Raw genomic sequence first — 47,799 nt, 5'->3', positions numbered from 1 at the left:
CAGGAATGCGCGTTGCCCCTGATGGCGAGAATGTCTTCAGCTTCTCACTTCTGCCCGCCATGCGCTCCTATTTTTCCATTTTGATTCTGTCGATGCTCGGTTTCCTGGCGTCCTGCGGTGGCGGTGGCAAGGCCAGTGAGTCGATCGAGCTGTTCCAGCGCGCCGTCTACCAGTCCGCCGAGATTCGCGGGTACAGCGACGTGACTTACTCGCGCCGGCCAAACTGGAATGGCGAGCAGTACACATCCGACCGGCGCAAGACCCAGGAGCTGGGCACCAACCAGCTGACGTTGCTGATGGACGTGTGGGTCCCGCCGAACGCCACCAGCGTCACGCCGATGCCGCTGGTGATCTTCGTCCACGGTGGCGGCTACAACCAGGGCGGCAAGGAAGACCGGGCCGAGGACGCCACCGGCTATGCACGCGCCGGCTTCGTCACTGCGTCGATCAACTACCGGTTGACGCCCAACAACACCGACAGCGCCGAGTTGCGCACCACGGCCATCGTCCAGGCCACGGACGACCTCCTGAACGCAGTGCGCTACCTGAAGGTCAACGCCAGCACCTACCACATCGACACCTCGCGCATCGCGATCGTCGGCTCCTCGGCTGGCGGCGGCCTGGCGCTTGTCGGTGCGATCGAGGGCGACCCCGATGTGCTGGATGGCACCTCGTCGGACTACCCCGGTATCTCGTCGCACGTCGCCGCCGCGGTATCGACCGGCGCCACGCTGATCGACCCCTTGTTCGATTCCGACCCGCTGCTGCACTACGATCGCAACGATGCGCCGGTGCTGCTGTTCCATGCGACTCCGCAGGACCAGACGACTGGCGCGACCTGGGACGGCAACGTGGTGCCGACCAAGCAGCGCATCGACGCATCCGGCAACACCTGCACCACGATCCAGACACCGGACGCGCCGCACGCCGTGCCCTTGGGGCTAGACAGCAAATGGTGGCCGACCGTCCGCGACTTCCTCTGGGACCAGCTGAGCCTGTCTGTCATCTGAGCCAGCGCAGGCTCGCGCGACGCGCGAGCTGCTGGCTGACAGGCGTCGCGCTGTGCCTGACGGCCCTGACCACCCCGGCCGCCAGCCTGCGCGTGGCCAGCGGGTTCGACCCGCAGACGATGGACCCACATGCGGTGGCACTGCTGTACCACTCGCGTGTCGTCTACCAGGTCTACGAATCGCTGGTCGGCCGCGACGCGGCGATGAAGCTGGAGCCGGCGCTCGCGCTGAGCTGGAGCCAGCCCAACCCAACCACCTGGCGCTTCAAGCTGCGCGCCGGTGTCAAGTTCCACGACGGCACACTCTTCACCGCTGACGACGTGGTGTTTTCGGTCGAGCGTGCGCTGGCGCCGCCGTCGCAGCGCGGCTTTCAGCTGCAAGGCGTCGCCGGTGCCCGGGCGATCGACCCGCTGACAGTCGACCTGCTGCTGTCAACGCCCGATGCCGTGCTGCCCGAGAAACTGCAGTACTGGTGCATCATGAGCCGCGCTTGGGCGCAGAAGCACGGCGTCGAGAAGGCGCAAGACTTCAACGGCAAGCAAGAGACCTTTGCCGTGCGCAACGCCAACGGCACCGGGCCGTTCCGGCTCGACCGCTACGAGCCCGATGTCAAGGTGGTGCTCAAAGCCAACCCGCAATGGTGGGGCCGCGGTGACAGGCGCAACGGCAATGTCGACGAGGTCAGCTTCGTACCGATTCGCTCGGATGCGACACGTCTGGCGGCACTGGCTTCGGGCGAGATCGATCTCGTGCTCGATCCACCGTTCCAGGATGTCGATCGGCTGAAGCGCGACAGCCGGTTCAAACTGGCGCAGACGGTGGACATTGGCCAGCAGTACCTGACCTTCGACCAAGCCAGCGACGCGCTCGAGGGCAGCGACGTGAAAGACCGCAACCCATTCAAGGACCTGCGGGTACGGCGCGCCGTCTACCACGCGCTGAACGTCGACTTGATCGTCGCCAAGGTGCTGCGCGGCCAAGGCCAGCCCACGGGGGCTTTCCTGTCGCCGCTGCTCGACGGCTCACCGCCCGAGCTGGACAAGCGCCTGCCCTACGACCCCGCGAAGGCGCGGGCGCTGCTGGCCGAAGCGGGCTACCCGAACGGTTTCTCGGTCACGCTCGACTGCGTGAACATCGCCTACCGCGAGAACGCCTGCATGGCCGCCACGGCGATGCTGACGCAGGTGGGTATCCGTGCAACGCTGCGCTCGTCGCCCACCAACCAGTTCTTCCCCAAGCTGAGCCAGGCGAACGCCAGCTTCATCGAGTTCGGCTTCACGCCCCAGCCCGACGCCTGGTCGACGCTGAACGCGCTGTTCCGCACCAAAGGCGCGGGCGGCGGCGCCGGCACCTTCAACGCCGGCCGCTACAGCAACCCCAAGCTCGACACGCTGATCGACAGCATCCGTGCCGAGCCCGACCTGACCCGCCGCCGCGCGCAGATCGGCGCCGCCCTGCGCCTGATCGGCGACGACCTGCCGTCCGTTCCGCTGTACCGCCGCACGCTGACCTGGGCCATGGCCAAGAAGGTCACCCTGGTGCAGTGGGCCAACGACACGGTCGAGTTGCGGTGGGTCAGTGTGAAGTAGTCGGGCCTCACTGCCCGCCGGTGGCCGTCGCGAGGACCATGCCGTCGTCTCCGACGACCCAGCCTGTGTAGGCGTCGAGGAAGAACGCCGCGCGCAAGTCGCCTGCGGCGCTGGTGGGCTGAACACCCCACGTCTTTCCGCCGTCGACGGTGGCCAGCACCGTGCCGTGATCACCCACGATCCAACCGTGTGACGCATCGATGAACCAGACGTCGCGAAGCGAGACGCGCGGCGGTACGAGCACGCGGCTCCACGACAGCCCGGCATCGGTCGACGTCAGGACCGCCCCGTATTCGCCGACGGCCCAAGCCGTCGACGCACCGACAAACACCACGCGGTTCAACTGCTCGAAAATACCCGTCGGCCGCAAGCTCCACGTTTCCCCGCCATCGTCGGTGCGATAGACCTCGCCGCGGTCGGTGGTGGCGACACCAACGCTGGCATCGAGGAATCGGATGGACGTCGCGGCGAACGGCACGCCCGGCAACGGCTGCCAGGTATCGCCGCCGTCGGTGCTCCGATAGAGATCCTGGTAGCCTGCACGCGCCCATCCGTGGCGAGCATCGGCGAAGTGAAAGTCGCTGACATTGAGCATGCCGCCAGTGACCACCGGCGTCCACCAGCTGGCTCCGCCATCGGTGGTCTTGCTGACACCCCAGTCGCCTGAGAGCCACCCGGTCGACGACGACACGAACTGCAGCTTCGCGTAGCTGCCCACCTCGCCGGTCAGGCTCTTGCGGGACCAATCCCGGCCGCCATTGCTGGTTTCCAGCAGCCAGCCGCCGTTGCCCACGGCGATGCCCTTGTGCTGGTCAAAGAACCAGACCGAACTGAGCGCTGTCCATTCCTCCTCGACAGATGCGCCGAACATCTGCGTCCAGGACCTGCCGCCGTCGACCGAGCGATAAACCCGCGAGTCGTAGGTCAGCCACAGCGCCCCTGCACTGACGTAAAGGCTGGTGGCCTGATATCGCTCTTGCGCCACCGACAACAGTGTCCAGTGGCTGCCGCCGTCTGTCGTGAAGTAGAAGCCACCGCCATGCCTGAACCACAGCGTCCGCGTGTCTTTCACCTGCAGCTCGTACGCAGGATCGTAGGCATCGTCCGGCACCTGGATCCTCCGCCACGAAGTGCCGGCATTGGTGCTGTGGAACAGCCCGCCGTCACCGGCTGCCCACGCCACGCTGTTGCCAACGAGCTCGAGGTACTCCACATGCTCGGGCAGGCCCACCGGAGCGACCTCTCCCCACGAAGAGCCGCCATCGTTGGTTCGGTACATGCGCTGCAACGACGACGACCATTCGTAGGTCATCAGCAGTCCGGTGCGCGCGTCGCCCATGGTGAACCGACGCAGGTATCCGGTGCCGTTGGTTTCAAACGAAGACGTCGCTTCATCCATGCCCAAGCGCGTCGACTTGCGCAGGCCGTAGTAGTCGACGTCCCACAACGTGCCGTCCTCGGTGACCTCTTCCGGGCTCACCATCGCATCGGTCCACGTTTGGCCGCCATCGTTTGTCGTTCGCGCATCGTCGTAGTCGAAGACAGCCAAGGCCTGCATTTCATCCAGGACGACCAGGCCCATGCCCGACGGTTGGCCCGAGTAACTCGTCTCGTTGGCTTGCCGGATCCAGGTGGCGCCGGCATCGGTGGTCTTGAGGGTCGCACGGTGGTCACCAATGACCCAGCCGACAGAAGCGTTCGCAAAGCGCACATACCTCAAATCGTCAGTCACATGCGAAGCCTGGGGGACCCAGGTCGTGCCACCGTCCGACGTCTTCAGGATTTGTCCCGCCTCACCCACGGCCCACCCGGTGTTGGCGTCGACGAACGCGATGTCGAGGATGCGGTTGCCGGACGGCAGCGGCCGCTGCCAGCACCACCCCTTGTCGTCGCCGCCACTGCACAGCAGATCCTTCACTACGGCCAGGTGGCGGACGGTCACATTGGAGGTGGTGCTCTTCTCCGCCCCCTCTTCGTTGTGCACGGTCAGCTTGACTTCGTAGTCGCCAGCGGCAGCGTACCGGTGGCTCGGCGCCGCTTCCGTGCTGGTGGCGCCGTCGCCGAAATCCCAGTGGAAGACCAGACCGCCCATCGGGTTCGCGACGTCGCTGCCGAACTGGACCGGGGTGTCGACATCCGCGGACGCGGCGACACTGATGTTGACGGTACCAGGCAGTTGCGTGACGGGCGTTGCAGCGTCACCACCACCACAGGCGGTCAGGAAAATACAAAGGCTGAGCAAGCCAGCCCAGCAGGCACGGGACGCGCGCATTCCTTCTCCCTCTCATGTTCTTGAAAAATCAACTCGAAATGATACGAGTCCGCGGGTGGGCGACCGGCCGCTCGACCTGAAGGAATTACTGGGGCACCTCACAAGGCCCATGCCGCAGACGGAAATCCCGCGGGCGCTCGGGCTTGGCCTGCTCGAACAGGCCACGCTGCGCACGTCGGGCCGAAGCCTCTTCGGCAGCGTAAGGGCCGGGGTCGCCGCGAAAGCCATCGCTCCAGGCATGGCCGCCTTGCACCAGGCGGGCGCCGATGTCTTGATGGTCGATCGAGATGCGCGCCAGCGTTCGGCCCCACGCGTCGCGGCCGACGCTCTCGACTTGAAGCGAGCGCTGGGCGACGAGGCGCTTGAGCGCGTCGCGGGCCTCGGTGCCGCCTGGTTGGCAGACCTCCGGGGCGTCGATGCCCTGCAACCGCAGCTTGATCGGCTTGCCACCGGTGGTGGGCTTGACCCACAGCGTGTCGCCGTCGCTGATGTACGTGGCCCGGCCCGACATCGTGGCCCACGGTGCGCTGACGAACAGCGTTAGCAGGCATGAGGCCGCAAGGCGCTTCATGCGCCGGCGAAGAAGACGCGGTAGACCGCCCATCCCGCGAGTCCCAGCAGCGCGAGCCAGAACAGCGCGATCAGCAGCGCACCCCACCACAGGCTCGGCAAACGCTCGGCGTGCAACTCTGCTTCCCGCAGACAGGCTTGCCACAACGGCGCCGGTACCAGCTTGACGACCAGTGCGACTCCAAGCGGGATCAGCACGATGTCGTCGAGCTGGCCGAGGATGGGGATGAAGTCGGGGATCAGGTCGATCGGGCTCAATGCGTAAGCCAGCACTCCCCAGGCGACCAGTTTCGCGCCGCGCGGCGTATCCCGGTGGCGGGCCAGCTTCCACAACGCGATCAGGTAGGTGGTCAGACGCGTGGCCGACGCGACACGCCAGGCTTTGCCGAACAGGCTCATGAGGCGTCCGCCCCTCGCTCGCAATGATGAGCGGCGGATTGTAGAAGGGGCATCAGGCGTTCCTCGGCGCGCTGCGCGCCCCCCGTGGCCTCGGTGGCATCGAGATGCCGGCGGGCGGCGCATCGAGCCGCTGTTCGGCCTCGGCCAGCAGGCGCGCCAACCGGTCCTTCATCTTCTCGTTGCTCAGGCGCTCGCGAAACCGCTCGACCATCAAGGGCAGGGAGAACGGGCTCGGTGCCCGCAGCTCCACCCACAGCAGGCGCCGCGCCGACAGCCCCTGCAGCACCTCGCGCAGGCGGCCCAGCTCCAGCTCCTGCGACAAGGCTTCCTGCTCTGCCTGCCCGAGCAGCCGGTTGCCAGCGTCGTACTTGCGAAACACCTCGTAGAACAGCGACGACGAGGCTTGCAGTTGGCGCATGCCTTTGTTTGCCCCTGGGTAGCCGGTGAAGATCAACCCGGCCACGCGGGCGATTTCGCGAAAGCGTCGCTGCGCCAGCTCACGCGCGTTCAAGCTGGCGAGCACGTCGTCGAGCAGATGGTCGATCGTAAAAGCCTGGTCCGCTTCGAGCGCCTCGGTGCTGATGGGCTTGGCGCCCAGCAGCTCGAAGCCGAGGTCGTTGAAGGCCAGCGAGTAGGTGTTCGGGTCGTCGCGCGCCAGCCGCCAGGCCAACAGCCCTGCCAGGCCCAAATGCACATGGCGACCGGCGAACGGATAGACGAAGAGGTGGTGGCCTTCGCGCGAGCGGTAGCGCTCGACCAGCAGCGTGCCCGGCTCCGGCAGGCGCGACAGCCGTCGCTGCGCGTCCAGCATCGGGCCGGCCGCGCGCAGCTCGGGGCTGTCCAGCACCAGGCTGCCGCCGGGGCCTGAGCCGGCACGCTCGAGCACCGTGCGCACCGCATCCGCCATCTCGGTCGAAAACGCCATGCGCGCGCCGTTCCACACCACGACGCGGCCGTTGGGTCGCGTCGCCGTCCGCACGAACGCCGTCATCTCCTTCGTGCGTACGTACTCCAGCACCCGGCCGGCGAAGACGAAGCAGTCACCGGCCGACAGCCTTGCAATGAAGCTCTCTTCGATGGTGCCCAGCGTGCCGCCGGAGACCCAGGCGACCTTCATCGCGGTGTCGCCGACGATGGTGCCGATCTGCAACTTGTGGCGCTGTGCGATGCCGCGGTCCGGCACGCGGTACCTGCCAGCCCCCGGCCGCGCGGCGTCCGCCCCCCACGGGGGCCAGGCGTCGCCTTGGAGCGGCCCGGCGCCGGCGCCCGTGCCTTCCTCTTCGGCCACCCATTGCACCCTGTGGTACTCGGGGTAGGCGTGCAGGCTCGCGCCGCCGCGTTCGACGAAGGCCAGCGCCCAGTCGAACTCGTCGCGGGTCAAGGCCTGGTAGGCCGGGGCGCGGCGCACCTCGTCGTAGAAGTCGTCGGCGGTGAAGCCACCGCCAAGCGCCACGGTGACCAGGTGCTGCACCAGCACGTCCAGCGGTTTTTCCGGCGAACGCCGCTGCTCGACGCGGCCCGCCAACGCGGCTTCGCGTGCGCCAACCGCCTCGACCAGCTCCAGCGTATTCGTGGGCACCACCGTCACGCGGCTGGGCCGGCCGGGCGCGTGGCCCGAGCGGCCGGCGCGCTGCAGCAGTCGCGCCACGCCCTTGGCCGAGCCGATCTGCAGCACCCGCTCGACAGGCAGGAAGTCCACGCCCAGGTCCAGCGACGAGGTCGCCACCACGGCCTTCAGCGTGCCGGCCTTCAGCCCGGCCTCGACCCAGTCGCGCACCGCCTTGTCGAGAGAGCCATGGTGCAATGCGATCGAGCCGGCCCAGTCCGGCCGCGCCTCCAGCAGAAGTTGGTACCAGATCTCAGCTTGCGAACGCACGTTGGTGAAGATCAGCGTCGTGCCGGTGCTGTTCTCGATTTCGCGCACCACCGCCGGCTGCATCTGCGCGCCGAGGTGGCCGCCCCAGGTGAATCGGCCGGGCTCGTCGGGCAGCAGCGTGTCGATCACCAGCGTCTTGTCGATCCGGCCCTGCACCAGGCGGCCTTGCTCGTGCCCCAGCAAGGTCGCCATCGCTTCTTGCAGGTTGCCCAGCGTGGCCGACAGTCCCCACACGACGAGGCCGGGGTTCCAGCGCTTCAGCCGTGCCAACGCCAGTTGCACCTGCACGCCACGCTTGCTGCCGATCAGCTCGTGCCATTCGTCGACGATCACCGTGCGCACCTGGCCCAGCTCGGCCTCGGCATTGGCGCGCGTCAACATCAGGCTCAGCGACTCGGGCGTCGTGACCAGCACGGTCGGCCATCGTTTGTCTTGCCGCGCGCGCTCGGCCGACGGCGTGTCGCCGCTGCGCAAGCCCAGCGTCGCGCGCGGTCGCAGTTCGGCCAGCGGGGCTTGCAGGGCGCGCGCAGTGTCCGCCGCCAACGCACGCATCGGCGTGATCCACAGCACCGACAACGGCGGCGCCGAGGTCGGCTTCGGCTCCTCGATGCGCGCGATCGCACCAAAGGCGACCGCGTAGGTCTTGCCGGCCCCGGTGGTCGCATGCAGCAACCCGCTCTCGCCGCAGGCCATCGCGGCCCAGACCTCGCGCTGGAACGCGAACGGCTGCCAGCCACGGCCGGCGAACCAGGCCCCGGCCGCGTCAGCCATCGTGCGGCAGTGCGCTGACGATCCAGCCTTCGAGCGCATCCAGCGTCGGCGGCAAGCCCCAGCCCGGCTGTCCGCTGGCCCACCCCGCCTGCAGCATGCACAGCACCGCGTCGAGCCGGTCACCACTGGCGTCGGCCACCAGCGCATCACGCTGCGCGTGGCTCAGCTTCAGGCGCATGCCGAGGCGGCTGCGGCCCTGCTCCAACGCATCGACGATGTCCTTGCGGGCGATCAGCCGCTCGGGCGTCTGCTTGGCCTTGTCGTCGCTCTTGTATGAGCGGGTGCCGATGAGTTCGCGCGCCAGCAGGCCGGGATAGGCCTCCAGTGCGACGCGGCCAGCGTCGCCCTCATGCAGGCCGGGCAGGTGAACGCCAGCCTCGATCAGCCGCGGCACGCCGGCATGCAGCATGAAGGCCACCGGCGGGTTGACCCACTTCATGCTGGGCGACGACCCCGCCGGGCCATCGCAGGCGCGGTGGGCGAACTTGGCGCCCGCCGGCCGCGCAGCGCAAAAGGCCGCAAAGGTCTCGCGGATCTCGTCGCGGCTCAGCGCCGCGTAGTGCTGCATCAGGCTGCGCCAATCCTGGGGCCAGCCAAGGTGCTCGACCAACTCGCGCGGCAGGCCGAACGGCAGGTCGAAGCCGCCAACCCATGGCCCCTGGGCGCGCAGCAAGGCCTCGAAGGCCGCGAAGCTGGCCAGCGTTTCGACCGCCTCCAGCCGCAGCACAACGCCCGACCGCCGGCCCCAAGCCGCGACGATCGGCTTGGCTGCACGCGGGGCGCTGGAGAAATCGACGCCGAGCAGTCGGGGCTCGACGCTGGCGTCGGCGGCGCGAGGTGGTGTCGACATGGTTGCCGCCGATTCTCGCTGCGGCCCCGCATACCTGCGCGGCCAGGGCCATCACGACCGGTGACAACTGGCCGACGGGCAGCAACCGAAAATAACGCCATGCCCGTTCGCCGAAAGCTCGTTCTCGCCCTGATCGCCCTGCTGCTGTTCGCTACCGTTGCCGCGGCCTACCACGTGGCCTTGCAACGCCTGCAGGGGGCACTGCTGCAGGCTCTCGGCCCGCGCGCCAGCGTCGGCGCGATCGAACTCGGCTGGTCCGGGCTGACGGTGCGCGACCTGCACGTCGGCGCCGGCCCCGGTTGGCCTGCGGGCGAGGAGCTGCACGCCGGCCGCGTGCGCGTGCGGCCTGACCTGGCCAGCGCGTTCGGTGGCTGGCGGGTGCAGCGAATCGAGATCGACGACGCCCGCATCGTGCTGTTTCGCGGTCGCGATGGCCGCCTGAACGTGTTGCCGTCGGTGCTGGGCGATGCCCGCAAGACGCCATCGACGCCCGCAGCAGCTGCGAGCGCCGCACCACCCACCCGCGTGCTGATCGATCACCTGGTGCTGAACCAGGTGCAGGTCGATCTCTACGATGCCAGCCTGCCGGGCCAGCGCGCACCACACCGCGTGCAACTGGCCGATCTGAACGCTCGGCTCAATCATCTCGCCGCCCCGACTTTCGACGAGCCGATGGCGATCACGCTGCAGGCCCTGCTCAAAGGCCCGACACAAGACGGCCAGTTGAGAATCGAGGGCGAGCTGACGCCGGCCACGCGCGAGGCCGATCTGAAGATCCGCCTGAATGGGGCCGACCTGCTGGCGCTGCAGCCCTACTTGCTGAAGGTGGCCGACGGAGGCATCAAGCACGGCCTGCTGGACCTGACGCTCGACGCCCGCGTGCACAAGCAGCAGTTGCGCGCCCCGGGCCAGGTGGTGCTGACGGGCCTGCAACTGGCCAGCGGCCGCGGCGTGATGGACCGCTTCGCCGGCCTGTCGCGCCAAGCCGTGCTGGCGGGGCTGGAGCGCAAAGGCCGCATCGAGATGAAGTTCACGCTCGAAGGCCGGCTCGATGACCCGTCGTTCTCGGTCAACGACAGCCTGGCCAAGCGTTTTGCCACCGGCCTGGCCGAGTCACTCGGCGTCAGCGTGTCGGGTGTCGTCGAAGGGGTCGGTGAGATGGTGAAGGGCTTGTTCGGCCGCTGACGCGCACGACGCCACGCGGCGATCAACCCACACGGCGATCACCGCGTCCTGGTTCGCACTCAGCGGGGCCACACCGGCCGCGCACCCGCTTGAGGATTGTTGAGCGAGCCGCCGCATCGCCGCCGATGAGCACTGCTACGGTTCGCCGCTCCAAAACAACTCTCAAGAAGAACCATTCATGCACCGTGCCCTCCGCCGCCCTTCGTCCCTGCCCAGCCGGCTTTCCCGGACGGCCGCTGGCGCGCTGCTGGCTGCCAGCACCGCTGCCCAGGCCGCCCCGGTGTGGGTGTCGATGGACGAAGCCGCCTACCAGCTGCTGCAGTCCCAACGCATCAACCACACCGAGGCCGAACGCCACGCCTTGCCCGCGGCGCTCGGCCGCCAGGCCAAGCCGGGCCATGATGCGCTGGTGATCCTGCGCGCCGATGACGACGACCTGCCGCGCCTGTCGCTGGCTGCGCACGGCGCGCTGCACCGTTGCGGCGGCTTCATGGTCCATGGTTCGCGCGAAGAGGCACGCCAAAGCGTCGCTGCGGCAGAGCGCCATCGGCGCGGCGAGCGCGTGAACCTGCTGGCCACCGTGCCCGACTACCGGCTGAACGACCAGGCCAAGGTCAACCCACTGTTGCCACAGCTGAAGGAAAGCGAGATCCTCGCGACGATCGCCAAGCTGCAGTCCTACACCAACCGCTACTACCGGCATAACGTGGGCGCCCGCGCATCGAACGAGCTGGCCGACAGCTGGCGCGCACTTGCCGCCGGCCGCACCGACGTGACGGTCAGCCAGTTCACGCACAAGTTCGCGCAGAAGTCAGTGATCCTCGAGATCCGCGGCACGGTCGCGCCGGACGAGATCGTCGTGATCGGCGGCCACCTCGACTCGATCACGCCGCAGGCCGTGATCCGCCCCGGTGGCAGGGCACCCGGCGCCGACGACGACGCATCCGGCATCGCGACGCTGCAAGAGGCGATGCGCGTGCTGCTGCAAAGCGGCTACAAGCCCGAGCGCACGATCCAGTTCATCGGCTACGCCGGCGAAGAAGCGGGCCTGCTCGGCTCGAAGGACATCGCCAAGGCCTACGCGGCACAGGGTCGCAACGTGGTGGGTGCGCTGCAACTCGACATGACCGACTACAAGGGCTCCAGCAGTGACATCACGCTGATCAGCGACTACACCGACACGACGCAGGACGACTTCGTGGCCGCGCTGGCCGCCGGTTACCTGCCGGAGCTGAAGGTCGTGCGCGACGTCTGCGGCTACGCCTGCTCTGACCACGCGTCGTGGACGGCCAACGGCTACGCCGCGTCGTTCCCCTTCGAGGCGGCCTTCGGTGAAGACAACCCGCACATCCACACCACCAAGGACAAGCTCGCCCAACTGGGCGATTCGGCCGCCCACGCGCTGAAATTCGCCCGCCTGGCGCTGGCCTACGCGGTCGAGCTGGGCAGCGACCACGGCCCAGCCGCTCGGTAGGCGACGCCCGCCGGCAGGCGCGCCGGCGACTCCGAAGGGCTTTTTCCCGCCCGGAGCCGCCGTCGTTACCCGCACGGTAGCGCTGGAACGCCATCACTGGGACAATACTGGGTTGGCGCCGCCTGAGCGCCTGGTCCGCCCGGCCTTTGCTTTCTGGCGGCTCTGACCGCCCCCCACCCTGTGACGACCACCGCCCCTGCGCGCCCTGCCGCGCCCGTTTCCCCTGCCACCGGCCGCGCCAAACCCGCAGCCGGTGCACCCAAGGCCATCACCGCTTACCGCCCGTATTGGGCCAAGCGATTCGGCACCGCGCCGTTCCTGCCGATGAGCCGCGCCGAGATGGACAAGCTCGGCTGGGACTCGTGCGACATCATCATCGTCACCGGCGACGCCTACGTCGACCACGCCAGCTTCGGCATGGCCGTCATCGGCCGCACGCTGGAGGCACAGGGCTTTCGCGTCGGCATCATTGCGCAGCCCGACTGGCAATCGGCCGACCCGTTCAAGGTGCTCGGCAAGCCGAACCTGTTCTTCGGCGTGACCGCCGGCAACATGGACTCGATGATCAACCGGTACACCGCCGACCGGAAGATCCGCAGCGACGACGCCTACACGCCCGGCAATGTCGGCGGCAAGCGCCCCGACCGCGCCAGCCTCGTCTACGCCCAGCGCTGCAAGGAGGCCTACAACGACGTGCCGATCGTGCTGGGCGGCATCGAAGGCTCGCTGCGCCGCATCGCGCACTACGACTACTGGCAGGACAAAGTCCGCCGCTCGATCCTCGTCGACGCCAAGGCCGACCTGCTGCTGTACGGCAACGCCGAGCGCGCGATCATCGAGATCGCCCACCGGCTGGCCGCGCGTGAACCAGTCGAGCACATCACCGACGTGCGGGGCACCGCGTTCATCCGCCGCCACGACGACCCGACCGCCGCCGGCTGGTTCGAGATCGATTCGACCGAGGTCGATCTGCCCGGCCGCATCGACGCGCACATCAACCCTTACCAGACCACCAGCGAGCAGGCCGAGGCCCAAGGCACGACCTGCGCCAAAGAGCAAGGCGAGGCCATGCCTTCGCCGGCCCCAGAGCCCGAGGTCAAGCCAATCAGCTTCGTGCGCCCATCGATGGCCAAGCCGCTGACCGGCCGGGTCGTGATGCCGCCACGCGAGAAGACGGTCATCCGCCTGCCGAGCTACGAGCAGGTCAAGAGCGACCCGGTGCTCTACGCCCACGCCAACCGCGTGCTGCACCTGGAGACCAACCCCGGCAACGCCCGCGCGCTTGTGCAGCGCCATGGCGAAGGCAAGACTGCGCGCGAGGTCTGGATCAACCCGCCGCCGATCCCGCTGAGCATGGCCGAAATGGACCATGTGTTCGACCTGCCGTATGCCCGCTCGCCGCACCCGGCCTATGCGGATGAAAAAGGCGGCCACGACGGCGCGACCAAGATCCCGGCCTGGGAGATGATCCGCTTCAGCGTGAACATCATGCGCGGCTGCTTCGGCGGCTGCACCTTCTGCTCGATCACCGAGCACGAGGGCCGCATCATCCAGAGCCGCTCGGAAGACTCGGTGATCCGCGAGATCGAGGAGATGCGTGACAAGGTCAAGGGCTTCACCGGTGTCGTCTCCGACCTCGGTGGCCCGACGGCCAACATGTACCGCCTGGCCTGCAAGAGCCCTGAGATCGAGGCCGCCTGCCGCAAGCCGAGCTGCGTCTACCCCGGCATCTGCCCGAACCTGAACACCGACCACGGTCCGCTGGTCAAGATGTACCGCCGCGCCCGGGCGCTGAAGGGCGTCAAGAAGATCCTGATCGGCTCGGGCCTGCGCTACGACCTGGCCGTGAAGTCGCCCGAGTACGTCAAAGAGCTCGTGCAGCACCACGTCGGCGGCTACCTGAAGATCGCGCCCGAGCACACCGAGAGCGGCCCGCTGTCGAAGATGATGAAGCCGGGCATCGGCGCCTACGACCAGTTCAAGGCGATGTTCGAGAAGTACAGCGCCGAAGCGGGCAAGGAACAGTTCCTGATCCCGTACTTCATCGCCGCGCACCCGGGCACCAGCGACGACGACATGATGAACCTGGCACTCTGGTTGAAGCGCAACGGCTTCCGCGCCGACCAGGTGCAGACGTTCTATCCCAGCCCGATGGCCACCGCGACCGCGATGTACCACACCGGCCGCAACCCGCTGAAGGGCATCCACCGCGACCCGAAGCGCGGCGGTGAGACGGTCGACATCGTGCGCGGCGAACGCCGCCGCCGGCTGCACAAGGCCTTCCTGCGCTACCACGATCCGAACAACTGGCCGCTGCTGCGCGAGGCGCTGAAGGACATGGGCCGCGCCGACCTGATCGGCAACGGCAAGCACCACCTGATCCCGACCTGGCAGCCCGCCACCGACGGCAGCTACCAGAGCGCGCGGCGTACCAATTCGACGCCGGCGCCCAATGCCAGGAAGGATGCGAAAAAGGGTGTCGTGATGAAGACGGCACAGCCGGTGAAGGGCCGCATCCTGACGCAGCACACCGGCTTGCCGCCACGGGACAACGGCAGCCGGCCGGCGCGGCCGGATGCCGGCCGCCCTGCGCGTCCCGCTGCGCCAGCGGCGCGCAAGCCCCGCTCGCGCTGATCGCCAGCGGCGTCAGGCCGCCGGTCTGGTTGCGAACTGGCGGCGGTAGGTCGCCGGGCTCACCCCGGTGACCAGCCGGAAGTGCCGGCGGAACGACTCTTCGGAGCCGAAGCCGGTGCGCTCGGCGATGTCGGCCATCGGGCGGCGCGAGGTCTCCAGCAGTTCGCGCGCAACAGCCACTCGCTCGCGCGTGACCCACTCCAGCGGCGTCAAACCTGCGGTCTCCTGAAACTGCCGCTGCAGCGTGCGCACGCTCATCGCCGCGCGTTTGGCGAGGCTGGCCGGCGTATGGGGCTGCGCGGGATGCGCACGCACCCAATCCATCAGCCGTGACAAGCGCGCCGCGTCGTCGACCGGCATCGGCCGCGGCACGAACTGCGCTTGGTCACCCAGCCGATGCGGAGGGATCACCAGCCGCTGCGCGACCTGGTTCGCAATTCGTGCACCGTGATCGCGCCGCACCAGGTGCAGCAGCATGTCCAACCCCGCGGCCGATCCGGCCGACGTGAGGATCTGCCCCTCGTCGACGTACAGCTCATTGGTGCGAACCTCGATCGTCGGATGACGCTCGCGCAGCTTGTCGGCATAGCGCCAATGCGTGGTGGCGGCCTTGCCATCCAGCAGGCCTGCCGCCGCGAGCACGAAGACGCCTGAGCAGATGCTGGCGAGCCGAGCGCCACGCTCATGAGCGCGGCGCAAGGCGCGCAGCAGCGGTTCAGGCGGCACCTCGTCAGCACCGCGCCACCCCGGGATCACGATCGTGTCGGCCTTCGCGAGCATCGCGAGCCCATGCGGCGCGACAACCTGTATGCCGCCGGCCGCCTTGATCGGCCCGAGCTCGACGGCACTCACGACGAAACGGTACCAGTCGACGCCGAGCTCGGGCCGCTCGAGCGAAAACATCTCGACGACACAGCCGAACTCGAAGGTGCACAGGCCGTCGTAGGCGAGCGCGGCAACGAGGTGATCCTTCATGTCGTTATCTTACCGACCAGTGTCGCTGCGGCCACTGTCGCGAATGACCGGCGGTTTCCACAATGGGCGCCATCCCCACCGACTGGAGCCTTGCAGATGACCACCCTCACCGCCGTAACCGCCATCGCCCCCGCGCCGTCCGCCGAGGCCTTGGCCCACTTCGAATCCGCGCTGCGCCTCGAGACCGACTGCTGGGATGTGCACGACGCGCTGTCGCGAGGCGCAGACTTCGTGCTGCTCGACGTGCGCAGCGCCGAGCTGTACGCCCGCGGCCATGTGCCCGGTGCGCTCCATTGGCCGCACGGCAAGCTCATCGAAGGCAAGCTTGTCGCCTACCCGGCGGACACCGTGTTCGTCGTCTACTGCGCCGGCCCGCACTGCAACGGCGCGCACCGTGGCGCGGTCCGCCTCGCCCGGCTCGGCCGCCCCGTCAAGCTGATGATCGGCGGCATCACCGGCTGGCGGGACGAAGGCTTTGCGCTGGCGACGGGCAGTGAACCGGGTTCGGTGCAGGCGGCGGATGCCGCCGTCGCAGGGTGAAAACCGCGGCGGTTCGCCGCGCCGATTGGCCGGCGAGCCAGCCGTCAACGCGTCAGGTTGTCCGTCGCCCGGATGAACCTGGCCACCTCGTCGTGCAGCAGCTTCAGCGACGCCGGATCGTCGTACATCATGTGGCCGGCCGGGTAGTGCCGGACCTCGATGTTGTTGCGCAGCGCGGGCGGCAGCGACAGCTGCTCGAGCTCGAACTCGGCGGCGAAGAAAGTCGTCGCGAGGTCGTAGTAGCCGGCGTGCATCTGTACCTTCAACCGGGGGTTGATCTTCATGGCCGCGGCGAGGTCCGGCATCACGTTGACGGACTGTGACAGCGGAAAGTCGAGGCCCGGTGGCTGGTGGCGCCAGTCCCAGTCGCGCCAGACGTCGATCTCCGGCTTGTAGACCATGTCGCCGCCGAACTTCAGCGTCGTGCGCAGGTAGTGGTTGTAGGCCGCCACGTAGGCGGGGCTGATCGCGGCCGACTGCGCGTCGTAGTCGGCCTCCTTGCTCATGCGATCGATCGCCGGGCCGGCGTAGCGGGTGTCGAATCGGCCGACGACCTGGCCCAGATCGTCCAGCAGGTTCTGCGCGAACATGCCGCCGTTGATGCGCAGGTCGGCCTTGTCGATGTAGGCGGGTTTCAGGCCGGTGTAGCGGGCCAGTTGCTCGATCACCTGGCGACGCTTGTCGGCAGCGAGCTTGCTGCCCGCCTGCAGGGCCTGCAGGTAGTCGCCCAACGCGAACTGGCGCACCTCGGCCAGCAGTGGCTCGAGGGCGGCGCCGTCCTTCGGGAACGCCGGTAGGCGACGGTGATACCAGGCCGTTGCCGCATAGCTGGGCAGGGCCAGCGCATAGGGCAGGTCGATGCCGGGGTTGAACTGCGCCTCGTCGACCGAGAGGTTGAAGTTCAGGATCTGCGACAGCAGGATCACCCCATTCAGGTCGATGTTCTCCTTGTGCTGCAGGCGTGCTGCCAGCACTGCACTGCGGGTGGTGCCATAGCTCTCGCCGAACAGGTACTTCGGCGCGTTCCACAGCTGGTGCCGGGTCAGGAACTTCTGGATGAACTGGGCGAAGGCGCGCGCGTCCTGATCGACGCCGTAGAACTCCTTCTCCATCTCCTTCTGCTTTTCGCGCTCTTTCTCCTTGTCCTTGTCGACCGCGACGACGCGGCCGAAGCCGGTGCCGGGTGCATCGATGAAAACGAGGTCGGTGGCATCGAGCAGCGAGAACTCGTTGTCGACGACCTTGTAGGGCGCCGCCGGGCCACGCAGCCCGTTGGCGGTGACGACGCGCTGCGGGCCGAACGCGCCCATGTGCAGCCACAAGGTGGCCGATCCCGGGCCACCGTTGTAGAGGAAGGTCACCGGCCTCGGCGTGCTCGACGAGCCGCCGCGCCTGAAGTAGGCCACGTACGACATCGACGCGCCGGGCTCTTCCTTGCTGTGGTCGATGGCCATCAGGCCAGCGATCGCGCGGTAGTCGACGCGCTGGCCGCCGACCTGCACCGAGCCCGTCGTCTCGCGCTGGCTTTCACGCAGGCGCGGGTCGTTCGCGGCGCCAGAGAGCTTGTCCTCATCGTCCGGGGCCGATGCCGGCCGCTGCGGCGCGTCGACCGGCTTGTTGGTGGACCAGGCGGCCGAGGACAGCGTGGCCAGTGCGAGGCCGACGGCCAGCCAGGCGCGGGTCTTGTGAGCTTGCATGAGGCGATGTGCCGTTGACCGGCTTGTTGTGCGAGGCCGGCATCATCGCCCAGGTGCGGCCCTCTCGGCTGCCGCGTCAGCCGGTGCCGAGCTCGTAGACCACTTGCACCAACTGCGGGCCGTCAGGGTGCGGCCGTGTGTGGGCGCCCAGGCCACGCATCAGCACCAGCATGCGACGGTTTTCGGGCAGCACGTCACCCACGAGCGCGCGGATGGCCTGCCCGCGCGCATGGCGGGCCAGCCGGTCCATCAGCGTGCGGCCGAGGCCCAGGCTCTGCCAGTCGTCGGCGACAGCGATCGCAAACTCGGCCTCGTCGGGTTGCTCGGCACTGCGCACATAGCGCGCGTCGGCCACCAGCGGCAGCGGCGGCAGCACCGCGCGGTCGCCGTCGGCCAGCACCTCGGCCACCAGTGCCACATGGTCGCGGTGGTCGATCTCGGTCATCTGGCGCAGCATCGACGGGCTCAGCTGGCGCAGGCCAACGTGGAAGCGCTTGTGGCGCGTGGCCAGCGACAGCCCGCCGACGAAAGCCTGCTCGGCATCGGCGTCGTGCGGCGCGATCGGGCGCAACAGCACAGTGCGACGGCCGGGCAAGGACAGGCGTTCTTCCCGCGGTGGCGCGGTGCCCGTGCGGGCCGAAGGCGCGGCTTCGGGCCGCAGCGCAGCCAGCCAATGGAAGGCGACGTCCATCACAGCGTCTCGACCGCAAGGGCGTCTTCCGCCGGACGCAGCTCCAGCACCGCCGGGCCACCCAAGGCCTCGACCAGCAGCGACGCATCGCTCGCCACGTCGAAGCCATCGCCGGCTTCGAGCACGATGTCGCGCGGGTCGTTGTCGATGGTCACCCACAGCGTGCCGGCGGCGCTGGTCAGGTGGGCCGAGCCGGCGTCGGTCAGGCGGGTGCTCTGGCCGCGTTCGAGCAGCATCCGGGTGCGGGCGGTGGCGATCAACATGGTGTGCTCCTGGTGGGAACGGGGTCTATGCGTGGTTCGCATGCATTCGGCGCTTGCTTTTGCGTCGCCGTGGGCCGAATAATCCCGCGTGACGGCATGCGCTGACAAACGATAGTTGCGCATGCCATGCATTCCTGTGGCGCATGCAAAACAAACCAATCGATCGCCTGCCCCCGCTGGACCTGCTGGCCTCGTTCGAGGCGGCGGCCCGGCACCTGAGCTTCACGCGGGCCGCGGCGGAGCGTTTCGTCACGCAATCGGCGATGAGCCGGCAGATGCGCGCACTGGAGGACGAACTCGGCGTGTCGCTGTTCACCCGCCAGCACCGGGCGCTGGTGCTGACGCCCGATGGCCAGCGCCTGCTGGCCGCATGCACCGCCGCGCTCGGCATCTTGCGCGGCGCCATCCGTGACATCCGCGCTCCTAACAGGCGCGAAGTGCTGTCATTGACCACCACGCCCGGCTTTGCCGCGCTGTGGCTGATTCCCCGGCTGACCGCCTTCACCCGCGCCCACCCGGGCATCGACGTGCGGCTGGACGCGACGCTGGAGAACCGCCATCTGGCCGCCGACGGCTTCGACCTTGCGATCCGCTATGCCAAGGTCGGCACGCCTGGCGGCGGCGTGAGGCTGTTCGAGGAGTCGATGCTGCCGGTGTGCAGCCCACGACTGGTGGCCGAGCTGGCCATTCCCTTGCGCAAACCGGCCGACCTGGCCCACCACACGCTGCTGCACATGGCGCTGGACGACAACGCCGGTGGCATGCCGGTGGAGTGGGAAAGCTGGTTCACCAGCTGGGGCCTGGCCGATCTGCAACCGGCGGCGCAACTGAGCTTCACCAGCTACGCCGAAGCGATCACCGCCGCGGTCGCCGGCCAGGGCGTGGCGATGGGCCGGCGACCGCTGGTCGATGCGTTGCTGGCCAATGGCCAGTTGGTCACACCGTTCGAGGCGCAGCTCGCCTCGCCGCGGGCCTACCAGCTGATCATCGACCCCGCGGCGCGCAGCCGGCCCGCGGTGCGCGCGCTGGAACAGTGGTTGCTAGCCGAGGCAGCACGCAGCGCACGCGGCGGCGCCAGACCGGCGGCAGCGCACGCCCCGCACTGACGGGCCGCCGCCGCGGCGTGCCGCGTCAACGCGACACGGCGGCGGACGCTGCTGGCGCGGCCGGCGCCGAACGCAGGGCCTGCAATTGCGAGGTGAGCCAGCTGGCGCTGGGCACGGCGGCGGCCTGGCCGCACCTCACCTCGTACGCCCGGCCACTCATGCTGCTGCGGGCGGCGGCCAGCTCGATGAACTGCTCGGTTTTGGCCACCGTCGTCTGCCGCTCGACGGCGTCGAGCTTCTTCAGCAAGTGCGTCTTGGCTTCGGCGCCGCTGTGCCAGTCACCGTTGCGGTTGAACTGGCAGCCCGAGCTTTCCAGCCGCGTCATCAAGGCATTGATCTCGGCACGCACCGGCGCCGGTGTCGGGCCGGCCCAGGCCGGCATCGTCATCAGGGCGGCCCCGAAGGCCAGGGCCGCCATCCCGTGCATCCGATCAAACATTCTTCTGAACGAGCCCTTCACCATGCGGTGCCGCGCGGAACGCTGGTGTCTGTTCTGCCTGATCCGACCAGGCCGACAAGGCCGGGAAGGCCTCGGCCTGCACGACCTCCGGCAGCATGCGCTGGATGAAGTGCCATGCCACCGCGGTGCTGACGCCCGCCTGGTCCAGCCGAGCCGGCGGCGGTGCGAAGGGGTGGCGACCCACGGCGTCGTCGAGCTTCTGGCAGGCCGCGTGCAGCTGGCCGGTGACGCGGTCCAGCCACGGCTGGTGCTGCTTGTCGGCCGGCCGCAGCTCACGCTCGTAGACGATCTGCACCGCCTTTTCGCAAGCGGCCAACGCCAGACCGATGCGATGCAGCGCGTGCTGTCGATCGGGCAGCGTCGGCGGCATCAACCGCCGTTCGGGCGCGGCCAGCGTCTCGGCGTAGTCGAGGATCAGCGACGAATCCATCAGGATCTCGCCGTCGTCACAGACCAGCGTCGGCGCCTTGACCACCGGATTGATTTCGCTGAAGTGCTTGAAGGTCCGAAAGACCGACAGGTTGTGGTGCTCGAAGCGAAGGCCGAGCAATTGCAGCGATATCGCGACTCGCCGCACATACGGTGAATCCAGCATGCCGATCAGTTGCATGGTGTCTCCTTGAGGTGGATCGAAAAGGTAGACGTTGGCACTCTGCGCAAGTTCAGTGAACCGCGCATTTCACCGATCTTCATGCGCTTCGTGCCGGCGTGTCCAGCACCCACCCTGCTGCCAGCAGGCCAAGCGCTTCATCGCCCATTGAAACATGTGCTTGCCAATACAGGTAGAACTGCGGGTCGAACCGGGTAGTTCGGCGGATTGCCTGGCCCCGCAAGCGCCGCAGAAGATCGCGGCTCTCGTCGTGTGCCCGGTGCAGCGACGCCGTTCAACCCCCACTGCGGATGAATCCAGCCATGACGTTCTCGATGGTTCGGGCCTGGCCAGGCATGCTGATGGCTGCGACGCTGATGCTTGGCGCAACGCCAGCGCAAGCCACCAAATATTCGGTCCATGACGCGGCCGGGCTGCAGTCGGCCCTGGGCAAGGTCGTGCCGGGTGATGTGATCGTGCTGGCGGCGGGCACCTACCGCGGCAGCTTCGTCGCCACGCGCAGTGGCGCCAAGGGCAACCCGATCACGCTGAAGGGCCCGGCCGGCGCGGTGCTGACCAACAGTGGTTACGGCTTCAGCCTGAAGGCCAACTACTGGAAGCTCGTCGGCTTCACGGTCGACGGCGCCTCCAAAGGCATCGTGCTGGACAACGCCCACAACAACCTGCTGACCCGTCTGACGGTGAAGAACATCCAGCAGGAAGGCATTCACTTTCGCACCTTCAGCAGCGACAACGTGCTGCGCGACAGCCTGGTGCGCGACGTCGGCTTGGGCACGCCCGGCTACGGCGAAGGCGTTTACGTCGGCTCGGCCGTGTCGAACTGGGACACCTACACCGACGGCAAACCCGACACCAGCGACCGCAACTGCATCGCCAACAACCGCATCGGCCCGGGCGTCACCGCCGAAGGCATCGACCTGAAGGAAGGCACGACCGGAGGCATCGTCGTCGGCAACACCTACGACGCGACCGGCATCTCGGGCGAGAACTACGGCGACAGCTTCATCGACGCCAAGGGCAACGGCTACCACATCTACGGCAACACGGTCAGCAACCCCGGCAAGACCGGCGTGTTGAAGGACGGCTTCCAGACCCATGTCGCCTACACCGGCTACGGCAAGGACAACATCTTCCAGGCCAACACCGTCGACCTGCAGTCCAGCGGCTACGGCTTCTACATCACCACCTCGGGCACCGGCAACAAGGTCTGCACCGACAACACCGTGACGCATGCCGGCTCAGGCACCGCCAACGTGTCGTTGACCAGTTGCTCGAACCCGGCGCCGGTGTGCCCGAAGGTGCTGTACCAGCCGTTGCACTGACTGCTCAGGCAGCGGGTCGCTTGACCAACTCGCCGGCCCGCACGATGGCCTTCAAGTGACGGCCATCGTCGGCGAGCAGGCCGATGTCCTTCAGCGGATCGCCATCGACCAGCAGCAGATCGGCCTGCGCGCCCGTTGCGATGCAGCCGATCTGGCCTTGCATCATCAGCATCTCGGCCGCCATGGAGGTGGCCTGGCGCAGGATCTCGATCGGTGAGAAGACCTGCGCGCGCAGCGTGAACTCGCGGCACTGGTCGGTGTAGGTGCGGCCGAGCAGGTCGGTGCCGAAGCAGACCTTCACGCCTGCGCGGTGCATCGCATCCAGCCCGGTGATCGCCTGCTGGAAGACCTGCTCGACCTTGGCCTGGCTCTGCGGCGGAAAGCCCAGCGAACGGCCCTGCTCGACCAGCGCGAAGATGATCGACATCGTCGGCACGATGTAGGCACCGCGCTCGGCGACGAAGCGTGCCGTGTCGTCGTCGATCAGCGTGCCGTGCTCGATGCTGCGCACGCCGAACTCGACGCAGCGGCGCACCGCGCTGGCCGGATGGCAATGCGCCGAGACATAGCTTCTCCGCTCAGCGCATTCGTTGACGATCGCACGGATCTCGTCCTCGCGGTACTGGTTCATCCAGATCGGATCGGTCGGCGACGCGACACCACCCGAGCCCATGATCTTGATGCAGTGCGCACCCTGGCGGAGCTCCTCGCGCGTCGCGCGAATGCAGGCATCGACCCCATCGGCGATCACCGCGAAGGTGTTGGCCAGCGGCGAGCCGGCGCAACCGCACACCGATTCATAGCGCGGCCGTTCTTCGATCGGCCGCATGTCGCCGTGGCCACCGGTCATCGACAGGATCTTGCCGGAGTACAGGTAGCGTGGTCCCTGCAGCAACCCGTCGGCCAGCGCGCGCCACAGCGAGTGGTTGCCGCCGCCGATGTCGCGCACCGTCGTGAAGCCGCAGGACAGCGCGTGGCCCAGCATGCGCACCGCGTGCGCCGTGCGGTAGGCCTCGCCCATCGCATCGATCTTCGCCACCGCCACGTCGCTCGCGAACGCGTGCACGTGGCAGTCGATCAGGCCCGGCATCAGCGTGCCGCCGGCGCAGTCGATGATCGGCGTGTCTTCAGGCGCGATCAATGGCGTGGCCGAAATCTCCTGGATCAGTCCATCGGCGGCGCGCAGCCACATCCCCTCGGCACAATCGGCGTTCGTGCCATCGAAGACGCGAGCGTTCTTGAACAACAGTGAACTCATCGGTCTCCCTTGGTCAGGCAGCGGGGCGCGCCAGCACGGCCAGCGCTTCGTTCAGAAACTCGATCCAGTTCGCTTCGAAGCGGATGCCGGCCTTCAGCACGAGATGCTGCAGCGCTGTTTCGCGGCCTTGCGGCACGTCCGCCGGAAAGTCACGCGCTTCGATGTTCCGATAGAGCGCGAGCTTTTCCTCGTGCATCGCCAGCCGGTGGCGAATCTGCTTGTCCAGGCCCGTCGGACCGATGGCCGCTTCGGCACGCAGCCTCACCATCAGTTCGTCCCGCATCCCGGCTGGATCGTGCGCCTGCACGATCCAGCGCTTCAGCTCCTTGCGGCCGCTGGGCAGGAGGCGGTAGGCGCGCTTGCGTCCACGCGTCGACTCTTCAGGCAGAGACTCGATGAAGCCCGCTTCTTCGAGCCGCGCCAGCTCACGGTAGATCTGCTGGTGGGTCGCCTGCCAGAAATAGCCGATCGACTTGTCGAAGCGCGCCGCCAGCTCGGAGCCGGAATTCGTGCGTTCAGCCAATGCGGTGAGCAGAGCGTGCGGAAGTGACATAGGGCGAGGTTACCGTCCGTTGATTCAAGGGTTTACCCCAGTCTGCCGTTTATGCAACTGGTTGCATAGTCAGGACAACGTTTATGCAACCAGTTGCATTGAGAGAGTCATGACCCACTATCCGCACCTCCTGAAGCCCCTCGATCTCGGATTCACCACGCTGAAGAACCGCGTCCTGATGGGCTCGATGCACGTCGGGCTCGAAGAGGCACCGAACGGCTTCCAGCGCATGGCGGCGTTCTACGCTGAGCGCGCACGCGGCGAGGTCGGCCTGATCGTCACCGGCGGCATAGCGCCGAACGAGCGCGGCCGGCCGATGCACGGTGGCGCGAAGCTGACCAACGAAGACGAAGCGAATCGTCATCTCCCGATCACGCAGGCGGTGCACGCCGAAGGCGGCAAGATCGCGATGCAGATCCTGCATTTCGGCCGCTACTCCTACGATCCCAAGCTGGTGGCGCCGAGTGCGCTGCAAGCGCCGATCAACCCCTTCGTGCCGCACGCGCTGAGCAGCGACGAGGTCGAAGAGACGATCGAGGACTTCGTCAACTGCGCCGCGCTGGCCCAGCACGCCGGCTACGACGGCGTCGAGATCATGGGCTCCGAGGGTTACCTGATCAACGAGTTCATCGCCGCGCGCACGAACCATCGTGACGACGAGTGGGGCGGCGCTTACGAGAACCGCATCCGCTTCCCGGTCGAGATCGTGCGCCGCGTGCGCGAGCGTGTCGGCCCGAACTTCATCCTGATCTACCGCCTGTCGATGCTCGACCTGGTCGAAGGCGGCTCGACGCTCGAAGAGGTGATCCAGCTCGCGCAGGCCATCGAACGCGCCGGTGCGACGATCATCAACACCGGTATCGGCTGGCACGAAGCGCGCATCCCGACCATCGCCACCAAGGTGCCGCGCGGCGCGTTCGGCTGGGTCACGCAGCGGCTCATGGGCCGCGTCGGCATTCCGCTGGTCGCGACCAACCGCATCAACACGCCGGAGATCGCCGAGCAACTGCTGGCCGACGGCGCGTGCGACATGGTCTCGATGGCGCGCCCGTTCCTGGCCGATTCGCAGTTCGTCCGCAAGGCCCGCGAAGGCCGCGCCGACGAGATCAACACCTGCATCGGCTGCAACCAGGCCTGCCTCGACCACACCTTCGCCGGCAAGATCACCTCGTGCCTGGTGAACCCGCGCGCCTGCCACGAGACCGAGCTGGTCATCAAGCCCGCTGAAGCGCGCAAGCGCGTCGCCGTCGTCGGCGCCGGGCCGGCGGGCCTGAGCTGTGCTGTGACCGCCGCCGAGCGCGGCCACGCGGTCACGCTGATCGAGGCCGGTTCGGAGATCGGCGGCCAGTTCAACATCGCCAAGCGCATCCCGGGCAAGGAAGAGTTCCACGAGACGCTGCGCTACTTCCAGCGCCAGATCGAGCTGCACGGCGTCGAGCTGCGGCTGAACACCCGCGCCACGGCCGAGTCGCTCGCGAAGGAAGGCTTCGACGACATCGTGATCGCCACCGGCATCGTCCCGCGCAAGCCGGCGATCGACGGCGTCGACCACTCCAAGTCGCTCAGCTATCTCGATGTGCTGCGAGACGGCAAGGCCGTGGGCAAGACCGTCGCGATCGTCGGCGCCGGCGGCATCGGTTTCGACGTGGCCGAGTACCTGACGCACAGCGGCGCCAGCGCGAGCCAGAACCCGGTGAAGTTCTTCGCCGAATGGGGCGTCGACACCAGCTACGCCACCGCTGGCGGCTTACGCAAGCCGCACCTCGAACAACCGCCGCGCAAGGTGCACCTGCTGCAGCGCAAGAAGTCCAAGGTCGGCGACCAGCTCGGCAAGACCACCGGCTGGATCCACCGCACGGCGCTGAAGGCGCGTGGTGTCGGCATGACCTCGTCGGTCAACTACCAGCGCATCGACGACGCCGGCCTGCATGTCGCAGTCGACGGCGTCGAGCAGACGCTGCCGGTCGACCACGTGGTGATCTGCGCGGGCCAGGAGCCGCTGCGCGAGTTGCACGACCAACTACAGGCGGCCGGCCACAGGGTGCACCTGATCGGCGGTGCCCACGAAGCGGCCGAGCTCGATGCCAAGCGCGCGATCGCGCAAGGCACCACCCTTGCCGCCGTTCTTTGAGCATCCAGGAGACCTCGATGATGCAAGCTCCGAAGCACCTCCACCCCGCCGTCGCCCAGTCGCTCGACAAGTGGCACACGCTGGTCGCCCGCCAGGACCTCGACGCGCTCGAAGCCATCGTCCACCCCGAGGCGGTGTTCCGCTCGCCGATGGCCTTCAACCCCTACGGCCCGGCACCGGCGCTGCTGCTGGCGCTGCGCACGGTGATCACGATCTTCGAGGATTTCACCTACCACCGTCAGTTCGGCAGCGAAGACGGGTTGAACGTGGTGCTGGAGTTCAGCGCCGTGGTCGACGGCAAGCAACTCAAGGGCATCGACATGATCCGCTTCGACGAGCAAGGCCGCATCGTCGAGTTCGAGGTGATGATCCGCCCGCTGAACGCACTGCAAGCGCTTGGCGCCGCGATGGGCGCGCGGCTCGGCCAGGTGCTGCCCGGGTTCAAGCAGAAAGCCTGATCGGCCCCACTGCGCGGTTGCTCAGGCGGGCGGCTCGACGTGCCTCGGCGGCCGGTGAAGGGCAGCTGCGCGCCTCGCCCGGGCCCTTGAGGCGGGCGTGGATTTGACGGGCGCCGGCGAGGTCATTCGCCTTCTGGGCCTCGTCAGGCCTGAATCCGCGACGAACCAGCAAGCGCCGGACGCAGTTTGGCAAAGCGAAGTTTGTTTTCGAGATTTCCGGCACGCTGGCCCGTAACCAAGTACATTCGGCCTGTAGGCATGCTCAGGACCGTCTCTCGTAGGTCTCTTCTTCTCGTCGGTCGTTCTGGCCGGTCTGTCGAAATCCATCAGGTGAATCTCTTGGCGTCTCTGCATGCGTTGGCATGTGCTGCGCATCACTTGAAAGGAATCGATATGACAATGGAAACTGGCACCGTGAAGTGGTTCAACGAAGGCAAGGGTTTTGGGTTCATCGCGCCCGACAGCGGCGGCAAGGACCTGTTTGCCCACTTCAGCGAAATCAAGGGCAGCGGGTTCAAGACCCTGGCCGAAAGCCAGCGCGTCGAGTTTGAAGTGACCCAGGGCCAAAAAGGCCTGCAGGCTTCGAACATTCGTGCAGTCGGCTGATTGACACGCCTGGCTCGCAAGCGAGCCAGCCAGCAAAACCGCGGCCCCGTCCGCGGTTTTTTCATTGGAGCACGACATGAAGAACCTGCAGGAAGCCACCGAGATGATCTGCGACCTGAAGGGCAGCCTGGTGGCCATCGACGCGTTGTTCACCGCGCTGGTGCGCCAGTTGCCTGCCCAGTCGCGAGACGAGCTGATGCGGGCGTACTCAGTGCATGCCGAAGTGGCCCGCACCGTGCTGCTGCACACCCCCATCTCAGACTTCACGGTGGCCGCGTTCGAGCGCGACGTCTCACGCATGTCGACTGTCATCGCCGCGTGAACCGACGACCACGCACTATTTGGACACGTTGAGGAACGGTATCGGCGCACCGGCGTAATTGGCGGTCGGCAGCTGGCCACTCGAATTGTCGGTCTTGCCCTCCTCGACCTCGATGCGCCGCAGCTCCAGCACGTCCTTGTTGTGCGCCAGCGGGGCGTTCTGCACCCGAAGCGCCTCGGCTTGCGCCTTGGAAATCGTCAGGTTGGCATAGGCCTCCCCGTGGGCTTCTACCATGCGGGCCAGAGCGGCTGCACCGCGACGTCCTCGTCCTCGATGCCGACGATGCGCTGTCAGCCCCCCAGCCGCTTGGCCACCGGGTGGCGGCGCAGGCGGTGCGCGTCCGGCAGCCCGCCGCCCAGCAGCGGGCGCAGGTACAAGCGGAAAGCGTCGGTCACGTCGGTGCCGCTGTCGCTGATGAAAACGTCTTCCATCGTGCGCGTCTTGCCGGCCACGTCGGACAGGGCCATCAGCTCGTACGACACCGCGTACTGGCCGCTGCGCCTGATCGCCACCGAGCCATCGCGGTCGCCCCACATCGCGTACTGCACGGCCTTCTCGCCAACCTCGCGCGCCTCGCGCTGGTCGACATCGGACACGCAGCCGAGGAACGAGCGCTGCAGGTAGCCGAAGGTGTCGCCACGCACGCGCTTGATCTTCAGCTGGTTCTTGATCTCGTCGCAGAGCAAGTCGGCCAAGGCGCCGGTGCCGGACAGTTGCACGTTGCCGTGCGCATCTCGCTCGACGTTCTTCACCAGCTGCTCGGCGATCGACTTGCCGCTCGCGTCATGGATGCCTTCGGACACCGCGATCACGCAGCGGCCGTAGCGATCGTGCACCGCCTTCACGTCGGCCAGGAACTTCGGCAGCTCGAACACCCGCTCCGGCAGGTAGACCAGGTGCGGCCCGTCGTCCGGGAACTTCTTGGCCATCGCCGCAGCGGCCGTCAGGAAGCCGGCATGGCGGCCCATCACGACGCCGACGTAGACGCCCGGCAGCGCCGCGTTGTCGAGGTTGGCACCGGCAAAGGCCTGCGCGACGAAACGCGCGGCCGACGGGTAGCCCGGCGTGTGGTCGTTGCCGACCAGGTCGTTGTCGATCGTCTTCGGGATGTGCATGCAACGCAACGGGTAGCCCGCGGCCTGCGCCTGCTCGCTGACGATGCGCACGGTGTCCGACGAATCGTTGCCGCCGATGTAGAAGAAGTGGCCGATCTCGTGCGCCTTCAAAACCTTGAAGATCTCCTGGCAGTACTTCAGGTCCGGCTTGTCGCGCGTCGAGCCCAGCGCCGCAGCCGGCGTGGCCGCCACCAGCTCGAGGTTGGCGACTGTTTCCTGGGTCAGGTCGTCGAGGTCTTCGTTGATGATGCCCCGCACGCCGTGGCGGGCACCGTAGACCCGCGATATGCCGGCAAACCGCCGGGCTTCGAGCACCACGCCAACGAGCGATTGGTTGATCACGGCGGTGGGGCCGCCACCTTGGGCGACGAGAACCTTGCTGCTGTCCGACATGCGCTGCCTCCTTCAACCGGTTGCGGGTGATTGTGCATGCGAGACAGCCATCTCAGGAATGCACGTCCCAGGCGGGACACCCGGCCGCAGGCTTGTGCGGCATCATGCAGGCCGCCGTTCTGGCTTGCCTGGATAGAGGAGAACCCTGAAATGTTCGCTACCGTGCTCGTGGCGCTGGTCGCCCTGCTCCACGCCTACTTCCTGGTGCTGGAGATGTTCCTCTGGGACAAGCCGTTCGGGTTGAAGACCTTCCAGAACACCCAGGAGTTCGCCACCGCCAGCAAGGTGCTGGCCGCCAACCAGGGCCTGTACAACGGCTTTCTGTCGGCCGGCCTGATCTGGGGCCTGGTCGGCGGCGGTCCCCAGGTGCAGATCTTCTTCCTGGCCTGCGTGGTCGTTGCCGGCGTCTATGGCGCCGCCAGCGTGTCACGCAAGATCTTCTTCATCCAGGCCGTGCCGGCGTTGCTGGCGCTCGGGGCGATCTACCTGGGCGTCTGAGGCGTCGACCGCCGCGCGGCCCGCGCTCGGTCGCTACGAAGCGGCCGCGCACCCTTTCGGATGGTGACGCCGGCTGTCAACCCATCGCGAGGGCGATGACACCAGCGGCCATCAGCGCGGCACCGGCCAGCCGCCAACCGCGATCGGCCTCGCCGAGCAGGCGGCCGCCGATCAGCGCGGCAAACAGCATCGACACCTCGCGCGCCGGCGCCACATGCGACAGCGGCGCCTGCTGGGCTGCGTACAGCACCAGCACGTAGGCCAACGGGCTGATCGTCGCCATCACCAGCGCGTACTGCCATTGCGAACGCCAGGCGGCACGAAAGCCGGCCTTGTCCTTCAGCATCGACGGCAGCATGAAGGGGATGCGCGCCAGGTTGCCGAAGTAGTCGACCAGGATGGGCGAGATCAGCACCACCTTCACCGCATAACCGTCGATCAGCGTGTAGCTGGCGATCAGCACGCCGGTCAGCGCACCCCAGCCCAGGCCGGCGCGCACGCGCGCCCGCTGCACGGGGTCGTGCACCTCGTGGGCCTTGTGCCACAAGGCCGGTCCACCGGCGATCAGCCAGATGCCAGTGACGATGCCAGCCAGGCCGACCACACCCACGATACTGGGCCATTCGGACAACAGCAGCATCGCGCCGACCGAGCTGAGCAGCGGGCCGGTGCCACGCGCAACCGGGTAGACCACCGTCAGGTCCGACTCGCGGTAGCCCTTCAACAGCACGTTGAAATAGACCAGGTGGGTGATGCCGCTGGCGACGATCAGCGCCCATTCGAGCGGCCCCCAGCGAGGCACCACGTCCCAGGCCGCCCACAGGCCCACGGGCGCCCACAGCACCACGATGAGCAGCGCACCCATCAGGACGAAGTGATGATTGCCGCCGGCCTTCTTGGCGGCCACGTTCCATGCCGCGTGCAACAACGCGGCCACCAGCACCAAGGCCAGAGCAAACCATGACATGTGCGGCGATTGTGCCCGGCAGGCGCACAATGCCCCGCTCGACCATGGAGACCTGCGCATGCTGACGTTCGCCGGCGCCCCCCGCCTTCGATTGACCACCCTGCTCACCGCAGCGCTGCTCGGGCTGTCGTTCAATGCCACCGCGGCACCCACCGAGCCCACACCCGCGAGCGCACCTGCCCGGACCGACGCCCAGGCGGCCAAGGCCGACCAGAAGGCCGCCAAGCGCATCCAGAAGGCCAAAGCCGAACACCGCAAGGCCCACAAGGCCGTCAAGCGCGCACCCAAGGCGCGCCACGGCGTTTGAGCCCGCGCCAGCGCCCCACCGGGGACGCGCGGTGAACCCGGTGCTGGTACAGGTGCTGCGCGGCAGCACGGTCGAGTCGTTCCACCGCGGCGCGCTGGCGATCGTCGACGCCGATGGCGCCGTGCATACCGCGCTGGGCGACATCGACCGGCCGATCTTTCCGCGCTCGGCCGTCAAGGCCTTGCAGGCGCTGCCGCTGGTGGCCAGTGGCGCCGCCGATCGCTTCGGCCTTGACGACGAGGGCCTGGCGCTGGCCTGCGCCTCGCACAGCGGCGAGCGCGCCCACACGGCCACCGCGGCGGCCGTGCTCGCCAAGACCGGACTGGACGAGAGCGCACTCGAATGCGGCACCCACTGGCCTTACAACGAAGCCAGCAGCCGCGCGCTCGCGCGCTCACGTCGCGGCCCGGGGCCGTTGCACAACAACTGCTCGGGCAAACACGCCGGCTTCGTCTGTGTCGGCTGCCTGATGGCGCAGGACATGGGCCGCGATCCGGCCGAGTTCGTGCGCGGCTACGTGAGGCCCGAACACCCCGTGATGCGTGAGATCAGCGCAGCGTTGCAATCGGCCACGGGCTGCGACCTGGCCCAGGCGCCAGTGGGCACCGACGGCTGCTCGATCCCGACCTTCGGCGTTCCGCTGCGCCAGCTCGCGCAGGGCTTCGCCCGCCTGGCCAGCGGCCAGGGCCTGTCACCCGGCCATGCGGCCGCCGCCAAGCGACTGCGCCAGGCGGTCGCCCGCGCGCCGTTCATGGTCGCCGGCAGCGGCCGTTTCGACACCAAGGTGATGCAGCACTTCGGCGAGCGCGTGTTCTGCAAGGTCGGCGCCGAAGGTGTCTACTGCGCCGCGTTGCCGACCCGTGGGCTGGGCGTGGCGATCAAGGTCGACGACGGCAACACCGCCCGCGCGGCCGAAGTGGTGATGGCCAGCGTGATCGAAGCGCTGGCCCAGCGCGACGATGCCGATGCGGCATTGCTGCGCGACCTGGTGCGGGTGCCACTGAGGAACTGGAACGGCATCGAGGTCGGCCGCATCGTGCCGGCCGAGGGGCTGAAGGCGCTGGTTTGAGGCGACCGACAGGCTAACCCTCTTGTTTGGCGGCCGGCCGCAGCAGCGACCAGGCCATGAAGCCCATCAAGGCCAGGGCGCCGATCAGCGCCGTCCAAAGCCACGCCTTGTGGCTGGAGTCACCCGGTGCCGCGACACTGGCCGGCGTGCTCGGGGCTACCGGCAAGGCAGCAGGCGCGACCCGCGGTGCGACGACGGCTGTCGCCTCGGGCAACGGATCACCGGGACGGCGTCCCGGCATCAGCTGGGCGAGCGGCATCGCGACCGACGGCGAGGTCTGGTCCCATGCCAGACGGTACGGGCCCGCACCGCGAGCGAGGAATACCAGGCTCGCCGCACGACCGCCGACGCGGAGGCTGGGCGGCTTCGAACCCAGCTGCGCCATGCCGCCGGTCGGCTGCACGCGCAGCTTGCGGTACAGACCGCCGGGCAGGCTCAGCACGGTCGAACGCAACGCACTGCCTTGCAAGTTCAGCGCATACACGGTGCCGCTGCTCAACGGCCAGAATGCCTCGGCCTTCTGCGTCGGTGACGGCGCGTTCTTGTGCCGCAGCACCTTCAGGTGGTCACGCACCGGGTGGTGATGGCGCACCCGCGATTTCGCCGGCGCAGCCTCGTCATCAGGTTGTGCCAGCAACTGCACCCGCGCCAATGTGTTCGGTTCGGCCAAGGTGAACTCGATGCGCTGCAACGGCAGGTGGCGGGGCAACACGTAGTCGCAGTGCTCGGCCTTGCACTCGGACGGCGTGAGCGTGTCGCTCCACTGCCAATCCGGCAGCTCGGCGCGATGGGCCAGGCTCGCGACCCGCGCGCGCGTCAGCGGCGCCGGCGGGCTGCCAGGCAGTGGCCGCAGGCGCAGGTAGCCGCCACGCGGCCCACCGTCGGTGGTGGCCAGCTCGAAGTGGCTGTGTTCCAGCCGCAAGCCCTGGTGTTGCAGGGCGAACAGTTGCGCCTGAGGCAGCACGGTATGCCACCGCTGCAGATCGGCGCTGGCTTCGAGCACGAACGGGAAGACGCCGTTGGTGCCGGGTGCCACGTCCAGCTGCAGCTCTTGCGGCAGGCCTTTGACCGCGCGCAGGTCGACGATCCAGCCGCCTTGCTGCGCCGGCTCGGCGGTCGACGCCGCGCTCGCCGGCGGCTGTGGCGCCTTGAACAAGGGCACCGACTGCCGCGTCGGCGTGGCGACGACGCCGGGCTCGGCATCGACCCAGGCGTACGGCACCGCCTCGCCCGCGGCGTTCAACACCCGCAGATCGCCCAGGTCGTCTGCCGTGGCCTGGGCCCGCACATCGAGCGGGATGCGCAGGCCGTAGTACGCGCCTTCGCCCTTCAGCTGCAACGGCAACTCGCCGGCCCCAGCCGCCGAGGCCAGCGCCATCGACATGACCGCCAGGCGCTTCATGCGGCCACCTCGTCGTTGGCGGCCCCATCCCGCCGTGGCGGCACCGGCGCGAAGTAGCCGACCAGCAACAGCAACAGGCCGACGACGATGAAGGACACGATGCGGTACAGCCCGCCGTGGTCGGCCAGTTCGATGAAGAACAGCTTGGCCACCACCAGCGCCAACAGGCCGGCGCCGACCACCCAGACCACGCGCCGCGCCTTCTTGTGGCCCAGCACCATCAGGCCCACGCCGAGGATGGCCCAGGCGACCGACAGCGTGGCCTGTGTCAACGTCGAGGCGAACAGCTCACTGCCGTCCCATGGCACACCGGCCAGGTGGTGGCAGGCACGCAGCAACATGCCGGTGTAGAGCACGAAGGCCGTCGCGCCCAGCCCCGCCAACAGCAGCGGTCGCGGCAACCAGCGCTGCGCCGAGTCCGGCAAGGCGCGGAACCACAGCAGCAGCGACAACAGCACCACCCCGTGACCCAGCTCCAGCGGGTTCAACAGCGGCACATAGGGCAACGGCGCCGCCTGACCCGCGAGCCCGTTGCTGAGCCAGACCCACAGCAGCAGGTAGCCTGCGACCGGCGCGCAGGCGAACAACAGGTAGACCTCGCGGAAGTGGTGCAGCGGCCAGCGCTGCTGCAGCGCCGGGCGCGTGATCAGCGCCAACACCGAAGCGGGCGCCAGCACCCAGCCGAGCGCCGACCAGGCCGAGCCGGGCGCACCGACCATCGCCAGCAACGCCTGGCCCTCACGCGCAGCCAGCGCCACGAAGAGCCAGAATCCGAGCAGGTGCATCGGCACCTGCGCCTTGGGCGGCGCCCAGCGCGGCTGGGCCTGCAACAGCAACGCATGCCAGACCAGCGCCACCGGCCACAGCAGCCAGCCGCCATGCGCATGGGGCGCATCGCCCACCACCGCCACGCTGATCCACGCCAGCCAGGCCCATGCAGGCACCGTCGCCCAGGTGCTCTGGCCCAGCACACGCCAATCGCGCCAGCGCGCCACCAGCGTCAACAGCAGCGAGCTGAGCAGCACCCAGGCGCCGAGTGCGGTGGTCCACCAGCCCGGCCAGTCGCTGACGTTGCGACGCAGGCCACGCCAGATTTCCGGCGGCAGCACCTGCGCCCACCACAGCAGCGCCCAGACCACCAGGCCCCACTGCACCGCCGGCAGGCGCAGCCACGCGGCGGTGGTTTCGCGCTGCGCGGCATCGCGAACCATGTCGCCGGAGATCAACGCAGCCAGCGTCAGCACCAGCGGTGTCCACAGCGTCAGGCCGGTCGTCTCGGGCGACCACAGCGGCACGCCGTAGGCCACGCAAGCCACGCCCGCCACCACCTGCCAGGCCCAGCCGGCAACTGCCATCGGGGCATGCCGCAAACGCAGGCCGGCCCACAGCGCCGCCAGCCCCAACGCGGGCCACAGGCGCGCGGCCTGGTCGGCCGGCAACACGAACAGCAGGCTGCCGCCGAGCGCGGCCGCGCCGGCTAGCAGACCCAGCGTCGCACCCAACGGCCAGACCGGCGGCTCGGCCTGCTCGTCAGGCGCCGCAAAGCGCTGGCGCAAACCCGCCGGCATTGCCAGCACCGCACTGGCCATCAGGCTGGCGGCGATGAGCACCGCGGCCACCAGGCCGGACCAGCCGCTGCCCAGCATCGCCTGGCCGTGCAGCACCTGCAGCGTCGCGACAAAGCCCGACAAGGCCAGCGCCTGCAGGCACGCCACCGACCACGGCAGCGCCGGGCTGCGCCACCGCATGGGCAACAGCGCCACGCCCAGCGCCAGCGCCGAGGTGGCGACACAGGCCCAGGCGGGCACCAGCAGCATCCACGCCATCGCCGTCAGCGCGGCCAGGCCGATGGCCAATTGGCCCGCCTGACCGATGGTTTCCCACGGCGCGACCGTGCTCTCGCCATCACGCACGCGAAGGCTGACGGCGTGCATCGCCAGCGCGCCGACCGCGAGCAGCGCCATGCCCAGGACGGAGCCCGTCAGCAGCGGCGTGCCAACCGACTCGTCGATGCCCAACGCACTGAAGGTGCGCACCGCGGCGCCGGCCAGCACCAGCAGCGCAAAGGCGCGCGCGTAAGGCCGGTGCTGGCGCGTGCCCAGCCAGTACATGCCGGCCGCCTCGATGGCCCAGGTGGCGCCGGTCCACGCCCCTTCGAGCGCCAGCGGGATCGCCAGGGTGCCGAAGATCACGCTGACGATGACGTAGGCCTCGCCGAGCAGCGCATAGCGCGGGCCGCCGCGGCGCATCGTCACGCCGCCGAGCAACAGGTAGAACATCGCGTAGCCCATTGCCGCCCAGGCCGGACCGAACTCCCAGTCCTGCACCAGCAGGTACTGCAGGCCGAAGGCCACCAGCGGCACGCCGAAGACCAGCGCACTGTCGACGCGGCCGACCTGGGCCAACGTCTGCGCGGCGCGCTGCGCCAGCGGGTCGGCCGGGGCCGGCGGCGTGCCCAGCGCGAGCGCCCGGCGCGCGAACAGCACACCGATCAGCGTGAACAGCAGGAAGAACAGCAGCAGGTATGCCTGCACCCCTGTGTACAGCGACGGCTCGTAGCGCCCGTGGGCCCACGCTCCGGCCAAGGTGAACGTGCCGACGAAGGCGACCAGGTTCAACGGCCGCCAGGCCCTGAACCAGGCGATCAGGAACACGCCGACATCGAGCAGCGCCATGTAGCTGAACAGCACATGGTGATGGCCGCCGCCGCTGGACACCAGCACCGGCGCGGCGAACCCTTCCGCCACCGCCACGTAGGCCAGCCACGGCGCGTTCTGCACCACCGCCAGCACGGCGCTCAGCACCGTCACGGCGAACAGGAAGACAAACGCCGGCTCGGGCGCGATCAACGCATTGAGCTTCAGCGAGGCCAGCGTGGTGAGGTACAGCACGCCGATGCCGGCGCCTTGCAGGATCAGCCCGTAGCCGGTGCCCCCCGCGGCATCGCGCCGCTCGCGCAGGCGCCAGCCCAGCGCCAGCAGGCCGATGCCCAGCAAGGCCACGCCGGCGTAGCGCAGCTCGGGCGGCACGGTCACCCGCTCGGCCGCATAGCGCAGCAGGAAGGCCAGGCCGAGGAACAGCACCAGCACGCCGACCTTGACGATCGTGTTGCCGCCGAAGATCCAGTCGCGCAGGAACGGCGGCAGGCGATCCTTGAGGGGGACGGCAGGGAGCACCGGCACCACCGGCGCAGGTCCAGGCGGCGGGGTCACGGGTGCGGGGCCTGCCTTCGCCGCGCCATCCGGCATCGAGGGGGCGGTGACGGGCACCGCCATGTGGGGCACCGGTGCCAGCGGCGGCGGCGGCGTCAGCGGGACGCGGGCGGTCGGCTCGACGTTGCGGGCCAGCGCAGCGGGTGCCGGTACCGAAGGTCGGACGACCAGGACCGGCGTGGGGGTCGGATTCGGCGCTGCCGGTTCGGTGGCCGGCGCCATCGCTTGCTCGGCCGCCGCCACCTGGACATCCGGCCCCGCGGACTTCAACCGCGCCACCTCGGCCTGCAAGGCGCTGACCTTCTGCTCCAGCGCCGCGACGCGCACGTCCAGCGGCACCGGGGCCCCGGTCTCGCCGGGCTCTTCTTGCTGGCGGCGCGGGTTCCTCTGAACCAGCACCGCGCCCCCCACACCCAGCAATGCACCGACCAGCGCGGCCTCGAAGCCGCCCATCACCATGCCGAGCACGGCGCCGATCAGGCCAAGGAACCATTTCATCTCGCCACCCTCTGCTCCCCCGTTGGGCCGGAGGTGGCGGCGATTATGCGAGCCACACCGAACGCGGCGTCGCCGATCGGCGGGCCGGGTAGCGTGTCACGCGGCGAAAGGTATCGCCGCGCGCCACTTCGTCAAAACATCACGGGGCGGACTTGACGGGGTGAGCGTCGACCCGCAGCGTCAGCGCGGCGCCGCTGCCGGCCGTCTGCCAGGCACCATCGCGGCTGGTCGTCGTGACCATGGTGCCGGTCTTGGCAAAGGTCCAGACCGGGTCGATGAACATCGGCGACCGCGACGCGGCCACCACCCAATACGAACGGCCGGCCATCAAGTGGGGGCCCTTCTCGGTCACGAAGAACTGCTCGACCGGGTTCCAGCCCAAGGCCTGTACCGGCGCCGTCCAGCTCTCCAGCGTCACACCGCTGGGCAGGCTTTCGGCACCACCTTCGTCCAGCGCGTCGGTCTGCAGCATCACGCGCACCTTGCGCTGCACCGTGTCGCTGTTGTTCATCAGCCAGAGGCCGATGCGGGCCATGCGCATGTCGCCATCGGCCGGCACCGTGAAGCGCGCCGCCACGGCCTGGTCGATGAACACATCGAAGCCGTTGGTGCCGAAGATGCCGCCCGGCCCCGGCGTATCGACGATCGGCACGGTCTTGGTCCAGTCGCTGGCGTCGGCGGCCGCGGCGGTGCCGGCGGCCAGCCAGCCGGCGCTGATCAGTACGGTGGCCAGTAGGCGGGTGCGAAGGTTCATGCGTTGCTCCTTGTCGGTAGACCCACATGCTAGGACCGGCAGCTGTGGCAAGCTTGACCGAATCCTGACCAACCCGCTGCCCGCCCCCCATGCCCCCCGCCATGCTGACGCTGGACGACACCGGCTTCCCGATTGCCGACGGCCGCCCGCTCGACCTGGCCCCGAAAGAACGCGCCGTGCTGGCGCTGCTGATGCAGCGCCGCCCCGCGGTGGTCAGCAAGGAAGAGTTCGCCAGCGCCGCCTGGGCTGGCCAGGCCATGTCGGACGAGAGCCTGGCGCGCAGCATCAGCCGGTTGCGCCGCACGCTGGCCGGCTTCGGACTGACGATCGAATCGGTCTACGGCACCGGCTACCGGCTGGACGGCGAGGCGCCCGCACCTGCCCCGTCGCGCCTGGCCGGCGCGGCGCACGCGCAGCCGGCCACCGTCGACGCCTACCTGCATGCGCGCCAGCTCGCCGCCCAGCGCACGCCCGCCGCGGTCGGCCGTGCGATCGAGCTGCTGCGCACGCTGATCGCCCGTGAGCCGGGCTACACCCCCGCTCGCGTGGCGCTGGCCGAATCGCTGGCCGCGGCCATCGGCTGGGGGCAGCTGCCGACCGAGCCGTCGGTCGAAGAAGGCCTGCATGTGCTCGACGAAGCCAAGCGCCTGGACCCCGCCACCCCCGGCCTGGCCGGCGCGCGCGGCACGCTGCTGGACATGGCCTGGCGCTTCGACGAGGCGGCGCAGGCCCATGCCGAGGCCTTGCACCACGGCGCGCAGGACCCGGACTCGCTGCTGGTGCACGCGCGCCACCTGCTGTTCACCGGCCAGGCCGCACAGGCGGCGGAGCAACTGCGCGCCGCATTGCGCCTGTCACCCCACACGCCGCTGTTGCGCATGACGCTGTCGCGCGCGCTGGTGCAGGCCGGCCGCGGTGCCGAAGGCCTGGCTGAAGCCGACGCCGCATCGGCCGAGAACCCCGGCCAGCTGTTGCTGGTGGCATTCGCGTTGGCGATGCGTGCGATGGTGGCTCCGACACCCGACATCGAGGCGCCCGCCTGGCGCCTGTCCGAAGGGCCGGACACACCGCCCTTTGTCTGGACCGTGCTGTCGTTCGTGCTGGCGCAGCTGGGCCGGCGCGACGCGGCGCTGGACATCATCGACGCGACGCTGATCTGCTCTCGCACGACCACCGGTGAGGCCACGCTCTACGCCGCGCCGCTGGCCGCGATCGGCGAGGTCGACCGCGCTGCCGCCCTGCTGCAGCGCGCCTACGATGAACGCTGCGGCATGCTGGCGATGGTGCTGCGCGATCCGGCGCATGCGGGCTGGCTGCCCACCCACCCGGTCGGTCGGGCGCTGCTGGGCGGCGTGTTCGGCCCAGGCGCCGCGACGGCCCCATAACCCCGCCCTGAACCGGATGCCTGTTGTCCACAGATCTCGCACGCCAACTCCTTGTGATTGCGGCGCACGGTCATGACTTTCGTCCATCGATCCGTTTCAGAGCTCGGCGTAGCCTCCAAGGCCGAGAGGCTCGAATCCCGCGGAATGCCTGGATGCCATCATGTCGAGCCTGCGCGCACGATTTCGACCGGCACATCACCAAAGCGCACTTGTCCGCGCCGGCGCTCGACGGGGTCGAGTGAAACGCCCCAGGTGGCCAACGCCGCGGCGATCTGGCGACGAGCACGGAACCAATGGATGTTCAGCGACAGGGCGTCGAGGCCCAACATCCGCTCGAGGCTGGTGACATCGAGCCAGCCGCACTCGGCCGGCGAATGGCCCGCCTCCATGTCGGCGCGCCGTTGACGCGCCAGCAGCAGCAAGCTCCCGTGATGGGCGCGCTCGCCGAGCATGAGGCGACGCTCGCCGTCCAGAATCTCCAACCGCACATGCTCTTCGTCCTGGCTGACGCCGAAGCGCAGCGTCAGCGCCGGCGCCATGGCATGGCACAGTCGCCACCGGCGCCCCTGGAGCAACACCTCGTGCCCTTCTTCGAGGCGGCGGATGCCTTGGCGGTCGGACACCAGCCAACGTCGATCCGGCGTCTGGCAGATCAGCAGTTCGGGGGCCTCGACATTGGGCAGGAAAGTCGTGGCGTCAAGGCACAGACGTGCCACGGCCATGTCGGTGGCCGGCGCTTCGCAGCATTCAAGGATGGTCATCTCACGATTCCGGTTGGGGGAGCGCGCCGATTGCGAGCTCGGGCCCTGAACAGATCGCAAAGTCCCTCTCTAACCCGACATTTAGGGCGCAGCGGCGATATCCCGCTGCTACAGTGAGCTCAACAAATGGGAGGCACCGGTTGACGGAAATCACGTCACTGCTGCGTGCCGCCGCCGGCGGCGAAGATCAAGCGTTCGAGCGCCTGGCACCGTTGGTCTACGGGGACCTGCGGCGGCTCGCGCGCAGCCATCTTCGCCGCCTGGGCAACCTGACGCTGCTGGACACCAATGGCCTGGTGCACGAGGCGTGGCTCAAGCTGCAGTCGCGCGACGGGCTGGACTTTCCGGATCGCAAGTACTTCCTCGGTTTCGCGTCGCGCGTGATGCGCGCCACGGCCATCGACGTCGCCCGCGGTCGCATGGCCCAAAAACGTGGCGCCGGGCAATTGCGCCTCACGCTGTCCACCGAGGCCGGCCATGACATCGCCTGCGACGCCGACGAGGTGCTGCGCATCCACGAGGCGCTCCAGGAGCTGGCGCAGGTCGACGAGCGGCTGGTCAGTGTCGTCGAGATGCGCTATTTCGGCGGCCTGACCGAAACCGAGATCGCCGAGGCGTTGGATGTGACCGAACGCACCGTGCAGCGCGACTGGCGCAAGGCCCGGCTGATCCTGCTGGCCTCGTTGAAAAGCTGAAGCCGGTGGCATGGAACAGCCCGACTGGCTCCAGATGAGCCCATTGCTGGACGAGTTGCTCGACCTCTCGACACGCGCGCGTGCAGAGCGGCTGGCGCAACTGCGCGACGACCAACCCACCGTCGTCGCCGGCATGGCGAAGCTGCTCGAAGGGCTGGACGAGGTCGACGCGGGGTTCATGGAACGCCCGGTCGCGCCGTTGCGCACGGCCGGCTTCGAAGGCCAGACGATCGGCGCCTGGCGGCTCGAACGCCTGCTGGGCCAGGGCGGGATGGGGGCGGTGTGGCTGGCCTGCCGTGCCGACGGCCGCTTCGACGCGCAGGTCGCGATCAAGTTCGTCAACCTGGCGCTGATGACACCGGTGGGCATCGACCGCTTCGCGCGCGAAGGGCGGATCCTGGCGCGCCTGTCGCACCCGAACATCGCGCGCCTGATCGACGCTGGCGTCGACGACCGGCACCAACCCTATCTGCTGCTGGAATACGTCGATGGCGAACCGATCGACCGCTGGTGCGACGCACACGGTCTGGGCCTGCGCGACCGCCTGAAGCTGTTCGCCGACGTGCTGGCCGCGGTGGCTCACGCGCACACGCGGCTGATCCTGCACCGCGACATCAAGCCCGGCAACATCCTCGTTACCCAAGCGGGCGAGGTCAAACTGCTCGACTTCGGCATCGCCAAGCTGCTGGGCCCGGACGACCTCGGCGGCGGCATCGCCCTTTCCGATCAGACGCAGGCCGCCACCCAGATCTTCACGCCGGCGTATGCCGCGCCCGAACAGGTGCTGGGCCATGGCGTGAGCACGGCGACCGACGTCTACGCCCTGGGCGTTCTGCTGTACGGCTTGCTGGGGGGCGGCCATCCCACCGTCGCCGGCACCGCGACCTCGTCGCCGCTGGAGGCCATGCGCGCCGTGGCGGAAGCCGTGCCGCGTCGCTTGTCCGACGCCGTGCGCGCGCGGGCCACCGGCGCCTCGCGCGCCCAAGGCCGCCGCCGCGCGCGCGAACTGCGTGGCGACCTCGACACCATCGTCGCCAAGGCGCTGCGCAAGAACCCGGCCGAGCGCTACGCGAACGCGGCCGAATTCGCCGCCGACCTGCAACGCTGGCTCAACGACGAGCCGGTGAAGGCACGGCCCGAGACCTGGCCCTACGTCGCGTGGAAGTTCACCCTTCGCCACCGCTGGGGCGTGCTGGCGACAGGGCTGGTGGCAGCGGCGCTGGCCTTCGCCGCAGTGTCGGCCACCTGGCAAGCCCGCAAGATCCAGCAGCAGCGCCTGCGCGCCGAAAGCCTGGTCGAGTTCATGCTGGGCGACCTGCGCAAACGGCTGCAGCCGGTGGGCCGGCTGGACGCGCTCGATGGTGTCGGCAACGAGGTGCTGGCCTACTACGACACGCCGGAGCAGGCCGCGCTGCAGGACGCCGACAGCCTGGGCCGCCGAGCCCGTGCGCTGCACCTGATCGGCGAGGTGCGCGACATGCGCGGCCACCCCGAAGACGCGCGCACCGCGTTCGAGGAAGCGGCGCGCACGACCGCGCAATTGCTGGAGCAAACGCCGAACGATGCGCAGCGTGTGTTCGACCATTCGCAAAGCGTGTTCTGGGTCGGCAACATCGAACGCCAGCTCGGGCACGGCGCCGAAGCCGAGCGCTGGATGGGTGAGTACCTGGCCCTCGCCCACCGCCTCGTCGCGCTCGACCCGCAGAAGCCAGAGTGGCGCGCCGAGCTGGCCTTCGCGAGCGAATCGGTGGGCGTGATGAGCCTGGAGGCGGGGCGCATCGACGACGCCCTGCGCGAGCTGGGCACCGCCCGCACGGCCTTCGAAGCGCTGGACGCGACGCACCCGGATTTGCGCCTGGAGATGGCGCAAACCATCGGCTGGCAGGCGGTGGCCCATCACCGGCTCGGCCACTACTCCGCAGCGCTGCAAGCCCAGCAGGACAAGCTGGCGGTGCTGGCGCGCGTGCCCGACGCGGCGCGCGATCGATCCGTTCAAGAGCAGCGTGCCGCGGCCAACACCTGGGTCGGGCACCTGCACCGCCTGCGGGGCGATCTGGCGCACGCAACTCAGGCGCGGACGGTTGCCTTGCAGGACGCCCAGGCGTTGGTTGTGCTCGATCCGGACAACATGCAATGGCGTGATCTGGTCAGCACGGCACAACTGGCGCTGGCCGAGTCCATGCTCGATGAAGGGGAAAACGGACGCGCGCAGGCCTTGCTCGACCAAGCGTTGGTGGGCCTGGGCGGTCCTTCGGCCGGACCCACCGAGACCAAGTCCACGGCCCACTGGCGGTTGAAGGGCTCTGCCCTCACCCTCCAGGCTCGGCTGGGCAAAGTTGGCGACGAGCCGCGAATCTCAGCGCAGGCTCGGGCATGGCTCGACGAGGCGGAGCGCGCGACCGCAGGCAGTCGCGAAACCACCGGCGAACAAGCGGAAATGCGCGCGATGCTGATGCTGGCGCTGGCCAATTTGCAGGCGCGCAGCCAGCGCACCGATGAGGCACGACGCACCTGGACGGCGCTCGCGGACTGGCTTCGGCCGGGCACCGAACAAGCACCGCCACCCCTGCGACTGGGCATGGCGGTGGCCGAATGGCAGATGGGCCACCGCGAGGCTGCGCGAACGATGGCGCGCCGCCTTCAACTGACGGAATTCAGGCCCCCCGAATTCACCGAACTGATCCGAGCGCTCGAGCACGACCGGGGGGCCGTGGGCGGCGCTCTTTGACTACTTCAGGAGACCCTTGTGAACGAAGATCTACCGCTGATCGAAGTGACCGTTGAAGCCACCGAATCCGGTGACAAGGTGGACCAGGACCCCGTTGTCGTCCATCACAAGTCCAAGATGCGCTGGACACTCAAGCCCGCCCCCGGCGTTCAGGTCAAGTTCGACGACACGGGATTCTTCACCACGAAAGAGCCCACCGATCAGTTGACCAAGTTCGTACGGATCGATGACTCGACGGTGGAATTGACGAACAAGTGCGGCATCAAGCAAAAGATCAGCTACAGCCTGCACGTCCAAAGAGGGGGTCAGCCGGTGTCGATCGACCCCATCATCAAGAACGACCCGATCGTTGAACCTTAAGCGGCTCGGGAACCCGGCGAGCCCGGGCCGTTGGGTTCGCCGCCGCGCTCCGCGGCATCGACTTGATGCGAGGAGGCCGATTGCAGCGCTCCGCAGGAGCCGCTGCCCCTCCGTTCTGGATCGTCGGCTGCAGTCGGTGGGCCGCGAAGGTGGCCATCGAGACGTGGTCTTCCTGGTTGGCCGAGATCCCGAGCAGCCCGGGCCCGTTGGGGCCCGGACGGCATCTCAGGGGTTCGCCTAGTCGATCACTTTGGCGACCGACGTGCTGACGAGGCCATTCAGGTAGCTACCCCCGGGGTAGTAGGTGGCCGTGTGCTTTCCCGTGACCAAGTCGGTGGCCCAGTTGCTGGTCAGGTCCCTCAGCCGCGTGCTGTTGGCCACCTGGGGCTGCCCCTGAAGACAGGCGATCCAGCCCAGGAGATTGGTGTTCTTGCCTTCCGAATCGACGTGTGTCGATCCGCTGGTCAGTTGAACGCCGACGAAATCGTCTCTCCCATTTGCCCGCGCATCGGCTTGAACTTGGCGCAGTGCCGGATACGCGTTGTTGGACGAGTTGCAGGGCCCGGAATTGGCAGTGACCGCCAGCACGGAGCGCTTTCCCGCCGAGGAGATGGCCTGCAGATTCGTGGTGAAGGAGCCATCCGCCGCCACCGGATCGAACATCACGCTGCCTTTCAACCGGCTCGGTGCGGACTGGGCGAGCGTCCAGCCCAGACGCGAGGCGAAATGTCCGCCTGCGGAGTGACCCGACACGACGATCGGCTGAGGAACAGGTCGGCCATCCGGGGCCACCAAGCCCGCGACGATGGCGTTGCCAAGCGCCTCTGCCAGCGCGGGATTGCCGCCACTCATGTCCGCGTTGATGCACAAGGCCATGAAGCCCTGGTCCATGAAGCGGGTGGTGGTGGTGCGCAAGTTGGCGCATTGGCGGCTGAAGCCGTGCTGGACGACGATGAAACCGATCGGCTCGGCCGTCGGCAAATACCAGTAGGACTGATAGCTGCGGCCCGACAACGTGATCGATGCTTGGACGATCTTTCCACTGGACGCGACGGGTGCTGCGGCGTACGCCGGCGCGGCCGGTCCGGCAGCTGCCGCGAACGTGGCGGCCACTCCGAAGAGGAAACGGAAGGAGGAACACAAACGAAGATGCTGGGTCAGTTGCATGACGTGGTCTCCTGTTGATGCGTCAAAACGAAACAACGGGCCGACCACTTGACGTGGCAGGCCCGTTGCGGCCGCGAGTTTCAGCCTTCGCATTCCGCCGACCGAGCGGGGAAACCCGAAGCCCGGTCGAGCGGGTCTATTCCACGATCACACCGGCACCCAGAGCTTCGGCAGGTTCCCCGGCAACGCCCGGAACACCGCCGACAGCGCGCCGCCGGTGACCAGCGCGGTCGCCGCTTCGATGTCCGGCGCCAGGTAGCGGTCGACATCGATCGACGGGCACTTCGCGCGTAGCAGCGCATGCGCATGCTCAAGCGCCGCCGAGCTCTTCAGCGGCCGCAGGAACTCGACGCCCTGCGCGGCCGCGAGCAACTCGATGCCGATGATGTGCGCGACGTTCTGGATCATCGGCTGCAGTCGGCGCGCGGCGAAGGTCGCCATCGAGACATGGTCTTCCTGGTTGGCCGAGGTCGGCAGGCTGTCGACGCTGGCGGGGTGGGCGAGGCTCTTGTTCTCGCTGGCCAGCGCGGCCGCCGTCACGTGGGCGATCATGAAGCCGCTGTTCAGGCCGGCATTGCTGGTCAGGAACGGCGGCAGGCGCGAGACGCCGGTGTCGATCAGCATCGCGATGCGGCGCTCGGCGATCGCTCCGACTTCGGCGATCGCGACCGCCATCGCATCAGCGGCCAGCGCGACCGGCTCGGCGTGGAAGTTGCCGCCGCTGATCATCATGCCGTCGTCGGCGAAGACCAGCGGGTTGTCCGTGACCGCATTGGCTTCGCGAACCAGGACGAGCGACGAGTGGCGCAACTGGTCGAGGCAGGCCCCGACGACCTGCGGCTGGCAGCGCAGGCAATACGGGTCTTGCACACGATCGTCGCCTTCTTCGTGCGACGCGCGGATCGCGCTGCCCTTGAGCAATGCACGGTAGTACTGCGCCACGTCGATCTGGCCGGGCTGGCCACGCAGCGCGTGGATGCGCGGGTCGAACGGGCCGTCGCTGCCTCGGGCCGCATCGACGGTCAATGCGCCGACGACCAGCGCCGATTCGAGCACCGGCTCGAAGCTGAGGAACGCATGCAGCGCGAGCGACGCGCTGGTCTGCGTGCCGTTGATCAGCGCCAGGCCCTCCTTGGCTTCGAGCGTCAGCGGCTTGATGCCGGCTTCGGCCAGCACCGGGCCCGCCGGCACGCGCTTGCCGCCGACCAGCATCTCGCCCTCACCCAGCAGCGCCAGCGTCATGTGCGACAGCGGGGCCAGGTCGCCCGACGCGCCCACGGAGCCCTGGCTCGGCACATACGGCGTGAGGCCAGCGTTGTAGACGGCGATCAAGGTGTCGACCACCACCTGGCGCACGCCCGAGGCACCACGCGCCAGGCTGGCGGCCTTCAGCGCCAGCATCAGGCGCAGCACGGCCGGCGACAGCGGCTCGCCGACGCCTACCGAATGCGAGCGGATCAGGTTCAGCTGCAACAGCGCCAGGTCGGACGCGCTGATGCGCTGGTTCGCCAGCTTGCCGAAGCCGGTGTTGACGCCGTAGACCGGTGCATCGCCGGCGGCCGCGGCCTGCACGATCGCAGCGCTGGCGGCGATGTCGGCCTTTGACGATTCGGCCAGCGCGATGGTCACGCCGCCGGTGTGGATGGCTTGCAGCTGCTCCAGCGTCAGCTGGCCGGGGGTCAGGGTGAGCATGGACATGATTCGGCGGTCCTCGGTTCTAAGATGACTGGATGAAAACGTTTTTATCGACCCTGGCGCTGGTCAGCGCCACGAGCCTCGGGTGGGCGGCCGACGTGCCGCCCTACAGCGCGGTGGCCGCGCCGGAGTGGACCGCGTTGTTCGACGCACCCTACGGCGTCGACGACGGTTGGAGCGGTGCCGACGGTGTCTACACGATCCCGATGAACGGCGACGAGCGCTTCGGCAGCGGCGGTGCGACGAAGACGCTGATCCTGTTCTCGGACAGCTTCGTCGGCGGCACCCGCCCCGACGGCAGCCGCATCGGCGGCACGGTGATGGTCAACAACACCAGTGCGATGTTGACCGGCATGACACCGGTGGCCTCGGCGCTGCAGTTCAACGTACGGCGCGACGGCGCGGGCAAGGCCATCTCGATGGTCGTGCCGACTCAAAAGGACCAGTGGTACTGGCCCGGCGACGCGCTGGTGTGGAAGGGCAAGGTGCGGATGTACGCCTCGCGCATGGCGCTGGGCGACGGCGGCGCGTTCAACTTCAAGCAGGTCGGCGTCGACCTGCTGACGGCTTCGGCCAGCGAAGACGCGCCGTTCCTCGGCTTGTACAGCCGCAAGAACCTGCCACTGTTCGCGCCGCGCAATGGCAACCTGGGCGAGATCGCGTTCGGCATCGCGACGATGCCGATGACCGTGCAGGCCGGCACGCCGAATCCGGATGGCTTCATCTACGTCTACGGCGTGCGCTCGGACGACTACAACAAGAAGCTGCTGGTCGCGCGCGTCAAGCCCGATCAGATCACCATGCCGGGCAGCTACCGCTTCTGGAACGGCAGCGCGTGGGTGACCGACATCAACGCCAGCGCGCCGGTGGCCAACCGCATGGGCGCCGAGATCAGCGTGACGCCGCTGGCCGACGGCCGCTTCCTGATCGTGCACCAGTTGGACACTTTGAGCGGCACGGTCGTCGTGCGCTACGGCAGCTCGCCGGTCGGCCCGTTCGGCAAGCCGATCCCGATCTGGCTGTGCCCGGAGGACAACCTGACGCCCGACACCTTCGTGTACGGCGCCAAGGCGCATCCGCACCTTTCGGCCCCCGGCGAGTTGCTGATCAGCTACCACGTGAACACGTTCGACTTCTGGGAGAACTTCAGCGCTGGTGGCAAGGACATCTA

At 68.4% G+C, this 47,799-nt stretch carries 42 protein-coding genes; 20 read left to right on the top strand and 22 right to left on the bottom strand.

The annotated features are described in order from the left end of the window. Positions 1 to 1,010 (top strand): alpha/beta hydrolase (locus VFY73_RS28625; protein WP_329724997.1); only part of this gene is annotated, 1,010 nt, incomplete at its 5' end. Positions 1,011 to 1,129: 119 nt separating this feature from the next. Next, positions 1,130 to 2,599 (top strand): ABC transporter substrate-binding protein, encoded by a 1,470-nt coding sequence (locus VFY73_RS28620; protein WP_329724996.1) that lies wholly within the window; start codon positions 1,130 to 1,132, stop codon positions 2,597 to 2,599. Between the two features lie 7 nt (positions 2,600 to 2,606). Here the strand turns inward: VFY73_RS28620 and VFY73_RS28615 are convergent, their stop codons facing one another. From VFY73_RS28615 to VFY73_RS28595, 5 genes are all read right to left on the bottom strand, one after another. Beyond that, the gene (locus VFY73_RS28615) at positions 2,607 to 4,871 is read right to left on the bottom strand and encodes a YCF48-related protein (RefSeq protein WP_329724995.1); all 2,265 of its coding nucleotides are present in this window, start codon (positions 4,869 to 4,871) and stop codon (positions 2,607 to 2,609) included. A gap of 85 nt (positions 4,872 to 4,956) precedes the next feature. Further along, a complete protein-coding gene (locus VFY73_RS28610) occupies positions 4,957 to 5,442 on the bottom strand; it encodes a thermonuclease family protein (protein ID WP_329724994.1) in 486 nt (161 codons plus the stop codon). After that, positions 5,439 to 5,840, bottom strand: a complete 402-nt coding sequence (locus tag VFY73_RS28605; RefSeq protein WP_329724993.1) for a YkvA family protein — start codon at positions 5,838 to 5,840, stop codon at positions 5,439 to 5,441. The genes VFY73_RS28610 and VFY73_RS28605 overlap by 4 nt, the downstream gene beginning before the upstream one ends. Before the next feature lie 52 nt (positions 5,841 to 5,892). Then, positions 5,893 to 8,487 (bottom strand): ligase-associated DNA damage response DEXH box helicase, encoded by a 2,595-nt coding sequence (locus tag VFY73_RS28600; RefSeq protein ID WP_329724992.1) that lies wholly within the window; start codon positions 8,485 to 8,487, stop codon positions 5,893 to 5,895. Further along, positions 8,480 to 9,337 (bottom strand): DUF429 domain-containing protein, encoded by an 858-nt coding sequence (locus VFY73_RS28595; RefSeq protein ID WP_329724991.1) that lies wholly within the window; start codon positions 9,335 to 9,337, stop codon positions 8,480 to 8,482. The genes VFY73_RS28600 and VFY73_RS28595 overlap by 8 nt, the downstream gene beginning before the upstream one ends. 99 nt (positions 9,338 to 9,436) lie before the next feature. Here VFY73_RS28595 and VFY73_RS28590 point away from each other — a divergent pair, with 99 nt between their 5' ends. From VFY73_RS28590 to VFY73_RS28580, 3 genes are all read left to right on the top strand, one after another. Then, complete coding sequence (locus VFY73_RS28590) at positions 9,437 to 10,522, top strand: DUF748 domain-containing protein (RefSeq protein ID WP_329724990.1); 1,086 nt, start codon at positions 9,437 to 9,439, stop codon at positions 10,520 to 10,522. Between the two features lie 178 nt (positions 10,523 to 10,700). Then, positions 10,701 to 11,996 (top strand): M20/M25/M40 family metallo-hydrolase, encoded by a 1,296-nt coding sequence (locus VFY73_RS28585; RefSeq protein WP_329724989.1) that lies wholly within the window; start codon positions 10,701 to 10,703, stop codon positions 11,994 to 11,996. 267 nt (positions 11,997 to 12,263) lie between these two features. Continuing rightward, positions 12,264 to 14,630, top strand: coding sequence for a YgiQ family radical SAM protein (locus VFY73_RS28580; protein ID WP_329724999.1), 2,367 nt, complete (start codon positions 12,264 to 12,266; stop codon positions 14,628 to 14,630). Between the two features lie 12 nt (positions 14,631 to 14,642). On the opposite strand, the gene ftrA is transcribed toward VFY73_RS28580, so the two are convergent. Further along, positions 14,643 to 15,605: a transcriptional regulator FtrA gene (ftrA, locus tag VFY73_RS28575; RefSeq protein WP_329724988.1), complete on the bottom strand. Its 963-nt coding sequence runs from the start codon at positions 15,603 to 15,605 to the stop codon at positions 14,643 to 14,645. Positions 15,606 to 15,701: 96 nt separating this feature from the next. Between ftrA and VFY73_RS28570 the strand changes: the two genes are divergently transcribed. Continuing rightward, a complete protein-coding gene (locus tag VFY73_RS28570; RefSeq protein WP_329724987.1) occupies positions 15,702 to 16,145 on the top strand; it encodes a rhodanese-like domain-containing protein in 444 nt (147 codons plus the stop codon). A 44-nt stretch (positions 16,146 to 16,189) separates the two neighbouring features. Here the strand turns inward: VFY73_RS28570 and VFY73_RS28565 are convergent, their stop codons facing one another. The 3 genes from VFY73_RS28565 to VFY73_RS28555 all read right to left on the bottom strand — a co-directional run bounded on the left by VFY73_RS28565 (position 16,190) and on the right by VFY73_RS28555 (position 18,796). Then, positions 16,190 to 17,842, bottom strand: a complete 1,653-nt coding sequence (locus VFY73_RS28565) for a S10 family peptidase (protein ID WP_329724986.1) — start codon at positions 17,840 to 17,842, stop codon at positions 16,190 to 16,192. Positions 17,843 to 17,918: 76 nt separating this feature from the next. After that, a complete protein-coding gene (locus VFY73_RS28560; RefSeq protein WP_329724985.1) occupies positions 17,919 to 18,533 on the bottom strand; it encodes a GNAT family N-acetyltransferase in 615 nt (204 codons plus the stop codon). Beyond that, a complete protein-coding gene (locus VFY73_RS28555) occupies positions 18,533 to 18,796 on the bottom strand; it encodes a DUF2917 domain-containing protein (protein WP_329724984.1) in 264 nt (87 codons plus the stop codon). The genes VFY73_RS28560 and VFY73_RS28555 overlap by 1 nt, the downstream gene beginning before the upstream one ends. Positions 18,797 to 18,939: 143 nt before the next feature. Between VFY73_RS28555 and gcvA the strand changes: the two genes are divergently transcribed. Then, positions 18,940 to 19,902 carry a transcriptional regulator GcvA gene (gcvA, locus tag VFY73_RS28550; RefSeq protein ID WP_329724983.1) on the top strand — a complete coding sequence of 321 codons (963 nt, stop codon included), beginning with the start codon at positions 18,940 to 18,942 and terminating at the stop codon, positions 19,900 to 19,902. A gap of 25 nt (positions 19,903 to 19,927) precedes the next feature. Here the strand turns inward: gcvA and VFY73_RS28545 are convergent, their stop codons facing one another. Further along, on the bottom strand, positions 19,928 to 20,320 hold the full coding sequence (locus tag VFY73_RS28545) for a DUF5329 domain-containing protein (RefSeq protein ID WP_329724982.1): 393 nt from the start codon (positions 20,318 to 20,320) through the stop codon (positions 19,928 to 19,930). A gap of 13 nt (positions 20,321 to 20,333) precedes the next feature. After that, positions 20,334 to 20,972: a glutathione S-transferase gene (locus VFY73_RS28540; protein WP_329724981.1), complete on the bottom strand. Its 639-nt coding sequence runs from the start codon at positions 20,970 to 20,972 to the stop codon at positions 20,334 to 20,336. 302 nt (positions 20,973 to 21,274) lie between these two features. Between VFY73_RS28540 and VFY73_RS28535 the strand changes: the two genes are divergently transcribed. Then, complete coding sequence (locus tag VFY73_RS28535; RefSeq protein WP_329724980.1) at positions 21,275 to 22,294, top strand: hypothetical protein; 1,020 nt, start codon at positions 21,275 to 21,277, stop codon at positions 22,292 to 22,294. Positions 22,295 to 22,298: 4 nt separating this feature from the next. Here VFY73_RS28535 and VFY73_RS28530 read toward each other — a convergent pair whose 3' ends face one another. Beyond that, on the bottom strand, positions 22,299 to 23,552 hold the full coding sequence (locus tag VFY73_RS28530; RefSeq protein ID WP_329724979.1) for an amidohydrolase family protein: 1,254 nt from the start codon (positions 23,550 to 23,552) through the stop codon (positions 22,299 to 22,301). Positions 23,553 to 23,565: 13 nt separating this feature from the next. After that, positions 23,566 to 24,105: a PadR family transcriptional regulator gene (locus VFY73_RS28525; RefSeq protein WP_329724978.1), complete on the bottom strand. Its 540-nt coding sequence runs from the start codon at positions 24,103 to 24,105 to the stop codon at positions 23,566 to 23,568. Positions 24,106 to 24,214: 109 nt separating this feature from the next. Between VFY73_RS28525 and VFY73_RS28520 the strand changes: the two genes are divergently transcribed. The 4 genes from VFY73_RS28520 (at position 24,215) to VFY73_RS28505 (ending at position 27,622) form a co-directional block, all read left to right on the top strand. Then, entirely contained in the window at positions 24,215 to 26,236 is a 2,022-nt protein-coding gene (locus VFY73_RS28520) for an NADPH-dependent 2,4-dienoyl-CoA reductase (protein ID WP_329724977.1), read from the top strand. Positions 26,237 to 26,253: 17 nt separating this feature from the next. Continuing rightward, the gene (locus VFY73_RS28515; protein ID WP_329724976.1) at positions 26,254 to 26,694 is read left to right on the top strand and encodes a nuclear transport factor 2 family protein; all 441 of its coding nucleotides are present in this window, start codon (positions 26,254 to 26,256) and stop codon (positions 26,692 to 26,694) included. Positions 26,695 to 27,087: 393 nt separating this feature from the next. Then, positions 27,088 to 27,300 carry a transcription antiterminator/RNA stability regulator CspE gene (cspE, locus tag VFY73_RS28510; RefSeq protein ID WP_329724998.1) on the top strand — a complete coding sequence of 71 codons (213 nt, stop codon included), beginning with the start codon at positions 27,088 to 27,090 and terminating at the stop codon, positions 27,298 to 27,300. Positions 27,301 to 27,376: 76 nt separating this feature from the next. Next, positions 27,377 to 27,622: a hypothetical protein gene (locus VFY73_RS28505; protein ID WP_329724975.1), complete on the top strand. Its 246-nt coding sequence runs from the start codon at positions 27,377 to 27,379 to the stop codon at positions 27,620 to 27,622. 15 nt (positions 27,623 to 27,637) lie between these two features. Here the strand turns inward: VFY73_RS28505 and VFY73_RS28500 are convergent, their stop codons facing one another. After that, positions 27,638 to 27,856, bottom strand: a complete 219-nt coding sequence (locus VFY73_RS28500) for a hypothetical protein (RefSeq protein WP_329724974.1) — start codon at positions 27,854 to 27,856, stop codon at positions 27,638 to 27,640. A gap of 56 nt (positions 27,857 to 27,912) precedes the next feature. Continuing rightward, positions 27,913 to 29,130 (bottom strand): 6-phosphofructokinase, encoded by a 1,218-nt coding sequence (locus VFY73_RS28495; RefSeq protein ID WP_329724973.1) that lies wholly within the window; start codon positions 29,128 to 29,130, stop codon positions 27,913 to 27,915. 150 nt (positions 29,131 to 29,280) lie between these two features. Between VFY73_RS28495 and VFY73_RS28490 the strand changes: the two genes are divergently transcribed. Continuing rightward, positions 29,281 to 29,628, top strand: a complete 348-nt coding sequence (locus VFY73_RS28490) for a DUF1304 domain-containing protein (RefSeq protein WP_329724972.1) — start codon at positions 29,281 to 29,283, stop codon at positions 29,626 to 29,628. Between the two features lie 76 nt (positions 29,629 to 29,704). Here VFY73_RS28490 and VFY73_RS28485 read toward each other — a convergent pair whose 3' ends face one another. Then, positions 29,705 to 30,595 carry an EamA family transporter gene (locus VFY73_RS28485; RefSeq protein WP_329724971.1) on the bottom strand — a complete coding sequence of 297 codons (891 nt, stop codon included), beginning with the start codon at positions 30,593 to 30,595 and terminating at the stop codon, positions 29,705 to 29,707. Positions 30,596 to 30,653: 58 nt separating this feature from the next. Here VFY73_RS28485 and VFY73_RS28480 point away from each other — a divergent pair, with 58 nt between their 5' ends. Together VFY73_RS28480 and VFY73_RS28475 are read left to right on the top strand one after the other, a co-directional pair. After that, the gene (locus VFY73_RS28480; RefSeq protein ID WP_329724970.1) at positions 30,654 to 30,902 is read left to right on the top strand and encodes a hypothetical protein; all 249 of its coding nucleotides are present in this window, start codon (positions 30,654 to 30,656) and stop codon (positions 30,900 to 30,902) included. Between the two features lie 31 nt (positions 30,903 to 30,933). Continuing rightward, positions 30,934 to 31,971: an asparaginase gene (locus VFY73_RS28475; protein WP_329724969.1), complete on the top strand. Its 1,038-nt coding sequence runs from the start codon at positions 30,934 to 30,936 to the stop codon at positions 31,969 to 31,971. A gap of 13 nt (positions 31,972 to 31,984) precedes the next feature. Here the strand turns inward: VFY73_RS28475 and VFY73_RS28470 are convergent, their stop codons facing one another. The 3 genes from VFY73_RS28470 to VFY73_RS28460 form a co-directional block, all read right to left on the bottom strand. After that, the gene (locus VFY73_RS28470; RefSeq protein WP_329724968.1) at positions 31,985 to 33,373 is read right to left on the bottom strand and encodes a DUF3999 domain-containing protein; all 1,389 of its coding nucleotides are present in this window, start codon (positions 33,371 to 33,373) and stop codon (positions 31,985 to 31,987) included. Beyond that, positions 33,370 to 37,083 (bottom strand): DUF2339 domain-containing protein, encoded by a 3,714-nt coding sequence (locus tag VFY73_RS28465; RefSeq protein ID WP_329724967.1) that lies wholly within the window; start codon positions 37,081 to 37,083, stop codon positions 33,370 to 33,372. The genes VFY73_RS28470 and VFY73_RS28465 overlap by 4 nt, the downstream gene beginning before the upstream one ends. Before the next feature lie 139 nt (positions 37,084 to 37,222). Next, complete coding sequence (locus tag VFY73_RS28460; protein ID WP_329724966.1) at positions 37,223 to 37,837, bottom strand: hypothetical protein; 615 nt, start codon at positions 37,835 to 37,837, stop codon at positions 37,223 to 37,225. A gap of 89 nt (positions 37,838 to 37,926) precedes the next feature. On the opposite strand from VFY73_RS28460, the gene VFY73_RS28455 reads away from it, so the two are divergent. Beyond that, positions 37,927 to 39,222 (top strand): winged helix-turn-helix domain-containing protein, encoded by a 1,296-nt coding sequence (locus tag VFY73_RS28455; protein ID WP_329724965.1) that lies wholly within the window; start codon positions 37,927 to 37,929, stop codon positions 39,220 to 39,222. 158 nt (positions 39,223 to 39,380) lie between these two features. Here VFY73_RS28455 and VFY73_RS28450 read toward each other — a convergent pair whose 3' ends face one another. Continuing rightward, positions 39,381 to 39,983 (bottom strand): hypothetical protein, encoded by a 603-nt coding sequence (locus VFY73_RS28450; RefSeq protein ID WP_329724964.1) that lies wholly within the window; start codon positions 39,981 to 39,983, stop codon positions 39,381 to 39,383. A 140-nt stretch (positions 39,984 to 40,123) separates the two neighbouring features. Between VFY73_RS28450 and VFY73_RS28445 the strand changes: the two genes are divergently transcribed. From VFY73_RS28445 to VFY73_RS28435, 3 genes are read left to right on the top strand one after another with little or no spacing between them, the layout of a single operon-like run. Beyond that, a complete protein-coding gene (locus VFY73_RS28445; RefSeq protein ID WP_329724963.1) occupies positions 40,124 to 40,678 on the top strand; it encodes an ECF-type sigma factor in 555 nt (184 codons plus the stop codon). Positions 40,679 to 40,688: 10 nt separating this feature from the next. Next, a complete protein-coding gene (locus VFY73_RS28440) occupies positions 40,689 to 43,406 on the top strand; it encodes a serine/threonine-protein kinase (protein WP_329724962.1) in 2,718 nt (905 codons plus the stop codon). 18 nt (positions 43,407 to 43,424) lie between these two features. Continuing rightward, positions 43,425 to 43,766 carry a hypothetical protein gene (locus VFY73_RS28435; RefSeq protein WP_329724961.1) on the top strand — a complete coding sequence of 114 codons (342 nt, stop codon included), beginning with the start codon at positions 43,425 to 43,427 and terminating at the stop codon, positions 43,764 to 43,766. Between the two features lie 237 nt (positions 43,767 to 44,003). Here the strand turns inward: VFY73_RS28435 and VFY73_RS28430 are convergent, their stop codons facing one another. Together VFY73_RS28430 and hutH are read right to left on the bottom strand one after the other, a co-directional pair. After that, positions 44,004 to 44,933, bottom strand: coding sequence for an alpha/beta hydrolase (locus VFY73_RS28430; protein WP_329724960.1), 930 nt, complete (start codon positions 44,931 to 44,933; stop codon positions 44,004 to 44,006). A 147-nt stretch (positions 44,934 to 45,080) separates the two neighbouring features. Further along, entirely contained in the window at positions 45,081 to 46,631 is a 1,551-nt protein-coding gene (gene hutH, locus VFY73_RS28425; protein ID WP_329724959.1) for a histidine ammonia-lyase, read from the bottom strand. 32 nt (positions 46,632 to 46,663) lie between these two features. On the opposite strand from hutH, the gene VFY73_RS28420 reads away from it, so the two are divergent. Continuing rightward, positions 46,664 to 47,799: DUF4185 domain-containing protein (locus tag VFY73_RS28420; protein ID WP_329724958.1), on the top strand; the 1,136-nt coding region annotated here is incomplete at its 3' end.

The sequence above is a fragment of the Ideonella sp. genome (genome assembly GCF_036277275.1).
In the GTDB taxonomy this organism is placed as follows: domain Bacteria; phylum Pseudomonadota; class Gammaproteobacteria; order Burkholderiales; family Burkholderiaceae_C; genus Ideonella.
The sequence above is the reverse complement of the archived record's forward strand: the minus strand, read 5'-3'. Positions and strand labels throughout refer to the sequence as shown.

Excerpts from the sequence above, each read along its gene's own strand:
- VFY73_RS28620 (WP_329724996.1), top strand. The coding sequence starts at position 1,130 with ATGGACCCACATGCGGTGGCACTGCTGTACCACTCGCGTGTCGTCTAC.
- VFY73_RS28615 (WP_329724995.1), bottom strand. The coding sequence starts at position 4,871 with ATGCGCGCGTCCCGTGCCTGCTGGGCTGGCTTGCTCAGCCTTTGTATT.
- VFY73_RS28610 (WP_329724994.1), bottom strand. The coding sequence starts at position 5,442 with ATGAAGCGCCTTGCGGCCTCATGCCTGCTAACGCTGTTCGTCAGCGCA.
- VFY73_RS28605 (WP_329724993.1), bottom strand. The coding sequence starts at position 5,840 with ATGAGCCTGTTCGGCAAAGCCTGGCGTGTCGCGTCGGCCACGCGTCTG.
- VFY73_RS28600 (WP_329724992.1), bottom strand. The coding sequence starts at position 8,487 with ATGGCTGACGCGGCCGGGGCCTGGTTCGCCGGCCGTGGCTGGCAGCCG.
- VFY73_RS28595 (WP_329724991.1), bottom strand. The coding sequence starts at position 9,337 with ATGTCGACACCACCTCGCGCCGCCGACGCCAGCGTCGAGCCCCGACTG.
- VFY73_RS28590 (WP_329724990.1), top strand. The coding sequence starts at position 9,437 with ATGCCCGTTCGCCGAAAGCTCGTTCTCGCCCTGATCGCCCTGCTGCTG.
- VFY73_RS28585 (WP_329724989.1), top strand. The coding sequence starts at position 10,701 with ATGCACCGTGCCCTCCGCCGCCCTTCGTCCCTGCCCAGCCGGCTTTCC.
- ftrA (WP_329724988.1), bottom strand. The coding sequence starts at position 15,605 with ATGAAGGATCACCTCGTTGCCGCGCTCGCCTACGACGGCCTGTGCACC.
- VFY73_RS28570 (WP_329724987.1), top strand. The coding sequence starts at position 15,702 with ATGACCACCCTCACCGCCGTAACCGCCATCGCCCCCGCGCCGTCCGCC.
- VFY73_RS28565 (WP_329724986.1), bottom strand. The coding sequence starts at position 17,842 with ATGCAAGCTCACAAGACCCGCGCCTGGCTGGCCGTCGGCCTCGCACTG.
- VFY73_RS28560 (WP_329724985.1), bottom strand. The coding sequence starts at position 18,533 with ATGGACGTCGCCTTCCATTGGCTGGCTGCGCTGCGGCCCGAAGCCGCG.
- VFY73_RS28555 (WP_329724984.1), bottom strand. The coding sequence starts at position 18,796 with ATGTTGATCGCCACCGCCCGCACCCGGATGCTGCTCGAACGCGGCCAG.
- gcvA (WP_329724983.1), top strand. The coding sequence starts at position 18,940 with ATGCAAAACAAACCAATCGATCGCCTGCCCCCGCTGGACCTGCTGGCC.
- VFY73_RS28545 (WP_329724982.1), bottom strand. The coding sequence starts at position 20,320 with ATGGCGGCCCTGGCCTTCGGGGCCGCCCTGATGACGATGCCGGCCTGG.
- VFY73_RS28540 (WP_329724981.1), bottom strand. The coding sequence starts at position 20,972 with ATGCAACTGATCGGCATGCTGGATTCACCGTATGTGCGGCGAGTCGCG.
- VFY73_RS28535 (WP_329724980.1), top strand. The coding sequence starts at position 21,275 with ATGACGTTCTCGATGGTTCGGGCCTGGCCAGGCATGCTGATGGCTGCG.
- VFY73_RS28530 (WP_329724979.1), bottom strand. The coding sequence starts at position 23,552 with ATGAGTTCACTGTTGTTCAAGAACGCTCGCGTCTTCGATGGCACGAAC.
- VFY73_RS28525 (WP_329724978.1), bottom strand. The coding sequence starts at position 24,105 with ATGTCACTTCCGCACGCTCTGCTCACCGCATTGGCTGAACGCACGAAT.
- VFY73_RS28520 (WP_329724977.1), top strand. The coding sequence starts at position 24,215 with ATGACCCACTATCCGCACCTCCTGAAGCCCCTCGATCTCGGATTCACC.
- VFY73_RS28515 (WP_329724976.1), top strand. The coding sequence starts at position 26,254 with ATGATGCAAGCTCCGAAGCACCTCCACCCCGCCGTCGCCCAGTCGCTC.
- cspE (WP_329724998.1), top strand. The coding sequence starts at position 27,088 with ATGACAATGGAAACTGGCACCGTGAAGTGGTTCAACGAAGGCAAGGGT.
- VFY73_RS28505 (WP_329724975.1), top strand. The coding sequence starts at position 27,377 with ATGAAGAACCTGCAGGAAGCCACCGAGATGATCTGCGACCTGAAGGGC.
- VFY73_RS28500 (WP_329724974.1), bottom strand. The coding sequence starts at position 27,856 with ATGGTAGAAGCCCACGGGGAGGCCTATGCCAACCTGACGATTTCCAAG.
- VFY73_RS28495 (WP_329724973.1), bottom strand. The coding sequence starts at position 29,130 with ATGTCGGACAGCAGCAAGGTTCTCGTCGCCCAAGGTGGCGGCCCCACC.
- VFY73_RS28490 (WP_329724972.1), top strand. The coding sequence starts at position 29,281 with ATGTTCGCTACCGTGCTCGTGGCGCTGGTCGCCCTGCTCCACGCCTAC.
- VFY73_RS28485 (WP_329724971.1), bottom strand. The coding sequence starts at position 30,595 with ATGTCATGGTTTGCTCTGGCCTTGGTGCTGGTGGCCGCGTTGTTGCAC.
- VFY73_RS28480 (WP_329724970.1), top strand. The coding sequence starts at position 30,654 with ATGCTGACGTTCGCCGGCGCCCCCCGCCTTCGATTGACCACCCTGCTC.
- VFY73_RS28470 (WP_329724968.1), bottom strand. The coding sequence starts at position 33,373 with ATGAAGCGCCTGGCGGTCATGTCGATGGCGCTGGCCTCGGCGGCTGGG.
- VFY73_RS28465 (WP_329724967.1), bottom strand. The coding sequence starts at position 37,083 with ATGAAATGGTTCCTTGGCCTGATCGGCGCCGTGCTCGGCATGGTGATG.
- VFY73_RS28460 (WP_329724966.1), bottom strand. The coding sequence starts at position 37,837 with ATGAACCTTCGCACCCGCCTACTGGCCACCGTACTGATCAGCGCCGGC.
- VFY73_RS28455 (WP_329724965.1), top strand. The coding sequence starts at position 37,927 with ATGCCCCCCGCCATGCTGACGCTGGACGACACCGGCTTCCCGATTGCC.
- VFY73_RS28450 (WP_329724964.1), bottom strand. The coding sequence starts at position 39,983 with ATGACCATCCTTGAATGCTGCGAAGCGCCGGCCACCGACATGGCCGTG.
- VFY73_RS28440 (WP_329724962.1), top strand. The coding sequence starts at position 40,689 with ATGGAACAGCCCGACTGGCTCCAGATGAGCCCATTGCTGGACGAGTTG.
- VFY73_RS28430 (WP_329724960.1), bottom strand. The coding sequence starts at position 44,933 with ATGCAACTGACCCAGCATCTTCGTTTGTGTTCCTCCTTCCGTTTCCTC.
- hutH (WP_329724959.1), bottom strand. The coding sequence starts at position 46,631 with ATGTCCATGCTCACCCTGACCCCCGGCCAGCTGACGCTGGAGCAGCTG.